Here is a 56,116-nt window from a genome sequence, read left to right on the forward strand (position 1 = left end):
CTGCACGACTTGCAGCTTGAACTCCGCGTTGAATGTTCGTCTTTGCTTCTTGGTCATATTTCTCGTCCAGGTGGATTCCACCTATCGAGGTGTCCGGGGGAATTAGACCAGCACAAGGCTCGCCATGAGATGGCTTTTCCCACTGCCTGCTTCGCCTTCCAAAATCCAGATAGAGATTTTTTGTGCTTCAACAAATTGTTGAACTTCAGCACTCAATTCCACCGCGCGATCAATCGCGTTGTCTAAACCACAGTTGTTACAAAACTCACGAAAAGCCGAATGATCGTATTCTCCAGTTGCGTCTCTTGGAAACACGGCATTCATCAAGTCATTGCCCTGTTCCGATATCAACTCAAGACTCTTCAACAGCGACTCATCCTGCTTGAGTAAGTCGCCATCATGTAAATCTTCCAACAACCTCTCGTAGGCCCGCTGAAGCATCTCCAACGAGATCGCAGCCTTCAATCGAGCCATCTCTATTGGCAGCTTTTCCAGCACATTTTTCCAAGCGATGACTAACTTGGAACAATTTTTTCTGTGCGAATCAGCGGCTCCTCGTGCTCCGGTGAAATGATTGAGAACTCCCTCGGCAGAAGTAGTTTGATGAAGCACAGGGGTATAGCGATCATGAAGCTGCGCAATCGCTAATTCTGTTTGTGTAGAAACCCAGTCCAACGAGTACGCTGGGCAGCCAAACCAATAGCTCAAAAGATGACTAGCCTCTGGCGTAATCAAGTGTTTGACTAGTTCTGAATAGCCGACCCACTCAACATAGACCGATGGTCTTAAGACACTCCAGTTATCAACAAGCTTGTTCCATTTAGTTATCTGGCCGGGCGTTCTATCCAACGGAACACAGACGATATAGCGTGCTAGGTCGGGGTGCCTTTGGATAGCAGTTTTTACAGACTCATTAACTTGATTCCATTGAGATGCATCTAGTTTTATGAAAAATTTCGATTGAAGCCCGACATATTTTCCTGATGAAGTAATTGCAATTGCCTCTACGCCTCCGTCTCCACCCCGGCCTTCGACCCGATCAATGCGCGTCAGGCTTTCCTTGGTTAATAGTGGCAAAAGCTGAACGCATAGTTCTTCAAATCCTTTGTCCTGCTTTCCATCAAAAACTCGGATTTCGGAGAATTTGATATCAGGCGTTCTACCCCCTCCTCTACTTTTCATCAACGGATCCTCATCTTTCTGGGCTTTGACTATGGGCATGCTACCTGTTTGATTACACACGGCATTCTGGGCTACGTGGTGCGCTGGGTGGACCAGGGCGTGGGCTGCTCCAAGGTGCCCGACATCCATAACGTGGGCCTGATGGAAGACCGCGCCACCCTGCGCATCAGCAGCCAGCACATGGCCAACTGGTTGCTGCACGGCGTGGTCACCCAGGCCCAAATCACCGAAACCTTCGAGCGCATGGCCGCCGTGGTGGACGGCCAGAACGCGGGCGACGCGGCGTACCAGAACATGGCGGGCCACTTCGGTACCTCGGCGGCATACAAGGCCGCGTGCGACCTGGTGTTCAAGGGCCTGGAACAGCCCAGCGGCTACACCGAACCCCTGCTGCACGCCTGGCGCTTGAAGGTGAAGGCGGGGATGGCTTGAGGCAAATGAAGCAACAATTGGGAACTGCTTGCTACTGAAATAGTAGCTTCCCACGCTTACCAAATAAGCGCTGGCTGCCGATTGGATGCCTGAAATGCAAAACGGCAGCTAAGGCTGCCGTTGTTCGGGGGTCTCACCGGGCCGGGTGGGCCGGGCTGTCGGGAAATTACCCCGGGTGCGGAAAATACCGGTCGATCAGCGGGCTGGCATGCGGCGGCGATCGCGGTCGTCGGAGGGCCAGTTGTATTCGGTGGTGGCGTGCAGTGTGGTCATCGGGAATCTCCTTGTGCACCTACAACGAGGCACCCGGAGATTCGGTTGACAACTTTTTTTACAAGCTGTGCACGATCTCAGGCGACCGTTTCCCCGAACACATGGGCCTGTCCCAATACGGTAATTTCCACAGTGGAACCCAGCGGCGGGATGTGGATGGCCGGGCTGCGCACCAGCAGCGGGGCCGTGTGGCTTTGCGCATCGCCCAGCAGGCGCACCGTCAAGCCACACAAGGCACCACCAAAGTCAATGTCTTCAACCACCCCGTAGCTGGCCTCGGCATCGGTGTCCATGGGGTCGGGCGGCACGGCGGTCAGTTGTAGCTGCTCGGGGCGCAGCATGATCTGCACCGGGCCTTTGCGCTGGCTGTCGTCGGCGGCGATCACACCCAGGGCGCAGGTGGCCCAGCCTTGCGACAACTGGGCGGGCAACACAATGGTTTCACCCAGAAATTGGGCGGTGGCGGCATCCGCGGGGCGCAGGTACAGGGTGTGCGGCGGGCCCACCTGGGCCAGACGGCCTGCACGCATCACCGCCACCTGGTCGGCAAACGACAGGGCTTCGGCCTGGTCGTGGGTGACCAAAATGGTGGTGATACCGGCGGCACCCAGCAACTGGGCCACGGCTTTGCGGGTGCTGGCGCGCAGGCCGGTGTCCAGGGCGGAAAAGGGTTCGTCCAGCAACATCAGGCGCGGCCTTTGGGCCAGGGCGCGGGCCAGGGCCACGCGCTGCTGCTGGCCGCCAGAGAGTTCGTGCGGGCGGCGGGTGAGCATGGCGGGGTCGAGCGCCACCATCTGCATCAGCTCGGTGATGCGCTGGGCGCGGTCGGTGGCGTTGCGGGCCAGGCCGAAACCGACGTTGTCGGCCACGCTCAAATGCGGGAACAGCGCACCTTCTTGCGGCACAAAGCCGATGCCGCGCCGGTGGGCCGGAACGGCGTTGGGGCCGTCGGCCAGCGTCTGGCTGCCCAGGGTGACGCGGCCCACATCCGGCGCTTCAAAGCCCGCAATGATGCGCAGCAGCGTGGTTTTGCCCGAGCCGGATGGGCCGACGATGGCGGTGCGGCTGCCAGCGGTGACCTGCAAATCAACACCGGCCAGTGCCACTTGGGGGCCGTAGCTTTTGCGCACGGCGTGAAGTTCTAGAAAGCCCATTACAGATTAACGTCCAGCCGTTCGTTTGGATTGCACATATAAAAGCCAGGTCATGGGCATGGACAGCAGCACCATCATCAGCGCGTAGGGGGCGGCGGCGGCGTAGTCGATCTCGCTGCTGAAGGCCCAGAACGCGGTGGCCAGGGTTTGCGTGCCGGTGGGGGCCAGCAGCAGGGTGGCGGTGAGCTCGTTGGTGATGCCCAGCGCCACCATCGCCATGCCAGCGGCAGCGCCCGGTGCCGCCAGCCGCAAGGTGACCGACCACAGCGCCTGCGCAGGCGTGCGGCCCAGGCTGCGGGCGGCGTGCTCCAGCTCCACCGGGGCCTGGGAGATACCGGCACGCAGGCTGACCAGCGCACGCGGCAAAAACATCAGCATGTAGGCCAGCAAAATCGTGGCCACGGTTTGGTACAGCGGCAACGCCACCCGCACGGTGATGGTGACCAGGGCCAGCGCCACCACCACACCGGGCAGCGAGCCGACCATGTAGTTGCAGGCCTCCACCACACGCTGCAGCTTGCCGGGTTTGCGGATGGACAGCCAGGCCATGGGCACCGACACCACCGTGGTCAGCACGCCGCCCAGCAGCGCCCACACCAGGGTCTGGCCCAGTGCCGCGCCCATCACGTCCAGATGCCACACGCCTGCACCACCCGCAATCAGCCAGCGCGCCAAGGTGTACAGCGGTACGCCCAACGCCAGCAGACTGGTCAAAAATGGTAGCAGCCAGGCCAGCACCGTCCAGCGGCCCAGGCGGCTGCGCACCGGCATGCGGGCGGCTCCGGTGCCGACACGGGCATAGCGTTCGTGGCCGCGCAGCCGGGCTTCCAGCGCCAGCAAACCAAAGCAGCACAGCACCAGCACACCGGCCAACATGTTCGCCGCCGGGCCGTTGTAGGTGGACTGGAACTGGTCCACGATGGCGGTAGTGAATGTGTCGTAACGGATCATCACGTACAGGCCGTACTCGGCCAGCAGGTGCAGGCCCACCAGCAGCCCGCCGCCGCACAGAGCCAGGCGCAACTGCGGCAGCACCACGCGGTAAAACACCGCCCAGGGCCCCAGGCCCAGCGATGCCGCAGCGTCTTCCATACCCGGGTCCAGCCGCCGCAAGGCCGCTGACAGGGGCAGATACATGAACGGGAAATAGGCGATGGTGGACACCAGCACCGCGCCAAACAGGCCATGCAGGCTGGGGGTGACCGTCATCCAGGCATAGCTGTGCACAAACGCGGGTACGGCCAGCGGGGCCACGGCCAGCGCGGCCCAGGTGCGGGCACCGGGCAGGTCGCTGCGCTCGGTGAGCCAGGCCAGGGCCAGGGCAAGCACGCCGCAGACCGGCACGGTGACCAGCTCCAACAGGGCGGTATTGACCAGCAACTCGCCCACGCGGGCGCGAAAAATCAGCGGTGCGGCGGTTTCCCAGCCGGTTTGCCAGGCCACCCAGACCACAAAGCCCAGGGGCAGCAAAGCAAACAGCGACACCAGTACCGCAGCCGCACCCACCCACGACAGGCGCGCGCCCCCAATGCGGCGCATGCCATGCGTGGGGGCGCCTACCAGGGCAGGCGCGCGGTGCAGATCAGACGGAACGGCAGACACGGAATGGGATTACAGCAGGCCCGCCTGGGTCATCAGATCCGAGACTTTTTTGCTGTTTAGGTTGGAAGGCTCGACCTTGGGCGACTGCAGATCGGCCAGCGGCACCAGCTTGGGGTGGGACTGTGCGCCCACGCCCACGGCGTATTCATACGAATTGCCGGTGCGCAAAATGGTCTGGCCGCCCTTGCCGGTGATCCACTTCACAAACGCCTGGGCCTGGGCGGGCTGCTTGCTGGAGGCCAGCACGCCGCCACCAGAAATACTGACGAACGCGCCCGGGTCTTCGTTGCGGAAATAGTGCAGCGCGGTGTTGTTGCTGTTCTCCGCCGTCTTGGCCTGGTCGCCAAAATAGTAGTAGTGGTAGATCACTCCGCCGTCGATCTGGCCCGCGTTCACAGCCTTCATCACCGTGCTGTTGCCCTTGTAGGCGGTGAAGTTTTCTTTCATTCCCTTGAGCCAGGCGGCGGTGGCAGGTTCGCCCTTCATCTCCAGCATGGCGCTGACGATGGCCTGGAAGTCGGCACCGGCCTGCGAGGCGGCCCAGCGGCCTTTCCAGGCGGGGCTGGCCAGGTCCATCATGGACTTGGGCAACTGCTCAGGCGTGAACTTCTTCTTGTTGTAGACAAACACCGTGCTGCGAGCGGCCACACCCATCCAGTGGCCGGTGGCGGGGCGGAAGCTGGCAGGCACCTGGGCCAGCGTGGCGGGCTCCAGCGGCGCAAACAGGCCGGCCGCCTCCACCAAGGCCATGGCGGGCGAGTTTTCGGTCAAAAACACATCGGCGGGCGAGGCCTTGCCTTCTTGCACCAGCTGGTTGCCCAGCTCGCTATCGCCGCCATTGCGCAACACCACCGGAATGCCGGTTTCCTGGGTAAAGCCCTTGGCCCAGGCCTGGGTGAGGCTGACGTGCTGGGCGTTGTAGACCACCAGCGGCTCGGCGCTTTGCGCAGAAGCCCCCAGAGACACAGCCAACACACCCGTTGCCAACGCCACGGCACGGACCAGGAAAGGGATGGAGATTTTCATAAATACAGTTTGGAAAGTGGAGGGCTCCGGGGGTGGACTCCCGGTGCCGCAGAGCGAACAGTGCAAATAAGAATTAATTGCATCTGAATTCTAACCGCGCACTCTCCCCCACTGGGGCCGTCCCTGCAAGCCCGGGGGGCATTTGCAGATCTTTACGGGCCGGGGGTCAGAGCCGGGCGTTGCGCGTGCCGCTGGATTTGCGGTATCGGCGTTTGCGCTCCGACTGGCGGCGGCTGAAGGCCAGCATCACGCGCAGGCCCTGTGCGCAGAACAGCAGCACCGCGGCTCCGATGGCCCAGGGTGTGACCTCGCGCACCAGGGCTGAGGCCAGAAAAGAGGCTTTTTCCTGGTCCAGCTCGGATTGCTCGGCCGAACGCGGCGGTGCGTTCTGGGGATTCGGCTCTTCCGCATTGGCATCGCCGTTGGCGCGCCGACGCAGCACATTGGTTTCGGCATTGGCATCGATCGATTTGTCCGAGCCGAATTCGGTGCTCAGGAAGTTCTTGGCATCCAGGGCCCCCGAGTTGACCGCCAGGTCTTTGGCGGCCGTATGCAGGGTTTCACCCAGCGGGCGGGCATTGGCTTGGCTGGCGGAAGCCGCACTGGCCGGCTTTTGGGCACCCTGGAGAATGGCGTCTGTTCGGGGTTCGGAGGCGGCCGCTTTGACCGGCATGGCAGACAAGGCCCGCAGCACGGGCGAATCGGAATGGGCATCGGCCAAATCAGCGGCCTCCCGGGCATCCTGCGAAGTGCCGGACGACAGATCAGGCAAAAGCGCAGCCGCTGCAGGCATGCCATAGCAGGCTGCCGCCACCGCGCACAAGGCACCCGCCATCACCTGCGGCCTCTTGTCACCCCACCATTCCATAACCTGTCTCCAACGCCAAAACCACCGGGCACGCGCCGAACACGCGTAACAATTTGAATTATTTTGATTTTATTTGCAATACACCCACACAGGGGCAAGATAGCGCCACTACCCGCTGACCCTGGGGAATACCACACCCCACAATAGCTACATATTTTATAGCTAACAACCCATATATAGACAGCGAAGAATAGCGTTTTTTTATGATTTTTACAGTGATAAACTGTTTCTTTGCGTAAAGAAGGCCAGTACCATGGCCTATGCCTCACGCCGCCATCCTGCCCCACCTAGAGAGCTGCCCGCTGTGTGGCCAGCCCAACCTGTGTGCCATGGAGCAAGCGCGCCGCACCGGGCAGGCGCAGCCCCCGTGCTGGTGTCTGGCGGTGGCCATCGCCCCGGCCACGCTGGCGGCGATTCCCCCTGCGGCGCGGGACCGGGTCTGCATCTGCTCCGCCTGCGCGGCGAAGGCACCGCCCCCCTAAGTCCCCACCCGGCCCTTGCCTATGCCCTCCTGGACCACCGGACTGCTGCCCACCGAGTTGCTGGCACTGGCGCTGCTGGTCACCCTGCTGGCCGGTGCCCTGCGCCTGTGGCGCCCCAGCCACCAGCGGGCGCTGCGGACCACCTGGGCCTTGCTCAACCTGACCTGGTGCGCCCAATTGCTGGCCCTGCTGGCGGCCAGCCAGGGCCACGACCTGCTGATGGGCATCCTGCGCAACGCGGCCCACTTTTGCGCGGTGTGGGCCAGCATCCAGATCGGCACGCTGCTGGTGTTCCGGGTGCTGCTGCCCGCCCTGCGGGTGCACTTGCCGCAGATTGCCCAGGACCTGACGTTGACCGCCCTGTCGCTGGCCTGGGCTCTGGTGTGGCTGCGGCTGGTAGGGGTGGACGCGTCGCAGCTGTTTGCCACCTCGGCCATCATGACGGCGGTGGTGGCCTTTGCCATGCAGGACACGCTGGGCAATGTGATGGGCGGCGTGGCGCTGCAACTCGACAACTCGCTGCGGGTGGGCGAATGGGTGCAGATCGACGACCTGAGCGGCCAGGTGGTGGACGTGCGCTGGCGCTTCACCGAAATCGTCACCCGCAACCGCGAGACGGTGGTGGTGCCCAACAGCTGGCTGATGAAAAACCGCTTCCAGGTGCTGCGTCGGCGCCCGGGCGAGCCCCTGTTGTGGCGGCGCATGCTGCATTTCAACATCGACCACAGCGCCCTGCCCGGCACGGTGCTGCGCACGCTGGAGCTGGCGGTGACGGACGCCAGCATCGCCCACGTGGCCACCCAGCCCCCGCCCAGCGCAGTACTGATGGAGGTGGGCGCGGGCTACAACCACTACATCCTGCGCTACTGGCTGACCGACCCGCAGTGTGACGACCCCACCGACTCCGCCGTGCGGGTCCACGCCCTCACCGCCCTGGCCCGCGAAGGCATCCGCATGGGCCTGCCGCAGGCCGAGCGGCTGGTGGCCAGCAAGGACGAGCACAGCCGCAACCTGCATGCCCAGCGCGAGCAGGCCCGCCGCATCCGCGCCATCCACAGCATCGCCCTGTTTGCCAACCTGCCAGATACCGAGCAGCAAACCCTGGCCGCGCACCTGGTGTACGCACCGTTTGCGGCGGGCAGCGCCATCACCCGGCAAGGCGCGGTGGCGCACTGGCTGTATTTGATCCTGCACGGCGAGGCCGAAGTGGTGGTGGACAGCAGCGCGGGCCGCACCACCGTAGCCCGGCTGCACAGTGGCGAGTTTTTTGGCGAAATGGGCCTGCTCACCGGCGAGCCACGCAGCGCCACCGTGCTGGCTGTGACCGACGTGGAGTGTTACCGGCTGGACAAGGAAGGCTTTGGCCTGGTGCTGGCGGCCCGCCCGGCACTGGCCGAAGACATTGCCACCCTGCTGGCCCAGCGCCGGGCCGAGTTCACCGCCCGGCTGCAGCAGTCGGCAGCCCCCAACACCCCGGTGCGCAGCAAAGACCTGCTGGCGCGCATGCAGGCGTTTTTCGGGATGGAATAACCCGTCCCCCGTGCAGGGGCCTGCGTGAGCCCGGCTACCATGTGCGGTTGTTCATCACCCCACCCCATCTTGTCCACCACCACCACGACCGCTGAACTCCAGGCCCGCTACGGCGAACGCTACCGCTGGCTGCTGCTGTTGGCGGTGATGGTGGGCACCATGGCCTCGGTCATGTCGTCCACCATCGTCAACGTGGCCATCCCCGACATGGGCCGCCACTTCACCCTGGGGCCGTCACAGGCGCAGTGGGTCACTTCGGGCTTCATGGTGGCCATGACGGTGTCCATGCTCACCACGCCCTGGCTGCTGGCCCGCCACGGCTACCGCCGCGTCTACGCCGGGGCCATGTGGCTGTTGCTGGCGGGTGGCATCACCGGCGGGCTGGCCAGCGACTACGGCCTGGTGCTGGCGGCCCGGGTGGCCGAGGGGCTGGCAGCGGGCGTGGTGCAGCCGATTCCGGCCATCATCATCCTGCGCGCCTTCCAGCCGCACGAGCAGGGCCGGGCCAGCGGCCTGTTTGGCATGGGCGTGGTGCTGGCCCCGGCCATCGGGCCCAGCATCGGCGGCATTTTGGTGGATATGTTTGGCTGGCGCTCCATCTTCTTCATGGTGGTGCCGTTTTGCCTGGTGTCGCTGTGGCTGGCGCGCAAGTTTGTGCCCACCACCGCCCCCGGCGGTGCCATCGCCCAGCACAGCGTGGGCCTGGACTGGCGCGGTCTGCTGCTGGCCACGGTAGGCACGCTGTGCCTGCTCAACGGCATGGTGCAGTTGCGCGGCGGCAGCCCCCCCGTGGCGGGCACGCTGCTGTTGCTGGCGGTGCTGGCCCTGGCGGGATTCATAGGCTGGCAGCGCCGCCTGGCCGCCCAGGGGGGCGCGCCGCTGATGGACCTGGCCCTGTTTGGCTACCGCCCGTTTGCCATGGGCAGCATCGTGGCGGTGATTTACGGCACGGCGCTGTTTGGCTCCACCTACCTGCTGCCGGTGTACATGCAGGTGGGGCTGCAGTTGTCGCCCTCGTACGTGGGGGCCATCCTGCTGCCCGCCGGGCTGATGCTGGCCGCCACCATCGCCGTGGTGGGCAGGTTGGCCGACCGGCAGCCCACCTACCTGCTGGTCAGTACCGGGCTGGCGCTATTGGCCGCGTCGTTCGGGCTGATGGCCACCATCGGCCTGGGCACGCCCATCTGGGTGTTGATGGCCTGGGCGGTGCTGGGGCGTATCGGGCTGGGCTTTATCCTGCCGTCGCTCAACCTGGGGGCCATGCGGCCGCTGGACAAGGCCCTGATCCCGCAGGGCTCCAGCGCCATCAACTTCTTGCGCATGCTGGGCGGTGCCGCCGGGGTCAGCCTGTGCGCCATCGTGCTGGAATGGCGGCTGGCCGCGCACGGCGACACGCTGGACAACCCGCTGACCAGCCCGGCCCGGCTGGCCGCGTTCAACGAGTCATTTTTCATGCTGGCCGCCCTGTGCGCCCTGGCGCTGATCGCCGCCTGGCAACTCAAAACCAACAAGGAATAGCGATGTGCCAACTGCTGGGTATGAACTGCAACACCCCCACCGACGTGGTGTTCAGCTTTAGCGGCTTTGCCGAGCGCGGTGGCCGCACCGACCACCACAGCGACGGCTGGGGCATCGCGTTTTTTGAAGGCCGGGGCCTGCGCCATTTTGTCGACCACCAGGCCGCCTGCGACTCGCCGGTGGCCGCGCTGATCCGCAACTACCCCATCAAAAGCCGCAACGTGATTGCCCACATCCGCAAAGCCACCCAGGGCGTGGTGGCGCTGGAGAACTGCCACCCGTTCGTGCGCGAGCTGTGGGGCCGCTACTGGGTGTTTGCCCACAACGGCGACCTGAAAGACTTCCACCCGCGCCTGCACAGCAGCTTCAGGCCCGTGGGCAACACCGACAGCGAGCGCGCCTTTTGCTGGATCATGCAAGAGCTGGCCAAGTCGCACGCCGGGGTGCCCAGCGTGGCCGAGCTGACGCTGACGCTGCGCGAGCTGAGCCAACGTATCGCCCGCCACGGCACCTTCAACTTTTTGCTCAGCAACGGCGAAGCGCTGTGGGCCCACGCATCTACCAGCCTGCACTACATCGAGCGCCAGCACCCGTTTGCCCACGCCTCTTTGACCGACGACGACCTCAGCATCAACTTCGCCGACCACACCGGCAGCAACGACCGCGTGGCCATGGTGGCCACCGCGCCGCTGACCACCAACGAGGCCTGGACGGCGTTTGCGCCCGGGGAACTCAAGGTGTTTGTGGACGGCGCTTTGCTATTGATTAAATAGCTTGTTGCGCTTACACAATAAGCGCTAGAGGCCGATTTGGCTTAAATTTCAGGCCATACCAGGGCCAGAAGCCTAGGGCGGCAGGCCAGTACCCAGGCGACCACCGCCGCGCTCCCGGCCAGCAGCATCACCCACACCAGCACCGCCATGGAGGGCCGGTCGGCCAGCAGGCAGGCCGCCAACGACAGCGCCAGGGCGGCTGCCCCCAGCATGCGCAATAGCCGCCGGGTGCCAGGCACCTGGCTGGCGGGGCGCGCCATCACCTGCTCCCAGTGCACCTCCATCGCCAGCGCCAGCCAGGCCATGCCCAGCCCGGTAGCAGCCGCAGCGGCCAGCAGCCAGAGTGCGCTAGACATGGGCCACCTCCGCATGAAGGGTAGGCATGCGCTGTGCGCGCAGCGCCAGGCGGCGCGCCGCCACCACCGCAATGCCCGCGCAGGCCAGCAGGCTCAGGTCCACCCCGGCCACCGGCCAGTAGGGCTGGATGAACAGGGTGCGGACCAGGTGGTCGCCGGTGGTGATGGCATTCAGCAGCACCGCCGCCACCGCCAGCACGGCAATCACGCCGCACTGCTCGCGCCAGGCGGGGTTCATGCGGGCCTGCGCCACGGGGGCGCTGCGCCACAAGGCGTGGCCCAGGGCCAGCAGCCACAGGGCCCAGAAGGCCTGTTTCTCCCAGTCGCCCTTGCCAGGCAGGTCGGCGGGCAGCAGGCGATTCGCCACCAGCATGCCGATGGCGGCAATCAGCATGCCGGTGACGGCGGCCACCGCCAGGCCATCCACCACGCGGCTGCCCTGGCTGCCGGCCTGGGCGTGCTTGGCTTTGCGCTTTTCCACATAGAAGATGAAGCCGGTGGCGATGCACACGCAGCCCAGCAGGCCGCCCAGCACATACAACCAGCGCAGCAGCCAGTGCTCGAAGTGCTGCAGGTGCAGGCCGGTGAGGAACTCGGTGGTGGCCGCCACCGGGGTGCTGGCGGGTTCTTCGTGCAGTACCTCGCCAGTGCTGGCCTTGAAGTGGATGGCCTCGCCCACCAGGGCCACGCGGTCGCCGCCTGCGCGGTAAATACTCACATAGCCATTGGCATCGCCCAGGTGGTGCAGCTGCAAAAAGCCCACCTGGCCCGCCATGTCGCGCGCAGCCCAGCGGCGCTGGGCCTCGGCCACCATCGCGTCCACCGAGGCCAACGGAGCCGGAGTGCCCGCGCGCCCATGCGGCAGGCCGGTGGCGCGGGCTTCCACGATTTCGTGCTGGTCGTGCAGGCCCTTGAGCTGGAACTGCGATACAGGGAAGTAATACGAGCCCGCAAAGATCAGCAGACCGGTAAAGGCAAAGAAAAAATGGAACGGCAAGGCCACCACGCCGGTAAGGTTGTGCAGGTCCAGCAGGCTGCGCTGGGTGGACTTTTTGGGCCGGAAGGTGAAGAACTCGCGGAAGATCTTGCGGTGCATCACCACGCCGGTCACCAGCGCGGCCAGCATCACCAGACCGGCCAGGCCGACGGTAAATATCCCCAGGTTCTTCCAGTCCCAGTGCAGGCTGTAGTGCAAGGGGTAGAACCATTGGCTGCCGATCTTGAGCTGGTCGGTAGGCACCACGGCACCCGTGCGCGGGTCGATGGTGGCGTCGCCGTGGATATGGTTTTCGGCGGTCGTATCCAGCGGCAGCGGCACGCGAAAGCCTGCGCCTATGGCCAGCACCGGGTCGCGGTGGGTGGTGTAGGCCCAGTACTCGTCGGCAGGCAGTTGCAGGCGCGGGGTCTGCGGGCCTTTGGCGGGGTCGTGCAGGGTGGCCATGTTGGCGGCGTAGTCGGCCTCGTCGGGCTGCAGCCGGGCAAAGGCGGGGGCCAGCACGGCATCGAAAGATGGCATGGGCTGCGGCGCAAACCGGGTGCTGGGCACGGCCCAGCGGTCGATCTCGCGGTCGAACACCGACACCGATCCGAAGAAGAAGCACACCATCAGCACATAGCCCAGCACCAGGCCGAACCAGGTGTGCAGCCAGGCCATGGATTGGCGGAAATTAGGAAACATGGATGGGCCTTTCAAAGAATGGCGCGTTGCAACAGCCAGGCCACAGCGTTGAGCAGCACCGCGCCGCCTACGATCACGGCGCACACGCGCCCTACGCTGCGCGCCGCAAAGGCCCACAGAAACAGGCCCAGAAACACCAGCAGGCCCAGCATCATCAGCGCCTGCTCGGCATCGTGAAACGCCACGCCCATGCCCACCAGGGCGGCGGTGCCAGCGGCCACAAAGCCCCAGGTGAAGAGCCAGCCGCCCAGGATGGCGGCGGTGGTGCGGATCGGTATCCGCAGGGCGGGGGATGTAGAGCTGGCCATGTCGACTACAACTTGTATTCCAGCGAGATGTAGGCGCTGCGCGGCTCACCGTAAATGGCACCGTAGGCAATGCCGCCCACGTACTTTTTGTTGAACAGGTTGTTGATGTTGAGCCGCGCGCTCAGGTCTTTGCTGACCTGGTAGCTGGCGAACATGTCCGACACCATGTACGCGCCCTGGCGGGCTCCGCCGGTCTTGATCACTTCGGACTGCCAGCGCGTGGCCACGCCCAGGCGCAGATCGGGCAGATTTGGCACGCGGGTGTCTACGCGCAGCTTGGCGGTGGTGCGGGGCACCCATTCGTAGATGTCCTGGCCGTCCGGGCCGGTGAGCTTGAGCTTGGTAATGCCCAGCGACAGGCGGGTGTCTTCACCGACATGGCCAACCGCCTCGACCTCGAAGCCCCGGGACTTCACGTCCTTGGGCACATAGACGTACTGGGTGCCGTTCATGCTGTCATAGGTGGCCAGGCCCGCTTGCTTGGCACCGAACACCGCAAAGGTGGTCAGCAGGCGCTTGTCCAGCCAGTCGGCCTTGACACCCACCTCGTGGTTCACGCCCGTCATCGGATCCAGGTAGTTGCCGTAAAAGTCTTTCTGGTCCTGGTTCTGGAAAATTTCGGAGTACGAGGCATAGCCCATCACGGTGGGCGTGAAGTCGTAGGTCAGCCCGGCGTAGGGGCTCACCTTACGGGTGTCTGGGTAGGCGGTGGGGGTGGTCACCGGGCCGTAAATCGAGTTGCCCGAGCGCGCCAGCTTGACGGCGTTCAGGCCCAGGATGGCGTGCATCCCATCGGTGACCGACAGGCGCGTGGCGGCGTAGAACCGGGTCAGCGCCTGGCTGCCGCTGCTGGTGGGCGTGCGCGCACCCCAGTTGGGCTCGGGATAGACATTGCTGGCGTACGGGAAGGCGGGCAGCGGCAGGAACAGGTACGAGGCGTCGTACGGTGTGGTGTCGGTGGCGGTTTTTTCTGTCGAGTGGCTCAGGCCGGCAATCAGCTCGTGGCGGCGGCCCAGCAGGTCGAACTTGCCGTTCACGTTGGCATCCAGCAGCTTGTGGTCGGTGCTGGTGAAGCTGCCGTAGGGCCAGCCGACCAGGCCGGTGTTGTCGGCATTCAAGCCGCCCGTGAGCGAGTAGGCATACAGCAAACGGGTCTGCTCCTTGGCGCGGCGGTGGGTGGCGGTGAGCTTGCCCACCCAGTCGTCGCTGAAGAAGTGGCTGTACTCGGCAAAGGCGGTGGTGGACTGGGTGTTCCAGTAGGTCCAGTCTTGCGAGGTGGACGACGAGGTATCGAACGATGCCTGGCCGCCGTTCAGGTAGTTCAGCGTCAGCGAGCCCCACATGGGCGAGGTCTGCTGTTTGTCCAGGTGGGTGATGCCCAGGCTCAGCACGCCGCTGCGGCCAATCTGGGCATCGATCACGCCGTACAGGCTGGTGTCGCGGTCGTGCAGGCTGCGCAGGTAGGAGTCTTTGTCCTGGTGCACCAGCACCACCCGCCCCGCCAGGGTGCCGTCTTCGGTCAGCAGCTTGTTGTAGTCCAGCGCCACGCGTTTCATGCCGTGGGCACCGGCTTTCACATTGATTTCGCCCCCGTCCTGGTTGGTGGGGCGCTTGCGCACGTAGTTGATGGTGCCCGAGGCATTACCCACGCCGGTGAGCAGGCCGTTGGCACCGCGAATCACCTCGATCTTGTCGAACAAATAGGTGTCTTGCTGGCCCGTCACCGTGCCCCAGCTGTTGGTCATGCCCAGGCCGTCGATCTGGGTGGACTGGATTTCGAACCCGCGCGCGTTGTAGGTGGCGCGGTTGGTTTCGTATTGGTCCACGTTCAGGCCGGTCACCAGCTCCAGCGCCCGGTTGCCATCGACGACTCCAAAGTCGCGCAGCGCCTGGGTGTCCAGGATGCTGATGCTTTGCGGCGTTTCCTTGATGTCCATCGCCAGGCCGGTGGCCCCGCTGGAGACGCGGTTGGCGCGCAGGGTGGTCACCACCACGGCCGGCAATACTTTTGCGTCGGCCGATGATGCTTGTGCGGGCGCGGTCTTTTGTACCAAGACGGCGCTGCCGTCTACGCTGGCCTCCAGCTCGCTATCCAAAAGAAGGCGGTCCAAAGCCTGCCGTGCGGTCATGGTTCCATTCACGGCGGGTGCCGACTTGCCGGCCACCAACGCAGCCGGAAACGTCATCTGCAAGCCCGCCTGCTGCGCCAGCGCGTTCAGCGCCTGCCCGAGCGGCTGGGCCGGGATGTGGATGGCAAGCGGCGCTGCCGATGCCGTTGCGCTGTTTTGGGCGTGCGCCAGGGGTGCATGGCCCGCGGCCATGGCGATGGCCATGGCAGCCGCCAGGGCCAGGGGTTTCAGGCGCGGGCGCTTGTGCAGCGGGGTGGGTCGCATGGGTAAGAACTCCTCGGTTTGTTATGGATTGCCGGGGGTCGCACACCAGCGCGCAGCCCCACTCCCACCGATGAAGACGCACCCGTCTTAAAAATCCTCACGTTGCGAATGAGAATTCTTCAAAGTTTTTTAACCCCTCTAACGCGGCACGATTTCCGTCTGGTCGCCGCGCTGCTCCAGCCGCACGGGCAGCACCAGGGGCAGCGTTGCGGCAAAGCGCTGCCACTGTTGCACGCTGTAGCTGCCGCCCACCGGCATAGCGGCCAAGGCCGGGTCATGCACCACCAGGCCGGTGGGGCCGTAGCGCTCGAACTCTGCAATCGCCTGGGCCAGCGGCGTTTGGTCAAAGCTGATGCGGCCATTGCGCCAGGGGGCCATGGCCTGCGCGGGCCTGCTTGCCACCGGGCTGATGTGCCCAGCTTCGTTGGCCACCACCACTTGCCCCGCAGTGAGTTCTACCGTGCTGGGGGCACCTCCTGCGCCGGGGCGGTCCACCCGAACATGGCCCTCCTCTACCGAGATGACGGTTTGGCCGGCATCCAGGCCAGACGCGGTATGCCGCACCGAGAACCGGGTTCCCACCACGGTAATGCGCAGCGCGCCCGCCCAGACATGGAAAGGGCGTGCACTGTCGGGCTTCACCGTGAACATGGCTTGCCCGTCTGCGAGCCGCACCTCGCGGCGGTCGCGGTACAGGCGGGCCTCCAGGCGGGTGGCCGTATCCAGCTGCAAGCGGCTGCCGGTGGCGCTGGCCTGGGTATCTGGCAGATTTACCGCCTGCTGCTGGCCGCGCTCGGTAGAAAAGGCTTGTTTGAACGTGGGTTGCTGCTGCCAGTGCTCCCAACCCATCCAGCCCCCGCCCACCACCGCGAAGACCATGGCGGCAGCGGCTGCCTGCGGAAATACCGGACCCCAGCCCCGGAACCACTGGCGGCGCCCAGGGTTGGCGGGCTGTTGTGAGGTACGCGCTTGCGAGGGTCGCGGTAGGCCGGCCTTCAGCGATGCCACCTCGCCATCGGGCAGTTGCTGTACCTCGCCCCAAGTGGCATCCATGTCGTCCAATGCCGCAGCGTGGCGGGGGTCGCTATCCAGCCAGGCCTGCAGCTCAGCGGCCCCTGCGGCACCCAGCCCGTTGCGGCGGCGGACGGCCCAGGTGGCGGCTTCCATGTCCAGCGGGTTTTGCGCCAAGGCAAAGTCTTCGAACTCTTGCGCGTCGGCATGGGCAACGGGCGGGTACAGCCGGTGTGGAGAGGACGGGTGGGTAGGCATGCGGGGCGGCAAAAGAGTGCTCTGATGAGTGTAGACGTGCGAGGGTGGGCAATTCCTCACCTCCCGCCTGGCGGAATACAGCAGGAAGTGCCCTGGATTACCCGGCCCGCAGCCCGCGCTCGCAGAGCTTGCAAGCCACCATGGCGCGCACCACGTGTTTTTCCACCATGCTGACCGAGATGCCCATGTGCTGGGCGATCTGGGCATGGCTGAGTTCATCGAACACGTTCAGCACAAAAGCCTCTCGGCAACGGGGCGGCAGCGCCTCAATGGTGTCTGTGTAAGCCTGAATCACCTGCTGCGAGGCCAAAGCCTCTTCAGGCTGCAAGTGCTGCGCTGCCACAGGGACCTGCGCTTGCGGGATGGCATCCAGGTCATCGTGCTGGCGTACCGCAGCGCGGCGGTGCTGGTCAATCACCAGGTTGCGCGCCGTGCGGTAGAGCAAGGCGCGCATGTCGAGCACGGCCTGGCCAGAAGACTGGACGGACAGCACGCGAACGTAGCTTTCCTGCGCCAGGTCGGCCGCAGTGTCGCGGTCGCGGACCTGGCGGGTCAGAAAGTTAAGGAGTTCGCGGTGGTATCGCTCTAGCACGGCACAGACTTGAATAAGAATTATTCTTATTATCGCCGATCGGAGTGCAGGAGGCATGTCCTGTCGATGCAGATCCAAATGCTACAAATTACATAGCTTCTTGCGCTTATAAAATAAGCGCAAGAAGCCGATTTGGCTTAAATCTTTAACGCAGCTTCCAGCGCATCGATAAACAGCGCCGCCACATCGCAGCCGGTCTGGTCGAAGATCTCCTGGAAGCAGGTGGGGCTGGTCACGTTGATCTCGGTGACACAGTCGCCGATCACGTCCACGCCCACCAGCAGCAGGCCGCGGGCCGCCAGGATGGGGCCCAGGGTTTCGCCGATCTCGCGGTCGCGGGCCGACAGCGGCTGCGCCACGCCCTTGCCGCCCACCGCCAGGTTGCCGCGCACCTCGCCGCCCTGCGGAATGCGCGCCAGGCAAAACGGCACCGGCTTGCCGCCGATCACCAGCACCCGCTTGTCGCCCAGGGCGATCTCGGGCAGAAACTTTTGCACCATCACGCTCTGGGCACCGTCTTTGTTCAGCGTCTCGATGATGCCGCCCAGGTTCAGGCCGTCGTCCTTCACCCGGAAGATGCCCATGCCGCCCATGCCGTCCAGCGGCTTCAGAATGATGTCGCGGTGCGTGGCGTGGAAGGCGCGGATGGCCTCGGCGCTGCGCGTCACCAGCGTGGGGCCGCTGAACTGCGGGAACTCCATGATGGCCAGCTTTTCCGGGTGGTCGCGCAGCGCGCGCGGCTTGTTAAATACCTTGGCCCCCTCGCGCTCGGCCTGCTCCAGCAGGTGTGTGGCGTAGAAAAACTCGGAGTCAAACGGCGGGTCCTTGCGCATGATGATCGCGCCAAAGTCCTTGAGTGCGCGCGGGCTGCCCGCAAACAGCGGCTGGGCCACACTGAACCAGGCGGCTTTATCGCCGGTCAGGCGGATATCCCGCACCTGGGCCGTCACTACGGCACCAGTCTGCCACTGCAAATCCTGCGGCTCGCAGGCCGAAATAGTGTGCCCGCGCCGCTGCGCCTCGCGCATCATCACAAAGGTGGTGTCCTTGTGGATTTTGAAAGATTCAAGCGGATCGGCGACGAAGAGGATGTTCATGGAAACCTTCAAGCAATGGGACGGCGGTACTGTTGCACAAACAGGGCAATGGCACCGGCCACCACCCCCCAAAACGCCGAGCCCACCCCGGCTATCACCACGCCGCTGAGCGTGACCAGGAAAGTGATGGTAGCGGCCTCGCGGTGCTGCGGCTCGTGCAGGGCGGTGGATAGCGCGCCGCCGATGGTGCCCAGCAGCGCCAGCCCGGCGATGGCGGCGATCAGCTCGCGCGGAAAGGCAGTGAGCACGCCGGTGATGGCCGCGCCAAAGATGCCGATCAGCACGTAAAAAATGCCGCAGGCCGCCGCTGCGGTGTAGCGCTTGGCCTTGTCGGTATGCGCCTCGGGGCCCATGCAGATGGCGGCAGTGATGGAGCTCAGGCACAGCGCGAACGCGCCGAACGGGGCCAACACCAGCGTGGCCAGGCCGGTGATGGTGATGAGTTTGGAGATCGGCATGGCATAGCCCGCAGCGCGGATGGCCGCCACGCCCGGCAGGTTCTGCGAGGCCATGGTCACCACGAACAGCGGCAGCGCCATGCTGACCGTGGCAGCCCAGCTAAACACCGGCACCACCAACTCTGGTTTTGCAAAGGAAAAAACAATGCCTGTGCTTACCAGCTGGCCACGAGAAGCTACATAAACAATAGCGATCAGCAAGGTCAGCACCACCGCGAAGCGGGGCAACCAGCGCTTGGCCAGCAGGTAGCAGCCCAACATCAGCAGCACCAGCGGCAAGGCGGTCTGGGCGGCAGCAAAGCCGTTCAGCCCGAAGCGTGCCAGCACCCCGGCCAGCAACGCAGCGGCCACCGCCACCGGGATGCGGTCCATCACCTTTTCAAACAACCCGGTCACACCGCACAGCACGATCAGGGCCGCGCTGACCATGAACGCGCCAATCGCCTCGGACATGCCAAAGCCGCCCGCCAGCGCCGCCGTAGCCACCACGGCCGCGCCGGGCGTGGACCAGGCCACCATCACCGGTTGGCGCAGCCACAGCGAGGGCAGCAGCGTGCACAGCCCCATGCCCAGGCCCAGCGCCCACATCCACGAGGTGAGCTGCTCCGGCGTGGCGTGCAGGGCCTGCGCGGCCTGGAAAACGATGGCCACCGAACTGGTGAAACCGACCAAAACGGCCACGAAACCGGCGGTGGTGGCAGAGAGATTGATATCTTTGAAAAACGTCATGCGGCCATTGTCTCTGACGGTGCAGGCCGTCGCCGCCGGGGTCGGCGCAGACCGCGTGGGACTTGTTCGGCGGTGCGGCTACCGACCCGCCCGCGCATGCCTGCGGGCCTCTTTGTCGGCCAGGCGCTCGGCGCGGCGGCGCTCGGCTTGCACCTGGGCGCGGCGCTCGATGCCTTGCAGCGCATTCTTCTCGCGGGCCTCTACATGTTCATGCAAGGCCATGATCTGGGACTGCGTCTCCTCGTCATAGGGCGGTTTGGACTTGCGCCCCATCAGGACCGAGTACACCACCGCGATTCCCACCAGGGCGAACCCGCAGCCTGCAAGCAAACTCTCCATCGCCGTCTCCCACTGTTTGTCGATCTACAGTGTTTCTAAGGCGTAAAGCGTGGCGAATTTCATTCCAAATATGCACTTTGTCGTAAACGGTGTATCTTTCCGTACGCACTGAAAATTACATCAAATACGCCTGTAGACCAATAAACATAAGCGCAAAAAGCTCTTTTTTATATAGCAAACACTCAATGCCGCCGCCCCAGCCAGCGCAGCAGTTGTTGCAAGCGCGGCGTGTACGGCGGGTACACCAGCCCACCGCCCGACCAGCGCGACTGGTGGAACACCGGCTTCTCGTGGCTGAACCGGCGAAAACCCCATTCGCCGTGGTAATGCCCCTGGCCCGACGGCCCCACGCCGCCGAACGGCAGGCCGTCTTGCGCCAGGTGCACCAGGGTGTCGTTGGTGCTCACCCCGCCGGATTGGGTGTGGGCCAGCACCTGGTCGCGGTGGACGGTGTGGGTGCCAAACCAGTACAGGGCCAGCGGCTTGTCGCGGGCGTTGATAAAAGCAATCGCCTCTTCCAGCGTGTCGTAGGGCACGATGGGCAGCACCGGGCCGAAAATTTCTTCTTGCAGCACGCGCATGCCGCTGTGCACGTCCAGCAGCAGCACCGGCGGCATCTGGCGGCCCCCGTTGGACGGCTCCAGTTCCACCACCGTTGCGCCCTGCGCCCGGGCATCGGCCACCAGGGCCTGCAGGCGCTGGCGGTGCCGGTCGCTGGCGATGCTGGTGTAGTCGGGGTTGCCCTGGAAGCGGGGGTACAGCCGCAGCATGCTGGCGCGCAGGGCCGCCACGAAGGGGGCGACCAGGGGGCGCGGCACCAGGGCGTAGTCGGGGGCGATGCAGGTCTGGCCTGCGTTGATCAGCTTGCCCCAGGCCAGCCGGTCCAGCGTCTGGCCCAGGTCGCAGGATGTGTCCACCAGCACGGGCGACTTGCCGCCCAGTTCCAGCGTCACCGGGGTCAGGTTTTGGGCTGCCGCCTGCGCCACCAGGCGACCCACGGCGGTGGAGCCGGTAAACACCAGGTGGTCGAACGGCTGGGCGCAAAACGCCTGGCCCAGCGCGGCATCGCCGGTGAGCACCGCCACCTCTTCGGGGGCGAAAAACTCGGTCACCGCCAGGCGCAGCCCCTCGGCAAAACGCGGGGTGAGTTCCGACGGCTTGAGCAGCGCCCGGTTGCCCGCCGCCAGCACATCCACCAGCGGCGACAAGGCCAGCAGCAGCGGGTAGTTCCAGGGGCTGACGATACCCACCACGCCCAGCGGCTGGCGCAGCAGCAGGCTGCGGCCCGGCCAAAACATCCAGCCGGTAGCGGCGCGCCGGGGCCGCATCCAGGCCCGCAGGTGCTGCAGCGCGTGGCGGATGGCGCTGCGCACCGGCACCACCTCGGTCAGGGTGATCTCGGCGGCGGCGCGGGTGCCGAAGTCCTCGCTGATCTGGGTGGTGAAATTCTCAACATGCTTGTCCAGCAAGGCCCCCAGGCGCTGCAGGCGGTCCCGGCGGATCGCCTCGGTGGGCGCGGGGTCGGCGGCATGGGCCTGGCGTTGCAGGGCCAGCAGGCGGGAAAGTTCGGATTCAGGGGTGTCCATAACCCCCATGGTGCCAGTACCGCCCGGCTGCGGGGAAAATACCCTGCCACAGATGTGACACACTTCGAGCCCCCGCCTGAGAGACCGCTAATGACGACCCCGTTTTTTGACTTTTCCCCCGCCAGCATCGCCACGCTGGCCGCAGCCGACGTGGCCCGCGCCCTGGCCGAAGACGTCGGCCCCGGCGACCTGACCGCCGCGCTAATCGACCCCGCCCGCCACACCCGGGCCCACATCCTGGCCCGTGAGGCCGCAGTGGTCTGCGGCGCGCCCTGGGTGGAGGCAACGCTGCGACAGATCGCCCCCACCGCCACCTGGACCTGGCTCGTCAACGAAGGCGCAACCTGCACCGCCGACCAGGTGGTGCTGGAGCTAGAGGGTCCGGCACAGGCCCTGTTGACCGCCGAGCGCACTGCGCTCAACTTCCTGCAACTGCTCAGCGCCGTGGCCAGCCGTACGGCGCTGCACGTGCAGGCGGTGGCAGGCACCGGCACCCACATCGTGGACACCCGCAAAACCCTGCCCGGCCTGCGCCTGGCGCAAAAGTACGCAGTGCGCGTAGGGGGAGGAACCAACCACCGCATCGGCCTGTATGACGCAGTGCTGATTAAGGAAAACCACATCGCCGCCGCCGGGGGCGTGACCGCCGTGCTGCGAAGCGCTGCCGCCCTGGCAGACAAAGCCCGCTTTATCGAGATCGAGGTGGAAACCCTGGCCCAGCTCGACGAGGCCCTGGATGCCGGTGCCCGCATGGTGCTGCTGGACAACATGGACCTGCCCACGCTGCAGGAGGCGGTACGCCGCAACACCGCGCGTGGCGATCAGAAAGCCGTGCTGGAAATCTCGGGTGGCGTCACCCTGCAAGGCCTGCGCACTCTGGCCGAAACCGGCGTAGACCGTATCTCCATCGGCGGCCTGACCAAGGACGTGAAGGCCACCGATTACTCCATGCGTTTCCAGGACCTGTGAGAAAAAAGCCATGACCACCACCATGATGGAAGTTGAATACGAGCAACCCGTAGAGGGTGCCACCTGCGCCACGCGCCACGCCTGGGCCCGCGTACCCGTGGAGCCCAGCCCCAGCGAACGCCTGGCGCTGAAAGACCGCATCCGCCGCCTGCTCAAGGAGCGCAACGCGGTCATGGTGTCGCACTACTACGTGCACCCCGACCTGCAGGATCTGGCCGAAGAAACCGGCGGCCTGGTCAGCGACTCGCTGGAAATGGCCCGCTTTGGCCGCGACCATGCGGCGCAGACCCTGGTGGTGTCGGGCGTGCGCTTCATGGGCGAAACCGCCAAAATTTTGTCGCCCGAAAAGCGCATCCTCATGCCCGACCTGGATGCCACCTGCTCGCTCGACCTGGGCTGCCCCAGCGCCGAGTTCAACGCCTTTTGCGATGCCCACCCCGACCGCACCGTGGTGGTTTACGCCAACACCAGCGCCGAGGTCAAAGCCCGCGCCGACTGGCTGGTCACCTCGGGTTGCGCGCTGGACGTGGTGCGCGCATTGAAAGACCAGGGCCACAAAATCCTGTGGGCCCCCGACAAGCACCTGGGCAACTACATCCAGAAGGAAACTGGGGCCGACATGGTGTTCTGGAACGGCGCTTGCATCGTGCACGACGAGTTCAAGGCCTTCGAACTGCAGGCCCTCAAAGCCGAGCACCCCGAAGCCAAGGTGCTGGTGCACCCCGAGTCGCCCGCCGACGTGATCGCCCTAGCCGATGCCGTGGGCTCCACCTCGGCCATCCTGGCGGCGGCCCGCACCCTGGATGCCACCACCTTTATCGTCGCCACCGACAACGGCATGCTGCACAAGCTGCGCACGCAAAACCCCACCAAGCTGTTCATCGAGGCACCCACTGCCGGCAACAGCGCCACCTGCAAGAGCTGCGCGCACTGCCCCTGGATGGCGATGAACGGACTGGCCGGGCTGGCCCAGGTGCTGGAGCTGGGCACCAACGAGGTCCACATCAACCCCGCCCTGGGCCTGCGCGCGCGCCTGCCCATCGATCGCATGCTGGCCTTCACGGCAGCGTTGAAAAACGGCCAGCCCACCACCGGTTTGGTGCCCAACATCGGCGCGGCCTGATGGAGGGCATCACCGCGCTGATCGACTTTGCCGACCCGCGCGGTGGGGAACGGGTGCGCCATGCGTTTGGCACGCCGTTGCAGACCCTGGTGGCGCACACGCTGGAGCACGTGAAGCCGCTGCTGGATGCCGTGCAGGCCGCGTCGGCACAGGGGCAGTGGTGCGTGGGTTATGTGCGTTTTGAAGCTGCGCCCGCGTTCGATTCCGCCCTGAAGGTCCACGCTGCCGACGGCCCGCTGGCCTGGTTTGCGGTGTTTGATGCGCCCCTGCCCTGGCCGGAACCCTCTCCCGCCAGCGCGCAGATCGCCTGGCACAGCTTCATTCCCCGCCCCGATTTCGATGCCGCCATGGACGCGCTGCACCAGGCCATCCGTGCGGGCGATCTGTACCAGGTCAACTTCACGGCGCAAATGGAGGGCGACTTCCAGGGCGACCCGCGCGCCCTGTTCGCCGCCCTGCAGCGCGCCCAGCCAGGTGGCTATGCCGCGCTGCTGGATACCGGCGATGCGCAAATCTTGTCCGTCTCGCCCGAGCTTTTTTTCGACTGGCGCGACGGTGCCATCCTGGCCCGCCCCATGAAAGGCACGGCCCGCCGCGGTGCGGATGCGCAGGAAGACGTGGCCCTGTCGGCAGCGCTGCGCAGTTCGCCCAAGGAGCGGGCCGAAAACGTGATGGTGGTCGATCTGCTGCGCAACGACATTTCGCGCATCGCCGAGCCCTTCAGCGTAAAGGTACCGCGCCTGTTCCACACCGAGGCGCTGCCCACGGTGTGGCAGATGACCTCCGACGTAACCGCCCGCACCCGGCCCGGCTGCACGCTGGCCGAGGTGTTTACTGCGCTGTTTCCCTGCGGCTCGGTCACCGGCGCGCCCAAGGTCCAGGCCATGCGCATGGTCCACGGCCTGGAGCCCGCCCCGCGCGGCGTGTACTGCGGTGCCATCGGCGTGGTGCAGCCCGGTGGAGCCACCACCTTCAACGTGCCCATCCGCACCGTCACCTTGCGCGGAACGCAAGCCCGCTGCGGCATCGGCAGCGGCATCACCTCGGACGCACAGGCCGAAGGCGAATGGCAGGAATGGGCGGCGAAGCAGGCCTTTGTGCAGCGTGCCAGCGCCCCGTTTGCGCTGCTGGAAACCCTGGCCATGGTGGACGGCAGCCTGCGCCACCGCGAGGCCCACTTGGCCCGCATGCAGGCCGCGGCGGCGCATTTCAGCACACCGTGGAATCTGGAACACGTCCACCAAACCCTGCAAGCCATCGCCCGCCCCCAGGGCGCATGGCGCGTACGCCTGCTGCTGGACGCGCAAGGCCAGGCCACCGCCGAGGCCTACCCGCTGGAAGCCAGCCCGGAGCGCGTCCGCCTGCAACTCGCCGACCGCCCGCTGGCCGAGGCGCACAGCGAATTCGTCCGCTTCAAAACCACCCGCCGCGCCCACTACGACGCATTCACCCCCACCCAGCCCGGCGTGTTCGACACCCTGCTGTGGAACACGGCCGGTGAAATCACAGAATGCACGCGCGGCAACATCGCCCTGCTGCTGGATGGCCGCTGGGTCACCCCGCCGCTGGCCTGCGGGCTGCTGGGCGGCATTGGACGTGCAAACGCCCTGCAAGCAGGGCGTGTGGTGGAAGCGGTGGTGCGGGTAAGCGACCTGCCGCGGGTGGAGGCCCTGGCCTTCGTCAATAGCCTGCGCGGCTGGCTGGTGGCAGACCTGGATTCAACACTATCGTTTTAATAGCTTCTCGTGCTGATGGAATAAGCACGAGCAGCCTATTTCTTATAAATCCTACGGTACCAGCACGGTGGCTTCGGCCGTGGCAGCCAGCTCCGGGTAGTCGCGGCTGAAGTGCAGGCCCCGGCTTTCCTGGCGAGCGCGGGCGCTGCGCACGATCAGGTCGGCCACCTGGACCAGGTTGCGCAGCTCCAGCAGGTCGCGGGTGACGTGGTGGCGGGCGTAGAACTCGTCGATTTCGCTTTGCAGCAGGGCGATGCGGTGGGCGGCGCGGTCCAGGCGTTTGTTGGTGCGCACAATGCCCACGTAGTCCCACATGAAGCGGCGCAGCTCGTCCCAGTTGTGCGAGATGACCACCAGCTCGTCGCTGTCGATCACCTGGCTGTCGTCCCAGGCAGGAAGCTGCGGCGCGGGGGCGCGGTCCACGGCGGACATAGCCTTGGCGGCGGCACGCGCAAACACCATGCATTCCAGCAGCGAGTTGCTCGCCAGCCGGTTGGCACCGTGCAGACCGGTGCAGGCGGCCTCACCCAGGGCATACAGGCCGGGCACGTCGGTGCGGCCCTCCAGATCGGTCAATACGCCGCCGCAGGTGTAGTGGGCGGCGGGCACCACGGGGATGGGCTGGCGGGCGATGTCGATGCCCAGCTCCAGGCAGCGCGCGTAGATGTTGGGGAAGTGCTCCAGCAAAAATTCTTTGGGCTGGTGCGAGATGTCGAGGTAGACGCAGTCGAAGCCGCCTTTTTTCATCTCGAAATCGATGGCGCGGGCCACCACGTCGCGTGGGGCCAGTTCGGCGCGCGCATCGTGCTCGGGCATGAAACGGCTGCCGTCCGGGCGCAGCAGGCGGCCACCCTCGCCGCGCACGGCTTCGGAGATCAAAAACGACTTGGCGTGCGGGTGGTACAGGCAGGTGGGGTGGAACTGGATGAACTCCATGTTCGCGGCCCGGCAGCCTGCGCGCCAGGCGGCGGCAATGCCGTCGCCGGTGGCCGTATCGGGGTTGGTGGTGTAGAGGTAGACCTTGCCCGCGCCGCCGGTGGCCAGGATGGTGTTGGGGGCGCTGAAGGTAAGCACCTGGTCGGTATCCGCATCCAGCGCGTACAGGCCCACACAGCCCTGCTGGGGCAGGCCGAGCTTGCTGCCGATGATGAGATCGACCAGGGTGTGGTTTTCAAACAGGGTGATCTGCGGGTGGCTGCGCACCTGGGCCATCATGGTGGCCTGCACGGCCGCCCCGGTGGCATCGGTGGCGTGCACGATGCGGCGGTGGCTGTGGCCGCCTTCGCGGGTCAGGTGCAGCGCGCCGTCTTCCTGCGAAAACGGCACACCCAGGGACTGCAGCCAGGCAATGCACTCGGGCGCATGCTCGACCACGAAACGGGTGGCCTCCACATCGCACAGGCCGCCCCCGGCGACCAGGGTGTCGTCCACGTGCGAGTCGAAGCTGTCGCCCTGGCCCAGCACTGCGGCAATGCCGCCCTGGGCCCAGGCGCTGGCACCGTCGGCCATGCCGCGCTTGGTAAGTACAGCCACACGGTGGGTGGGGGCCAGCAGCAGCGCGGCGCTGAGGCCTGCCAGGCCGCTGCCCACAATCAACACATCGAAATTCAGACTGGTAGACGCAGCGGAAGCAGACAATTTAGATCTCTATTTTGGAACCCAGCTCCACTACCGCGTTATTGGGTAGTCGCAAAAAGTCGGCTGCGGCGCTGGCATTGTGGTGCATTTGCGCAAACAGCTTTTCGCGCCAGGGTGCCATGCCACCGACCAGGGTGGGAATGACGGTGTCGCGCGACAGGAAATAGCTGGTGGTCATGACCTCCAGCTCGCAGCCCCGGCCCCGGATGTGCTCCAGCGCCTTGGGCACATCGGGGGTATTTTTAAAGCCGTAGTGGATCACCACCTGCCAGCAGTCATGCCCCAGGGATTCGATCTCGATACGTTTGTCGAGCCCGATCCAGGGCACTTCATGGTTGCGCACGGTGACAAACAGATTGTGGTCGTGCAGCACCTTGTTGTGCTTGAGGTTGTGCAGCAAGGCGTTGGGCACCGTGCCCATTTCTGCGGTCAGAAACACGGCGGTGCCCGCCACCCGGGTGGGCGGGCTGATGAACACGGCATCCAGAAAACTGGGCAGATCCAGGGCATCGGCCCGCAGCTTGCTGTTGAGCAGTTCCCGCCCATCTTTCCAGGTCAGCATCAGGGTGAAGATGACCCCGCCGATCAGCAGCGGGAACCAGCCGCCGTCGAGCAGCTTCATCATGTTGGAGGCCCAGAAAGCCAGATCCACGATGAAAAAGAAGCCTGTGGCGGCCACACACAGAATCAGGGGGTATTTCCAGCTGTAGCGGATCACATAAAAAGTCAGCACCGTGGTGATCAGCATGTCGGTGCACACCGCAATGCCGTAGGCCGCCGCCAGCGCGCTGGACGACTTGAACATCACCACCGCCACCAGGATGGCGACGAACAGGCCCCAGTTCACAAACGGCAGGTACACCTGCCCGGCCTCTTTCACGTTGGTGTGCATCACCCGCAGACGGGGCAAATAGCCCAGCTGGATGACCTGCTTGGTCACCGAAAAGGCCCCGGTAATCAGCGCTTGCGAGGCAATCACCGCCGCCATGGCGGCCAGCACCACCAGCGGCACCAGCGCCCAGGCAGGGGCCATCATGAAAAACGGATTCTTCACCGCTTCTGGCCGCGAAATCAGCAATGCGCCCTGGCCGAAATAGTTCAGCGTGAGCGCAGGCATGGCCGCCAGAAACCAGGCCACGCGGATCGGTGTCTTCCCAAAATGGCCCATGTCGGCATACAAGGCCTCGCCACCGGTGACGCACAACACCACCGCGCCCAGGATGATGAAGGTGGTGCCAGGGTTGCGCCACATGAAGCCCAGGGCGTAGTGCGGGCTGATGGCCCACAGAATTTCGGGATCGGTGGCAATGTTGATGACGCCCAGGGTGGCAATCACCACAAACCACACCACCATGATCGGGCCAAAAAACCGCCCAATACTCGCCGTGCCCCGCTTTTGCACCACAAACAGCGCGTACAAAATGACCAGGGCGATCGGAATCACAAACTTCTTGAAGGTCGGCGAGATCACCTCCAACCCTTCCACCGCGCCCAGCACGGTGATGGCCGGGGTGATGACACCGTCGCCATAAAACAGGCAGGTGCCGAAGATGCCCAGGATGAGCAGCGTGTTGCGCAATTGGGGCCGGTCTTTCACCGACTGCGAGGCCAGCGCCAGCATGGCCACCAGGCCGCCTTCGCCATTGTTGTCAGCCCGCAGTACTAGCACCACGTACTTGAGCGACACAATGACCGTCAGCGTCCAGAAGAAGATGGACAGGATGCCGTAGACGTTTTCAGGCGTAAAGGGCACATGGCCGGAGCCAAAAACCTCTTTGACCGCATATAAAACACTGGTTCCGATATCGCCGTAGACCACACCCAGCGCGCCGAGTGTGAGGGCCGAAAGCGAAGATTTTGAACTTTGCACTAAAGAGGCCCCGTCTGCAGGCCCCCTGAGGGGCCGACGGGGTTCCATAAACTTGGGGAAGCGTATTTTGCGCTCCAGAATCCCGCGTGCAAGCGGGGTAGAGCCCCTAGATCCGATTTATGTTGCGGTGCAGCAACTTATTCAAACTGTGTTATTTAGTCATAGATTTCGGCATCGGGATCGGTCGCTTCCAGCTCGTAGCTGGCCGCGGCCATGGCCAGGCGGCCCACCACGCCGTACATGTAGAAACGGTTCGGCGCGCTGGCACCGGGGCGCATGCCCACCTGGGGCAGATGGGCGTTTTCGGCAAAGGCCAGCGGCACGTAGCTGGAGCCGGGGGCGTTGAGGTTCTCGTCCACCCCGCGCTCGGCGTGGATGCGGTAGAAGCCGCCCACCACGTAGCGGTCCATCATGTAGACCACCGGCTCGGCCACCGCGTCGTTGATGCGTTCGTTGGTGAGCACGCCTTCCTGGATGATGGCATCCAGCAACTGGGGCGCGCCCTTGCCGGTGGTGGTTTTGGCCCGGTGGTGCAGCACCGCCAGGTCTTTCACGTCGCGCACGGTCATGATGCCCATGCCGGGCGCGCCGCTGTCCGACTTGACGATCACAAACGGCTTCTCGTTGATGCCGTATTCCTTGTACTTGCGGCGGATCTTGCCCAGCAGCGCGTCCACATTGGCGGTCAGGCATTCCATGCCCTGGCCCTGGGCCATATCGACCGCGCCGCACTGGTTGAACATCGGGTTGATCAGCCAGGGGTCGATGCCCAGCAGCTTGCCCAGGCGCTTGGCCAGCTCTTCGTAGCTGCGGAAATGCTTGCTTTTGCGGCGCACCGACCCGCCAGCATGCAGCGGCGGCAGCAGGTACTGCTCGTGCAGCTCTTCCAGGATGCCGGGCGGGCCTGCCATCAGGCTGTTGTTCAGCAAGATGGTGCAGGGGTCAAAGTCTTTGAGCCCCAGGCGGCGCTTGGTGCGGATTACCGGCTCCAGCGTCACCTGTTCGCCATTGGGCAGGTTGATGACCGTGGTTTCCTTGATGTCGGGGTTGATCGAGCCCACCCGCACGTTCAGCCCGGCCATGTGGAAGATGCGCTGCAACTGCGCCACGTTGGACAGGTAAAACGTGCTGCGGGTGTCGTTCTCGGGGATCAGCAGCAGGTTTTTGGCCTCGGGGCAGATTTTTTCGATAGCGGCCATCGCCGACTGCACGGCCAGCGGCAGCATTTGCGGTGTCAGGTTGTTCCAGCCGTGGGGGGCCAGGCTGGTGTCCACCGGGGCCAGCTTGAAACCGGCGTTGCGGATATCCACCGCGCTGTAGAACGGCGGCGTGTGCTCCATCCACTCCAGCCGGAACCAGCGTTCGATGGCAGGCATGGAGTCGAGGATGCGCTGTTCCAGTTCGTTGATCGGGCCAGTGAGCGCAGTGATGAGATGGGGAACCATAGAGGCCCTATAGAAACAGAATGAGTTACGGGATGTAAGGGCAATTCACCCAAACTCAAGGCCGACCCGGTTAAATCCGGACTTCTCCTTGGCCCAGCACCACGTATTTCAGCGATGTAAGCCCCGCCAGCCCCACCGGCCCCCGGGCGTGGAACTTGTCGGTGCTGATGCCGATTTCCGCCCCCAGGCCGTATTCAAAGCCGTCGGCAAACCGGGTGCTGGTATTGACCATCACACTGGCCGAGTCCACATCGCGCAGAAACTGCTGGGCATGCATGTGGTCGCGGGTCAGGATGCTGTCGGTGTGGTGGCTGCTGTATTTGTTGATGTGGGCAATCGCCTCATCCACACCCTCCACCACCTTGATGCTGATGATGGGCGCCAGGTATTCCTCGTACCAGTCGTGCTCGGTGGCGGGCACAATTTTTGCTATATTTTTAATAGCTTCTTGCGCCGACAGAATAAGGGCTGAGGCCGGATCGCACCGCATTTCCACACCCTTGGCGGCGTAGATGGAGCCGATCAACGGCAAGAACTCGGCTGCCACTGCGCGCGCCACCAGCAGGCCCTCGGTGGCGTTGCAGGGGCTGTATTTGCTGGTCTTGGCGTTATCGGCCACGTTGACGGCCATGGCGATGTCGCAGGGATCGTCCACGTACACGTGGCAGTTGCCATCCAGGTGCTTGATCACCGGCACCTTGGCATCGCGGCTGATACGCTCGATCAGGCTCTTGCCGCCGCGCGGAATGATCACATCCACGTACTGCGGCATGGCGATGAGCTGACCCACCACCTCGCGGTCGGTGGTTTGCACCAGTTGCACCGCGTCGGCAGGCAAACCGGCTTCCAGCAACGCCTGTTGCACCAGCAGCGCCAGCGCCTTGTTGGAGTCGATCGCCTCGGAGCCACCGCGCAAAATGCAGGCGTTGCCGCTCTTGATCGACAGGCTGGCGGCCTCGATGGTCACATTCGGTCGGCTCTCGAAAATCATGCCAAACACGCCAATCGGCACCCGCATCTGGCCCACGCGGATGCCGCTGGGCTGCTGCTGCAGGCCGATGATCTCGCCAATCGAATCGGCCATGGCGGCCAATTGTTCGCAGCCCTGGGCGCAGATTTCCAGCGTCTGCGGGCTGAGCTTGAGACGGTCTACCAGGGGCGCGGCCAGCCCGGCGGCGCGGGCGCGGTCCAGGTCTTTGGCGTTCTCGGTCTGCAGTGCGGCAGTGTTCTCGCGCAGCAAACGGGCCAGGCTGCGTAACGCTACATTTTTAGTAGCTGGCGTCGCCCTAGCCATGAGCGCAGAGGCCGCTTTTGCTTGTAAACCTAAAGCGTGGGTGTATTCGGCGATGTTCAGGGCGTTCATGGCGGTATTTTGTCACGCCTGCGCTATAGTCTGGCCATGGCACAAGCGCTGCTCAAACCTCTGACAGAAGACGAATACCTGGCTGCCGAGCTGCACGCCACGGTGCGGCACGAGTTTTTGCACGGGGCCGTTTACGCCATGGCAGGTGGCAGCGCCAACCACAACCGCATCGCCGGTGGCTTATACGCCCGCATGCTTGCCGCCCAAACCGCAGACTGCCAGCCGTATATCAGTGACATGAAGCTGCGCCTCGACGGCGGCAGCCTTTTCTACTACCCCGATGTGATGCTGGTCTGCGACCCTCGCGACAACGACGACTACGTCAAAACCAGCCCCTGCCTAGTCGCCGAGGTGCTGTCGCCCAGCACCCAGCTCACAGACCGGCGCGAGAAATGGCAGGCCTACCAAAAGCTGCCCAGCCTGCGCGAATACCTGCTGCTGGCCCAGGACAAGCCCGCGGTCGAAGTCTTTAAGCGCGTCAACCTGCGCCAATGGGGCCTGACCGTGCTGGGAGAAGACGACACCCTGGTGCTGGACTGCCTGGAGCTCAGCATCCCGGTGCGCGAGCTGTACAAAGGCGTGGATTTTTCTAAAACGGCTTAACGAGACACCGGCACAGCACACGCCGCGCACAGCATGCCCGCCAGGCGGTGCAGGGCCTGCCAGGGGTCGGCGGGCCAGTCGGGCTGTTTCAAACCTTTGACGATGCCGTCTACCAGGTGGGCCGACTGCAGCAGCTGGGCGATCAGCGGGCTGGGCATGCGCGGCAGCACGCGCTCGAACAAGCGCTCCTTAGCCCCCCAGACGCGGTTTTCGCGCAGGGCCATGGGCAGGGGCTTGCCCGCATCCATGGCGGTTTTGACGCGTTGCAGGGCGCGGATGTCTTCGGCCAGGGCCCAGTGCACCAGCACCTCGGCCTCGCCCTCGGCCTGCAGGCCGTCGAGCATGCGCTGCACCCGCAGACGCTGGCCGCCCAGCACGGCTTCGGACAGCTTGAATACGTCGTAGCGGGCCACGTTCAGCACGGCGGATTCCACCTGCGCCCATTGCAGCTCGCCCGCCGGGTACAGCAGGGCCAGCTTTTGGATCTCTTGGTGCGCGGCCAGCAGGTTGCCTTCGACCCGGTCGGCAAAGAATTGCAGGGTTTGCTGGCCTTCCACCCCGGCCTGCACCCGCTGGCCCTGGGCCTGCAGGCGCTGGGCGATCCACTGCGGCAGCGCGCCGCGCTCCACCGGTTCGACCTGGATGGTGATACCAAATTTCTCCAACGCCACAAACCAGGCGGCCGATTTGGCCAGCTTGTCCAGCCGGGGCAGCACTACCAGGGTCAGGGTGTCGGTATTGCCCTCGGCCTGCTGGGCCAGGTGCTGCAAGGCAGTGCTGCCGTCTTTGCCGGGCTTGCCGGACGGCACGCGCACCTCCAGGATTTGCTTGTCGGCAAACAGGCTGAGCGAGCCACCCGCCGCCAGCACCTCGCTCCAGTCGAAATGCGCGCCAGACACGACGTGCACCGTGCGCTCGGTAAAGTCCTGGGCGCGGGCCGTGGCGCGGATGGCATCCAGCGCCTCCTGCACCAGCAGCGGCTCGTCGCCGTGCAGGGTGTAGAGCGAGCGCAGGCCTTTGGAGAGCTGCGCGGCGAGCTGGCCGGGGGCTATTTGCATTTACAACGACTGGATCGCGGCGATGCGCCGCATGATCTGCTGCACGATGTCGGTTTGCATGTTGCGGTACAGCAGTTGCTCTTCGGCCTCTTTGGACAGGGCCTGGGTTTCGGTGTAGCTGATGTCGCGCTGCTGCAGGATTTCGGTTTCCGGAATCAGCTCTTTGCCCTGCGGCGTGCGCAGGCGGAACTTGACGCGCACGCGCAGCTGGAATTCGCGCACCTGGCCCGCAGACGTGGTGGATGCCACGCTTTTCTCGCGCTGGTCGGTGCTGATTTCCAGCACCACCTCCACGCTGTCCAGGCGTTTGGGCTCGGTCACCACCTCCAGCTTGCCGCCGCTGGCCAGGTTGCGCTTGAGCTCATTGCCCAGCGCCGAGGCCTCGGCCACGCGCACAAAGATGGTGGTAAACGGGTAGTTGGGGGCCTGGCGCAGGGCGAAGCCGCAGGCGCTCAGGCCGATGGCGGATGCGGCGGGCACGGCGAGGAGGAGTGTGCGGCGCAGCATCACAGCACCAGGTTCACCAGGCGCCCAGGCACCACGATGATCTTCTTCGGCGCAGCCCCGGCTGCCGCCTTGGTAAAGGCTTCGCAGGCCAGCGCGGCGGCTTCGATCTCGGCCTTGCTGGCGGCGGCGGGAACAAAGATGGAGCCGCGCAGCTTGCCGTTGACCTGCAGCATCAGCTCGATCTCGTCCTGCACCAGGGCCAGCGGGTCCACCACCGGCCAGGGCGCGTCGAGCAGGTCGCCAAAGCGGTCGACGTAGCCCAGCTCGGTCCACAGCGCGTGGGTGATGTGCGGCGTGGCCGGGTATAGGCAGCGCAGCAGGATGCCAAAACTTTCGATCAGCGCCACCTGCGCGCCCGGTGTGTCCAGCGCCTTGAAGTCTTCCAGGGCGTTGAGCAGCTTCATGCCGCCGGACACCACGGTGTTGTACTGCATGCGCTGGTAGTCGTAGTCCACCTGCTTGAGCACGGTATGGACCTCAAAGCGCAGAGCCTTGGCTTCTTTGCCAAACTTTACGTCTTTCAGGCCGCTAGCGCCCATGACATCGGCGGTAGCAGCTACGGAATCCATAGCGCCCAGCTTGACACCAAAATTCCACACCCGGCGCAGGAAGCGGTAGCTGCCTTCCACCGACGCGTCGTTCCACTCCAGCGTGGCCTCGGGCGGCGCGGTGAACATGGTGTACAGGCGGGCAGTGTCGGCACCGTATTTTTCGATCAGATCCTGCGGATCGACACCGTTGCTCTTGCTCTTGCTCATGGTGGTGAGCTCGTAGTTCAGCACGGTGCCGTCTTGTTTGAGTGTGCCGCCCACAATCTGGTCGCGCTCGTTGCGCTTCACATCGACTTCGCTTTCCCAGTGGTACTGCACGCCGCCGCCCGTGGGCTTATGCGAGAACGCGCCGTTGAGCACCATGCCCTGGGTCAGCAGCTTGCTGAACGGCTCGTCGCAGGTCACCAGGTCCAGATCGCGCATCACCTTGGTCCAGAAGCGGGCATACAGCAGGTGCAGGATGGCGTGCTCGATGCCGCCGATGTACTGGTCCATGGGCATCCAGTAGTTGGCGCCCTCACCCACCATGCCGTCCGTCTTGTGCGGGTCGCAGTAGCGCATGAAGTACCAGCTGGAATCGACAAAGGTGTCCATGGTGTCGGTTTCGCGCCGGGCGGGCTTGCCGCAGACCGGGCACACCACGCCAGCGTGGAAGCCCACGTGCTTGTGCAGCGGGTTGCCCGAGCCGTCGGGGATGCAGTCTTGCGGCAGCACCACGGGCAAATCCTTCTCGGGCACCGGCACCGCGCCATGCTCTTCGCAGTGGATGATGGGAATCGGCGTGCCCCAGTAGCGCTGGCGGCTCACACCCCAGTCGCGCAGGCGCCAGGTGGTCTTTTTCTCGCCCAGGCCCTTGATTTGCAGCGCGTGGGCCACGGCGTTCACCGCGTCCTGGAAGGCCAGGCCGCTGAAGCTGTCGGAGTTGATGGTCACGCCGCGCTGTTTGTCACCGTACCAGTCGTTCCAGTGGTGGTAGTCGTAGTGCAGGTGGTCTACATGCACCACCTGGACGATGGGCAGGTCGTATTTCAGGGCGAAGGCGAAGTCGCGCTCGTCGTGGGCCGGTACGCCCATCACCGCGCCGTCGCCATAGCCCATCAGCACGTAGTTGCCCACCCACACGTCGACCCGATGGCCGTTGAGCGGGTGGATGACCTGCAGGCCGGTGGGCAGACCTTCTTTTTCGCGCACCGCCAGCTCGGCCTCGGTGGTGCCGCCTTGCTTGCAGGCTTCGATGAAGGCGGCCAACTTCGGGTTGGTTTGTGCGGCGTGGGTGGCCAGCGGGTGCTCGGGGGCCACGGCGCAAAAGGTCACGCCCATGATGGTGTCGGCACGGGTGGTGAAGACATACATCTTGCCACCGTCGATCAACTGGCCCTTGCTGTTCTTGATGGTGTGCGGGAACGCAAAACGCACGCCTTCGCTCTTGCCGATCCAGTTCTCCTGCATCAGCTTGACGCGCTCGGGCCAGCCGGGCAGCGCATCTTTCACCTGGCCCAGCAGCTCTTCGGCGTAGTCGGTGATCTTCAGGTAGTAGCCGGGGATTTCGCGCTTTTCGACCACCGCACCGGTGCGCCAGCCCTTGCCGTCGATCACCTGCTCGTTGGCCAGCACGGTCATGTCCACCGGGTCCCAGTTGACCACCTGGGTCTTGCGGTAGGCAATGCCCTTGTCCAGCATTTTCAGGAACAGCCACTGGTTCCACTTGTAGTACTCGGGGGTGCAGGTGGCGACTTCACGGCTCCAGTCGATGGCCAGGCCCATGGCCTGCATCTGCTGCTTCATGTAGGCGATGTTGTCGAAGGTCCATTGCGCGGGCGGCACGCCGTTTTTCAGCGCGGCGTTTTCCGCGGGCAGGCCAAACGCGTCCCAGCCCATGGGCATGAGCACGTTGTAGCCCTGCATGCGCAGTTGGCGCGCAAGCATGTCGTTGATGGTGTAGTTGCGCACGTGGCCCATGTGCAGCTTGCCGCTGGGGTAAGGCAGCATGGAGCAGGCGTAAAACTTCTTCTTCAGGTTACCCCGCGCGTCACGCGAGTCTTCGGTGACGCGGTAGGCATCGGCGGCGGTCCAATGGGCTTGGGCGGCGGGTTCGACTTCGAGGTGGTTGTATTTTTCGAGCATGGCAGGCGGGGAAAGCAAAGAGACAGGGCGGCGCACGGGCCGCAACGGACCGATTTTAGGGGGTGGCTGTCACTGTGGCGTGGGCGGCTGGGCGACAAAGCCGATCTTGTTCAGCCCGGCCTTCTGCGCCACGCCCATCACCTCGACCACGCGGCCATAGGGCACGGTGGTGTCGGCGCGCAGTTGCACCTCGGTGTCGGGGTTTTGGTTGGCGGCCAGGGCGAGCTGGGCGGCCAATTCGGCAGCGGTCACCGGCTGGTCGTTCAGGAAGGTATGCCCAGATTTGTCTACCACCAGGGTGACGAACTGGGGCGCGCTTTGGGATTGGGCGGCATCGGTCTTGGGCAGGTCCAGCCGGATGGCGCTGGACAGCAGAGGCGCAGTCAGGATGAAGATCACCACCAGCACCAGCATCACATCGACCAGCGGGGTCATATTGATCTCGCTCATGGGCTCGGAAGCCTTGGTGCGCTCTAAACGGCCAAAAGCCATCTTAGTTGCTCAACAGTTCGCGCAGGTCGCGGGCAAAGCCTTCCAGGTCGGCTTCGATGCTGCCGATCAGGCGGCCATAGACGTTGTAGGCCAGCACGGCGGGGATGGCCACCGCCAGGCCCGCAGCAGTCATGACCAGCGCCTCTCCCACCGGGCCTGCCACTTTGTCGATGCCCATCTGGCCCGACTGCGCAATCGCGCCCAGTGCGTGGTAAATGCCCCAGACGGTGCCCAGCAAACCCACAAACGGCGCGGTCGAGCCCACCGTGGCCAGCAGCACCTGGCCGAACTGCAGCTTGTGCAGCACGGCATGCAAGGCGTTGCGCAGCACGCGGGTGAGCTGCTGCGAGCGGTCGCCCGCCGCGGCCAAGGTGCCTGTCGCTTCTATTTTTGTAGCTAGAACCAAAGGCAGGACAAGCGCGAGAGGGTCAAAAGATGCCAAACGCTGCTGGGCCTCGGCCACCGTGGGGGCCTGCCAGAAAGCCGCCACGCTGCGGGCCACGTCGGCGCGGGCGCGGCGCAGCATCCAGCCTTTCCACACGATCACCGCCCAGCTGCCCACCGACATGGCCAGCAGCAGCAGGGCCACCGCGCGGCTGACGAAATCGCCCTGGGCCAGCAGCGGCAGTGCGTCCATCAGCCTACTTCAAGCCCAGTACGTCGAACATGTCGAACAGGCCGCTGCGCTTGTTGGCCAGGAAGCGCACGGCGCGCAGGCTGCCCTGGGCGTAGGTGGCGCGGCTGGACGACTTGTGGCTGATCTCGATGCGCTCGCCGGTGCCCGCGAACAGCACGGTGTGGTCGCCCACGATGTCGCCACCACGGATGGTGGCAAAGCCGATGCTGGACGGGTCGCGCTCGCCGGTGATGCCGTAGCGCTCGTAGACGGCGCATTCCTTCAGGTCGCGGCCCATGGCCTCGGCGATCACTTCGCCCATTTTCAGCGCCGTGCCCGAGGGCGCGTCGATCTTGTGGCGGTGGTGGGCTTCGACGATTTCGATGTCGTAGCCGGTGGACATAGCTTTGGCGGCCATCTCCAGCAGCTTGAGGGTGACGTTCACGCCCACGCTCATGTTGGGGGCCATCATGATGGCGATGTGCTGGGCGATCTCGGCGATCTCGGCCTTTTGTTCGTCGCTGAAACCTGTGGTGCCGACCACGGCGTTCACGCCCAGGCTGCGGCACATGCGCAGGTGCGCCAGCGTGCCTTCGGGGCGGGTGAAGTCGATCAGCACGCGGGCAGCTTTCAGGCCCTGGTGCAGGTCGGCCGTCACGGCCACGCCGCTGTTGTGGCCCAAAAAGGCAGAGGCATCGGCACCGATCTGGGGGCTGCTGGCAATGTCCAGCGCACCGGCCAGCACGCAGTCGTCGGCAGCACGGATGGCTTCGATCAGCATGTGGCCCATGCGGCCCGAGGCACCGGCTACGGCGATGGCGTGCGGCAGGGGGGAAGAGGTATCTGTCATATCCGGAAATCAGGGGGCCGAGGGGGCTTCTAGCGGGGGGTAGGTAGTGGCGGGCACGGCAGCGGTAGCCGCCGCCGTGGCAGCCGGGGCCACCGGGGCGGGGAACGACTTCATGCGGTCTTCGCTGGCTTCCAGCAGGGGCACGGATTTGACGGGGCGCGACTTTGCCAGCAGACCGACGAATTCGCTCTCGCTGGGCATGGCATCGCCTTCGACGCGGTCCATCACATCGGCCTTGAAGAACACGGTGAACTTGCGCGCCTGCGGCTCGGTGCCCTGGCGGCGCATGGTGAACACGTAGTCCCAGCGGTCGGCGTGGAACACGTCTTGCAGCAGCGAGGTGCCCAGAATGTCTTTCACCTGCTCGCGGGCCATGCCGGGCTTGAGAGCTTCAACCTGCTCTTTGGAGACGAAGTTGCCTTGCACCACTTCCATCTTGTACGGGGCCAGCGAACCGACGAAATTGCGGGTGCTGATGTCGATACTGCTGCAGGCCCCAAGAGCGGCACATGCCGCAAGGGCCAGGGCGGTCAGGCTGCCGCGCAAAGAGGGTTCAAACATAGGGGTGAGGCTCAGGCGATATGATCCCCGGATTGTACTGGCCGTTCTTACGCTGCCCCGACCCTAGAAAGACCCGCCGCCATGGCCAATATCGACGAACTCAAGAACACCGGCCTGAAAGCCACCCTGCCCCGCCTGAAAATTCTGGAGATTTTCCAGACCGGCGAACTGCGCCACATGACGGCAGAAGACGTGTTTCGGGTGCTGCTGCTGGAACATTCCGACATCGGCCTGGCCACGGTGTACCGGGTGCTGACGCAGTTTGAGCAGGCGGGCATTTTGTCGCGCAGCCATTTTGAATCGGGCAAGTCGGTGTACGAACTGAACGAAGGCCGCCACCACGACCACTTTGTCTGCACCTCCTGCGGCAAGGTGGAAGAGTTTTTTGATGCCGAAATCGAGCAACGCCAGCAGATCGTGGCCAAGGCCATGGGCTGGACGGTGCAGGACCACGCGATGTCTTTGTACGGCCTGTGCGCGGATTGCTCGGCTAAATAAATCCCCCGCAACACGCTATTTATTAGATAGCTGCCACCGCATATGGAATAAGCGCCAACAGCCTAAAGAGCTAAAACCCAAGGTAGATACATCCCTTCCAGGGATACCGTGGAACCGGCTCCGCCGGGCCACTGGTATCGCCCCCTGCAAGGGGGTTGGCGAAAGATGCGAAGCACTGCAGCCTGGGGGTGTGCCCTATTCCGCGGCTTCCATCGCCTTGCGGTGGCGTTCTACGAATTCCTGGTAGGTGTCGATGCCGCGCAGTTGCAGGATGGTGTTGCGCACGGCGGCTTCCACCAGCACGGCGATGTTGCGGCCGGCCACCACCTGGATGATGACCTTGCGCACCGCCACGCCCAGCACGTCCTGGGTCAGCGGCTCGTAGGGCAGGCGCTCGTACTCGCGCTCCATGGTTTCCTTGCGCACCAGGTGCACGATGAGCTTCAGGCGCATCTTGCGGCGCACGGCGGTTTCGCCAAAGATGCCGCGGATGTCCAGCAGGCCGATGCCGCGCACTTCCAGCAGGTTTTGCAGCAGCTCGGGGCAGCGGCCCTCGATGGTGGTCTGGTTGATACGGTACAGATCCACCGCGTCGTCGGCCACCAGACCGTTGCCGCGCGAGATCAGCTCCAGGCCCAGCTCGCTCTTGCCCAGGCCGGATTCGCCGGTGATCATCACACCCAGGCCCAAAATATCCATGAACACGCCGTGCATCGAGGTGCGGTCGGCGAAGTGCTTGGACAGGTAGGCGCGCAGCACGTCGATCACAAAGGCCGACGAGTCCTGCGTAGCAAACATCGGGATCTGCGCGCGTTCGCACATCGACAGCAGCGCGTCGGGCGCGGTTTGGCCGTCGGCCATGATCAGCACCGGCGGCTCCAGCGTGACGATGCGGGCGATACGGCGGGCGCAGTCCTCTGCCGACGCGCTGGTCAGGTAGGCGATTTCGCGCTCGCCCATGATCTGCACGCGGTAGGGATGGATGTAGTTGAGGTAGCCGACCAGATCGGCACCGGAACGCGCAGCGCGCACCGCAATTTCGTCAAAGCGCCGCTCGGAAGCGCCTAGGCCCGCCACCCATTCCCAGCGCAGCAGGGAGCGAAAGGCCTCGAACAGAACGTCGGCACTGACGACGGTGGGCTTCAAGGCAGTCCAGGCTCGAAAAGATTACGCGGGCTGGGCCGACTGCCAGCCGCAGATCAGGCCGTGCAGGGCATCGGCATCGGCGGCGCTCTTGATTTTTTCGCGCAGCGGCGCGTCGCTGAGCAGCTCGGCGATTTCGGACAGGATTTCCAGGTGCTTTTGGGTCGCCGCCTCGGGCACCAGCAAAAAGATCAGCAGGCCCACAGGCAGCTCATCGGGCGCATCAAAGCCAATCGGCTGCGCCAGCTGCACCACCGCGGCCATGGGGGCTTTCAGGCCCTTGATGCGGCCATGCGGAATCGCCACCCCGTGGCCCAGACCGGTGGAGCCCAGGCGTTCGCGGGCGAACAGGCTGTCGGTAATCAGGGCCCGGCTCAGACCATGCAGGTTTTCAAACAGCAAGCCGGCTTCTTCAAAAGCACGTTTTTTGCTGGACGCATCGACGCTCACGAGCACTTGAGCGGAGGGCAGGATGGAGGCGAGGCGGTTCATAGAGAGGCGAATTATGCACGCGCGCTAGGCTGTCGGCATGCACCAACAAAAAAGCCGCCCCGTAGAACAGGCGGCTTTTGCAGAGTACGCGACAGCGTAGGACTTACATCAGGCGCTTGGGCGCTTCGTGGTGGTGGTCTTGCACCCGGTCTTTGTGGCGGACCACCTGGCGGTCCAGCTTGTCGACCAATTCGTCTACTGCGGCGTACAAATCCGCGTGGGAGCTTTCGGCGAACATGTCATTGCCTTTGACATGGATGTTGCATTCAGCGCGTTGTCGGCCTTGCTTTTCCTTTTGCTTTTCAATCGTCAGTAGCACTTTGACATCTACCAGCTGGTCGAAATGGCGGGTTATTCGGTCCAGTTTGGTGGTCACATAGTTACGCAAGGCGGGGGTCACATCCAGATGGTGTCCGCTGATCGTCAAGTTCATGTAGTTCCTCCTAGAGCAATACTTTCACTGTTGAAAGTCATTTCACTATGCGCCCGATATCCCCTGAACGCAACCCTTTCCCAGGTCTTTCGAATGGGTGTTACCCCGTGTAAGCAGCGGTCCAGAGACTGGGCCTTACCTGTATAGATCGGCGGGCGGCGGTGCCATAATTCAGGCCTTTACTACGTCCGAGAAAACCCCATGGAAAGCGCCCCTAGTCGCTAGCTTTCACCTCCCTGCGCTGCACGGGGGCTGAAAGCCTAGCCCCACCCCCCGTCTTTGCCCATCCACCCCAGGGAGTGCCCCATGCTGAATATTTTCTCGCTGGCCAATGGCCGATTGTTTCAAGAAGAGATCGAGTCACTGGAAGAGCTTTCCCGCTTCCAGCCGATCTGGGTGGACCTGGAATCGCCCACGCTGGAAGAAAAACGCTGGATCAAACAGTATTACGGCCTGTCCATCCCTGAGGATGCGATGGACGAAGATATTGAAGAATCGGCCCGTTTTTACGAAGAAGATAACGGCGAGCTGCACATCCGCAGCGACTTTTTGGTGGCCGACGAGTCCGATCCGCGCACGGTACGCGTGGCTTTCATCCTGAACCAGCACAACGCCGAGCTCAAAAGCCGGGGCGTGCTGTTCTCTATCCACGACGAAGACGTGCCGGTGTTCCGCCTGCTGCGCATGCGCGCGCGCCGGGCACCGGGCCTGATCGAAGATGCCAAGGAAGTTTTACTCAAACTTTTCGATGCCGATGCCGAATACTCCGCCGACACGCTGGAAGACATCTACGTCGACCTGGAAAAGGTCAGCCGCCGGGTGCTGGCGGGCAATATGACCGATGCGCTGGCCGGGGAAGTGCTGGGCTCCATCGCCCGCCACGAGGATTTGAACGGCCGTATCCGCCGCAACATGATGGACACCCGCCGCGCCCTGAGCTTCATGATGCGCAGCAAGATGCTCAACGCCGAGCAGTTCGAAGAAGCCCGCCAGATCCACCGCGACATCGACTCGCTGGACTCGCACACGGCCTTTTTGTTCGACAAGATCAACTTCTTGATGGATGCCACCGTGGGTTTCATCAACATCAACCAGAACAAGATCATCAAAATCTTCTCTGTCGCCAGCGTGGCCCTGCTGCCGCCGACCCTGGTGGCCAGCATATACGGCATGAACATGAAATTTCCCGAGCTGGAGTTTCTGGGCAGTTGGTCGTACCCGTATGTGGTGGCCATGATGGCGGCCAGTGCGCTGGTGCCGATGTGGTACTTCTATAAACGCGGCTGGTTGTCCTGAAACCGCCATGGCCGACACCCTGGTACTCCCGGAAACGGCAGCCGACAGCCAGCGCCTACGCGCCCAGTGGCCCGTGGTGGCCGCCCTGCCCCCGCGCCTGCTGGTGCTGCGCCTGCCCGATGCTGCGCACCTGACAGGCACCGTGCCCTTGGACCAGGCCGACCCACCGTTGACAGAGAGCGAAGCGCTCTTTGCCGCCGCCTGGGCCGCACAGGGGCACAAATCCGCACCCCGCCCTGGCGATGGCGCGGACTGGGACAGCCCCGGCTTCACACCGCCTTAAACGCCCATCGGCCACCAGCCGTGCCACCAGTCGGTGAAGGTCGGCTCCCAGGCCGCCGTGTAGATACGGCTGTCGTCGCCCACCACAAAGGTGTCCAGCTTGTTTGGCGCGCGCGACACCGAGGTAATCGCCGCACCCAGCGCTGCCGACCCGCCATTCAGCCGCCACCAGCCGTGCCAGCCGTCGGTAAACGCAGGCTCCCAGGCCGCGGTGTAGGTGCCCCGGTCGGTGCCGGTCACAAAAACATCCAGCTTGTTGGCCGAGCGGGACACCGCGTGGAGGGGCGCACCAGGCCGCCCGCGCCCGCCCTGGATATGCCACCAGCCGTGCCAGCCGTCGGTAAACGCAGGCTCCCAGGCCGCAGTCATGGTTTCGCCCCCATTGGCGATGGCAAAAATGTCCAGCTTGTTGGCGCTGCGCGAGACCGCATTCACATGCCCGCCCGCCGGGAAACGGGTGTTACCCACGCGCCACCAGCCATGCCAGCCGTCGGTAAACGAAGGTTGCCATGCTGCGGTGTAGACCCGGCCATCGGTGCCCACCACAAAGATGTCCAGCTGGTTCGGCCCGCGCACCGCCGCGCCCACCGGCGCACCGGGGGCCGCGATACCGCCCTGGATGTGCCACCAGCCGTGCCAGCCATCGGCAAAACTGGGTTGCCAGGCGGCGGACATCACCCGGCCCGACACATCGGTGGCAAAGATGTCCAGATGGTCGGCGCTGCGCGACACCGCGCTGATCTGGCTGCGGTGCGGCACGCTGATATTGCCAATGCGCCACCAACCCCGCCAGCCGGTGTCGGGCCGCCAGGCGGCGGTGTAGACGTGGTTGTCGGTGCCCACCACAAAGATGTCCAGCTTGTTCGCCCCCCGGCTGACCGCCGTGACCGGCGCGCCAGAGGCCGCCATGCCGCCCTGGATGTGCCAGAAACCCTGCCACCAGTTGGGCATGGAGGGCTCCCAGGCGGCGGACATGACCCGCCCATCCCGGTCGGTGAAGAAGATGTCCAGCTTGTTGGCCGCGCGCGATACCGCATGGATGGGTGCGCCCTGCGGCACCCGGGTGCTGGTGAGCCCCCAGCCCAGGTGGCGGCGGGTAGACGCGCACATGGTCCAGTCGTTGGCCTTCATCAGGCAGGCCACACCGCCGCCGGGCGCGCAGGTGGCGCAGTTGCGGTTGGGTTCGTTGTAGATGCCGTGGGTGCTGGAGCAGTTGCAACTGGCGGCGGAATATTCGTCGGGGCACGAGAAGATGTGGCCGGTTTCGTGGGTGAACACGCGGTCGATGTTGTCCGGCCCCCAGCCGTCGTTGGCGTAGTCCATCACGATGCGCGGTGCGCTGGCGTAGGCAAAGTGCCACAGCGGATAGCCTTTGACGAAAAACACGCAATAGGCCCAGCGCGTGCTCAGCCGGGTGCGCAGGGCGCTCACGTAGTTCAGCACGCCCTGCCAGTTCTGCGTCTGGCCCAATGCGCCCATGGCGGGGTTGCGCCAGCGCGATTCGTCGTCTGCCGCCGTGGCCGTGGTGCTGGTGGAGATGCTGACGTTGTTGATCTCGTAGTGCCAGCTCACGCCCGAGGCCGGGTCCTGGTTGCCCAGCCAGGTCAACCCGGCCTGCACCTCGGCCACCACCTTGACCCGCTCGGCCGCGCTGAACCGGGTGGCCGCCGTAGGCCCATTGACGATGATGATGCCCACCGCCACCGAGCCCGCCAGAAACGGGTCGCCCGCGCCGCGCTCGCCGGGTGCGGCCGCCCCCAGGGCCTCCATCGCGGCCCGGCCTGCGGGCCCCTCGGCCTCGGGGGCGCAGCCGTGCATGTCCCAGTCTTCACCATCGCGGGGGCGCTTGGCCTTGGCGGCGCGGTACTTGGCGCTGCGGCGCAAATTGAAGGCCGACAACCCCAGCTTCTCGGTCTGGTTCAACACGGCCACCGTGGCCTTGGGCACGGCAGCAGCGGCAAACGGCAGGCCTCCGATCTCGGCAGGCTGGGCACGGCGAATCTGCACGTTCGGCCCATAGTTATGCAGCAGGCCGCCATCGTTGTCAGGCGGTTGGCCCTCGCTGCGGGCCTTGGCGGTGCTGCGTGTGCCCGGCATGGCCAGGCGTTCGTACTCGGTGTTGATTTCGGACATGGATGGGGCTCCTGTAGGCACCCCACGACGGCAGAGCGCACCTCAGAATAGGTGCCCGGTGCGCAAACCGCATCATCGAAATGGGGGAAAAGTTCCCCCGCGACAGGCGCTACAAGCGCTGCACCAGCTCCGCCAGCACCGCCTGTGCGTAGCGGCTGGCCACCGTGCGCACGAACGCGGCAAAGTCGGTGTGGGCCGTGTCGTCGGCCCGGTCGGAGATGCTGCGCATGGCGGCGAATGGAATGCCGTAGTCATGGCACACCTGGGCCACCGCCGCACCTTCCATCTCCACCGCCAGGGCCTCATGGCCGTGGGCGCGCAGGGCGGATTGCAAGGCCTGCACTTCGGTGGCGGCAGACACAAAACGGTCGCCGCTGGCCACCAGGCCGTGGTGGATATGCGGCGGCAGGGGATTTAAGCCAAATCGGCCTCCAGCGCTTATTCCACTAGCGTGAGCAGCTATCAAAAGTGTAGAGGTCAGTTTTTCATCGCAGGCAAAGCGCGCCTGGCCGTACAGGGGCACTTCGAAGGGAGGGAACAGCGGCGCGGCGTTCATGTCGTGCTGGATGAAATCTGCCGCCACCACCACGTCGCCCACTTGCACGCCCTCGCCCACCCCACCGGCCACGCCGGTGAACACGATGCGGCTGGCTCCAAATTTCTCGATCAAGGCGGTGGCCGTGGTGGCCGCAGCCACCTTGCCGATGCGCGACAGCGCCAGCACCACCGGCTGGCCGTGCCACAGCCCCAGGCCAAAGCTGCGCCCGGCGTGCTGCACGCGGCGGGGCTGCTCCAGTTGCTCGAAGATGCCCTGCTGTTCTTCGGCCAGGGCACTGAGGATGGCGAGGCTCACACCTTGGTGCGCAGCTCGCGGCGCAGGATTTTGCCCACCGGGGTTTTGGGCAGGTCGGCACGGAACTCCACCACGCGGGGCTGCTTGTAGCCGGTGAGGTTGGCCTTGCAGTAGGCGCGCACCTGTTCTTCTGTGAGGGCCGGGTCTTTCTTGACGATCACCACCTTGACGGCCTCGCCGGTTTTCTCGTCGGGCACGCCCACGCAGGCGCATTCCAGCACGCCGGGCATGGCGGCCACCACGTCTTCAATCTCGTTGGGGTAGACGTTGAAGCCGCTGACCAGCACCATGTCTTTCTTGCGGTCCACGATCTTGAAGTAACCGAGCGCGTCCATGGTGCCGATGTCGCCGGTTTTGAAGTAGCCGTCGGCTGTCATGGCCTGGGCGGTTTCATCCGGGCGCAGCCAATAGCCCGCCATCACCTGCGGTCCCTTGATGCAGATTTCGCCGGGCTGGCCCATGGGCACTTCGGCGCCCGCATCGTCCAGCAGCTTGAAATAGGTGCTGGACAGCGGCACGCCGATGGTGCCGGTGTAGTCGGTGCGCGTGGGCGGGTTGCAGCTGGCGGTGGGCGAGGTTTCGCTCAGGCCGTAGCCCTCGCAAATCGGGCAGCCGGTTTTCTCCAGCCACAGCTTGGCCACAGCCGCCTGCACCGCCATGCCACCGCCGATGGACACCTTCAGGTGGCTCCAGTCCACGGTCTTGAAATCGGGGTGGTTGGCCAGGCCGTTGAACAAGGTATTGACCGCAGGCAGGCTGTGGATGCGGTGCTGCGACAACTCTTTGAGCACTGCCTTCAGGTCGCGCGGATTGGGGATCAGGATCAGCTTGCCGCCGGTGCGCATGGACAGCATCATGCCCACAGTGAATGCGAAGATGTGGTACAGCGGCAGCGCGCACACGCTGGTGGGCTGCTCGCCCTGGGGCACCTTGTCCATCACCGGCTGGTTCCAGGCTTCGGACTGCAGCACGTTGGCAATCACGTTGCGGTGCAGCAGCACAGCCCCTTTGGACACACCGGTGGTGCCGCCGGTGTACTGCAGCACGGCGATGTCGTCCGGCTGCACCGGCACGGGCGTGAACACGCCGCGCCGACCCCGCGCCAGCGCGGTGTTGAAGCGCACCGCGCCCGGCAACTGGAAGGGCGGCACCAGCTTCTTGACCTTGCGCACCACGTAGTTGACCAGCGCGCCCTTGAGCAGCCCGAGCTGGTCGCCCATGGCGCACAGCACCACGTGTTTGACGGGGGTGTTGGCCAGGCATTGCTGCAGCGTGGCACCAAAATTTTCCAGAATCACGATGGCCTTGGCACCCGAGTCTTTCAACTGGTGCTCCAGCTCGCGCGGGGTGTACAGCGGGTTCACGTTGACCAGCACCAGCCCGGCCCGCAGCAAGGCGGCCACGGCCACCGGGTACTGCGGCACATTGGGCATCATCACCGCCACGCGCTCGCCCTTGGCCAGGCCCAGGCTTTGCAGATAGGCGGCGAACTGGCGGCTCAGCGTGTCGGTCTCGCCATAGCTCAGGTCCTTGCCCATGAAGCTGTAGGCGGTGCGGTCGGCGTACTTCTGAAAGCTTTCTTCGATCAAGGCCTGCAACGAAGGGTAGCGGGTCGGGTCGATGTCGGCGGGCACGCCGGGGGGGTAGCTGCTGAGCCAGATGCGTTCAGTCATAACGGATTCTCCCGGTCGTTATAGGACTTACGCAGCGCCCCTGTCTCGCCCTTCGGGCGTACAGGGGGAACTTGCGTAAGTCCTGGGTTATTCAATGGCCTTGCCCATGTCTTCCACGACCTTTTTCGCGTCGCCGAAGACCATCATGGTCTTGTCCATGTAGAACAGCTCGTTGTCCAGCCCGGCGTAGCCTGCGGCCATGCTGCGCTTGTTGACGATGATGGTTTTGGCCTTGTAGGCCTCCAGGATCGGCATGCCGTAAATGGGGCTGCCCTTGGTGTGCGCGGCGGGGTTCACCACGTCGTTGGCCCCCAGGATGATGGCCACATCGACCTGGCCAAATTCGCCGTTGATGTCTTCCATCTCGTGCACCTGGTCATAGGGCACCTCGGCCTCGGCCAGCAGCACGTTCATGTGGCCCGGCATGCGCCCGGCCACGGGGTGGATGGCGTACTTGACGATGATGCCCTTGTCGGTGAGTTTCTGCGCCAGCTCTTTCACCGCATGCTGGGCGCGCGCCACGGCCAGACCGTAGCCGGGCACGATGACCACGGTTTCGGCATTGCCCAGCACAAATGCCGCGTCGTCGGCGCTGCCGCTCTTGACGCTACGTTGTACTGCCGCCCCAGACGCTGCGGTAGCAGCGTCGCCACCGAACCCGCCACCGATCACGTTGAAGAACGAGCGGTTCATGGCCTTGCACATGATGTAGCTCAGGATCGCACCGCTGGAGCCCACCAGCGAACCCGCAATGATCAGCATGCTGTTGTTCAGGCTGAAGCCAATGCCCGCCGCCGCCCAGCCGGAATAGCTGTTGAGCATGGACACCACCACCGGCATGTCGGCCCCGCCGATCGGGATGATCAGCAGCACGCCCAGGGCAAAGCCCAGGGCGATCACCAGGCACATGTCCATCCAGCTTTGCGAGTGCCAAAAGCCAAAGATGAAGAACGCCGCCGCCAGGCCCAGCACCAGGTTCAGCTTGTGCTGGCCGGGAAAGCTCACCGGCGTGCCCTGGAACAGGCGGAACTTGTACTTGCCCGACAGCTTGCCAAACGCGATCACCGAGCCGCTGAACGTGACCGCGCCGATAAAGGCACCCAGTGCCAGCTCGATGCGGTTGCCGCCGGGGATCTCTGCGCCCTTGGCCGATATGGCAAACGCCCAGGGTTCGGCCACGGCCGCCACGGCAATGAACACCGCCGCCAGGCCGATCATGCTGTGCATGAAGGCCACCAGCTCGGGCATCTTGGTCATCTCGACCCGCTTGGCCATGATGGTGCCCACCGAGCCGCCGACCAGCAGCGCGCCCAGCACCCAGGCCATGCCCTCCATGCCGTTCTGCCCCATTTGCCCGGCCAGCTTGAAGATCAGCGCGATGGTGGTGACCACCGCCACGGCCATGCCCAGCATGCCAAAGAAGTTGCCCCGGATCGAGGTGGTGGGATGGCTCAAGCCCTTGAGCGCCTGGATGAAGCAGACGCTGGCGAACAGGTATAAAAGTGTGACGAGATTCAAGCTCATTTCAGTGCCTCCTTGGCGGGGGTCTTTTTCTCTTTCTTCTTGAACATCTCCAGCATGCGCCGGGTGACCATGAAGCCACCGAACACATTGACGGCGGCCAGCGCCACGGCCAGCACGCCCATGGTTTTACCCAGCGTGGTTTCGGTTAAAGCGGCGGCCAGCATGGCCCCGATGATGACGATGGCCGAGATGGCGTTGGTGACGGCCATCAGCGGCGTGTGCAGTGCGGGCGTGACGGTCCAGACCACGTGGTAACCCACGTAGATGGCCAGCACAAAAATGATCAGGTTGGTGACCGTGGGGGAAAGAATGTCCATGGTGTTTGCTCCTTATTTACGCGTAACCACGCCAGCCTGGGTGACGAGGCAGGCGGCCACGATGTCGTCGGCCATGTCCACGTTCAGCGTGCCTTCCTTGGTCAGCACCAGCTTCAAAAAGTCGAGGATGTTGCGGGCGTACAAGGCGGACGCATCGGCGGCCACCAGCGCGGGCAGGTTGGTTTCGCCGATCAGCGTCACGCCATGCTTGACCACGGTTTTGTCGGCCTCGGACAGCGGGCAGTTGCCGCCACCATTGGGGCCCTTGCCTGCGGCGATGTCCACGATCACCGAGCCGGGCTTCATGCTTTTCACCATGTCTTCGGTAATCAAGGTCGGCGCGGCGCGGCCAGGGATGAGCGCAGTGGAGATCACCACGTCGGCCTGGGCCACGCGCTTGGCCACTTCGACCTGTTGGCGCGCCAGCCAGCTGGGCGGCATGGGCTTGGCATAGCCACCCACGCCCACGGCGGCCTCTTTTTCTTCCGGCGTGTCGTACGACACCTCGATGAACTTGCCGCCCAGCGATTCGACCTGCTCCTTGACGCTGGGGCGCACGTCGCTGGCCTCGATCACCGCGCCCAGGCGCTTGGCGGTAGCAATGGCTTGCAGGCCGGCCACGCCCACGCCCAGAATCACCACGCGCGCGGCCTTGACGGTACCTGCGGCGGTCATCAGCATGGGGAAGAAGCGCTGGTATTTGTCGGCGGCCATCATCACGGCCTTGTACCCGGCGATGTTGGCCTGGCTGGAGAGCACGTCCATGCTCTGGGCGCGGCTGGTGCGGGGGGCGGCTTCCAGCGCAAAGCTGGTCAGGCCCGCAGTGGCCAGGCGTTGCAGGCCCTCGGCATCAAAGGGGTTGAGCATGCCCACCAGCGTGGTGCCGGGGCGCATCTGCGCGGCCTCTGCACTAGAGGGGCTGCGCACCTTGAGCACCAGGTCGCAGGCCAAAGCGCCAGCGGCATCGGTGATCTCGGCCCCTGCTGCCGTGTAGGCCGCATCGGTGGCGCTGGCGGCCACGCCAGCCCCCGATTGGATGCGGACCGTATGGCCCTGGGCTGCCAGCTTTTTGGCGGTTTCGGGGGTGACTGCGACGCGGGTTTCACCGGTCGCCGTCTCTAGCGGCACACCAATCAGCATGAGGTCTCCTCAATGGTTTTTAAATATTCTTGAAAATGTGCGACTTTTGGCTTGAAAAGTCGGAATCTTTGCCTTCCAAGCTTAACTGACTTTACCCAGGCCCCTTCCGCCCACAAACGCTTGGGCGACACTGTCTATTCATAATGCTGACATGAAGCATCGATGGAAACCCAGCGTCACGGTGGCTGCCGTGGTGGAGCACGAGGGCCGGTTCCTGCTGGTCGAAGAACACACGCCCGAAGGCTTGCGGCTGAACAACCCCGCCGGGCACCTGGAGCCCGGCGAATCGCTGGCCCAGGCCTGCGCCCGCGAAACGCTGGAGGAAGCCGCCTATACCTTCACACCCACCGCGCTGGTCGGCGTGTACCAGGCGGCGCTGGGTGACACCACCTACCTGCGCTTTGCCTTTTGCGGCACGCTAGGCGACTTCCACCCCGAGCGCAAACTGGACCACGGCATCAAACGCAGCCTGTGGATGACCCCCGCCGAGATCCGCGCCAGCACCCACCGCCACCGCAGCCCCCTGCTGCTGCGCTGCGTGGAGGACTACCTGGCCGGGCGGCGTTTCCCGCTGGACTTGGTCTATACAGCCCCCTAAAAACGTTCTAGAACCAGGGCCAAGCCCATGTTTTTACAATCGGGGCATGGGAACACACAGCAAACAACGGGTCGTGGTCGGGTTGAGCGGCGGGGTGGATTCGGCCGTCAGCGCCTATCTGCTCAAGCAACAGGGCTATGAGGTCATCGGTATCTTCATGAAAAACTGGGAGGACGATGACGACAGCGAATACTGCTCCAGCAACATCGACTTCGTGGATGCCGCCGCCGTGGCCGATGTGATCGGCATCGAGATCGAGCACGTCAACTTCGCCGCCGAGTACAAAGACCGGGTGTTTGCCGAGTTTCTGCGCGAATACCAGGCGGGCCGCACGCCCAACCCCGACATCTTGTGCAACGCCGAGATCAAGTTCAAAGCGTTTCTGGACCACGCCATCCGCCTGGGCGCGGAAAAAATCGCCACCGGCCACTACGCCCGCGTCCGTGAAGTCAGCGGCCAGTTCCAGCTCCTCAAAGGCCTGGACCCGAGCAAAGACCAAAGCTATTTTCTGCACCGCCTGAACCAGGCGCAGCTCAGCAAAACCCTGTTCCCGGTGGGCGAGCTGCACAAGACCGAGGTGCGCCGCATCGCGTCCCAGATGGCGCTGCCCAACGCCACCAAGAAGGACTCCACCGGCATCTGCTTCATCGGCGAGCGCCCATTCCGCGACTTTCTGAACCGCTACATCGCCAAAGAGCCCGGCCCCATCAAGGACGAAAAAGGCCGGGTGCTGGGCAAGCACGTGGGCCTGAGCTTCTACACCTTGGGCCAGCGCCAGGGCCTGGGCATCGGCGGCATCAAGGAAAAAGGCGCGCAACGCGGCGGCGGCGAGCACGCGCCCTGGTTCGTGGCCCGCAAGGACATGGAGCGCAACACCCTGTGGGTGGTGCAAGGCCACGACCACCCCTGGCTGCAGTCGCACACCCTGGTGGCCGATGACGTGAGCTGGGTCGCAGGCCACGCCCCCGCCCCCGGCAGCTACGCTGCCAAAAGCCGCTACCGGCAGGCCGATGCGCCGTGCACCCTGGCAGCAGCAGACAGCGGCTTCCGCCTGGACTTCCCCGACGCGCAGTGGGCCGTGACCCCAGGCCAGTCGGCAGTGGTGTACGACGGGGAGGTGTGCCTGGGGGGCGGGGTGATTGGGGTGGATTCAGGGGTCTAATTGGCACCCCGTGCTTATTCCATCAGCGCAAGCAGCTACTATTTCAATAGCTAATTGAACAATTGAGACGGGCAAAGGCGCAATAAACACCCCTGCCCCGGCCCGCCCCAAGGCAAGCGCAGCAAAGCCCCCTCGCGAACAGCGCGGAACTGGCTCAGCCAGGCCGCTGCTGTTGCCCCCTGCAAGGGGGTTGGCGAAAAGCGCTGGCGCTGTAGCCTGGGGGTGTACCTATTCCAGCTTGAACTGCGCCACCACCCGCACCAGATCGCTGGCCTGGCCTTGCAGGCTGCTGGCGGCGGCGGCCATTTCTTCCACCAGGGCGGCGTTTTGCTGGGTGGCCTGGTCCATCTGGGTGACGGCTTCGCCGATCTGGCTGACACCGGCGCTTTGCTCGGTGCTGGCGGCGCTGATCTCGCCCACGATGTCGCTGACCTGGCGGATGGCGCTGACCACTTCGGCCATGGTGCTGCCGGCCTGGTCCACCAGGCTGGTGCCCTGGGCCACGCGCTCCACGCTGGCGCTGATCAGCACCTTGATTTCCTTGGCGGCTTCGGCGCTGCGGCCTGCCAGGCTGCGCACCTCGCTGGCCACTACCGCAAAGCCCCGGCCCTGCTCACCGGCGCGGGCGGCTTCCACGGCGGCATTCAACGCCAGGATATTGGTCTGGAAGGCGATACCGTCGATCACGCCGATGATGTCGGCGATTTTTTGCGAGCTGTCGTTGATGCCCTTCATGGTCTGCACCACCTGGCCCACCACGGCCCCGCCCTGCGCCGCCACGGTGGAGGCGCGCAGGGCCAGCTGGTTGGCGCGGGCGGAGTTGTCGGCGTTTTGCCGCACGGTGCTGCTCAGCTCTTGCATGGAGGCGGCGGTTTCCTGCAGGGCAGCGGCCTGGTTTTCGGTGCGCACGCTCAGATCGTGGTTGCCCTCGGCGATTTCGGCGCTGGCGGTGGAGACGCTCTCCGAGCCCTGGCGCACGCTACCCACCACCCGCACCAGGTTGGCCTGCATGTCTTGCAGGCTGGTGACCAATTGGCCGACTTCGTCCTGGCGCTGCACCACCATGCGCCCGGTCAGGTCGCCCGCCGCCACCTGCCGTGCGGCCCGGTTGGCCTCGGCCAGCGGCAGGGTGATGGAGCCCGCCAGCCGCCAGGCGCTGCCTGCGCCAAACAACAGGCTGATGGTGCCCACGGCGATCAGCAGGTTGCGGCCCTGGGTGGTGTTGTCGGCCATGCCCTGGGCCTGCTGGTCAATGTCTTGCCGCTGGGCCAGCATCAAGGCCTCCAGTGCGTCCAGGTAGGCCTTGCCTGCGGGGGTGAACTTTTGCTCCAGCAACTGGTTGGCTTCGTCGGACTTGCCTTCTTTCTTGAGGGCCGAGACGGCATCGCGGGCTTCCACATAGTTTTTGCGGGCCACGCCGATGGCCGCGAACAGGGCTTTCTCGGCATCGGTTTGCATCAGCGGCTCCAGGGTTTTCTGGGCCTTGCTGGAGCGCTCGCTGGAGGTGGCCGCATCTTGCGCAAAGTAGCTGGCCAACGAGGCATCGCTGCTTTTGGCAATGGCGGTGGTGCGGCGTACGCTGGTGTGGATGTCGCGGTACCAGTCGCTGACCAGGCGCTCGGTCTGGATCGGGCTGCCCAGGATGTACTGGGTGGCCTGCGCCGACGCATTGAGCTTGACGATGCCCACCACGATGGAAATGCAGCACAGCAGCAGGATCAGCGCAAAGCCCACACCGAGGCGCTGGGTGATGGAAAGCTTGGATTGGAAGGTGGACATGGTGTGCGGACTCGGTGGGGGATATACGTGGGTTGTACGGGGGACGCGGGACATTGACAAGTAAAACGCTGCGACAGCCCAGTGATTTATATAAAAAGTGCCTCTAGCGCTTATTCCATCAGCGCAAGCAGCTACAAAACAAATAGCAAACTACCGGGCCTGCTCCAGCCGCTCCAGCGCGGTTTCAAAGTCGTACTGGGCCACCGCCGTCTCGATCTCGGCGTAGGTGCCGTGCAGCACCTGCTGGAGCAGGGTAGCGTGCTCTTGCAGCAGCTCGATGGATTCGGCATCGTCCTCGCGCAGCAGGTCCGCCAGGCGGGCGCAGATGGCATCCACCTGGGCGGTATCAAAGGACACGGCAGCCTCCACCACGGCCAGCGGTGCCGGTAGCTGCCGGTCGATGGCGGCCACCAGCGGGCCCAGCAGCGCAGCGGTGCGCTCGGCCTGGGCCTGGATGTCGGCCAGCGGCTCCTGCAGGTGGATGGCGCGCTCCAGCTGGGCGGCGCTGGCCTGCAGCAGGCTGGCACCGATGTTGCCCGCCACGCCCTTCAAGGTATGGGCGGTGCGCTCGGCGCTGGTGGGGTCGCCGTTGTCCAGGCTGTGCAGCAGGTCGGCCACGGCGCTGGCCTGCCCGGCGGCAAACTTGCGCAGCATGTCCTGGTACAGCGGCTGCTTGCCCATGATGCGGCGCAGGCCCTGGGCCACGTCCAGGCCGGGGATGCGGCGCAGGCCGTCCATGGCGGCATCGGTGTGCGGGGTCTTGGCGGCAGCGGCACGGACATCGGGGGCCGCATCGGCGCGCTGCACCAGGCCCAGGCCGCTGTGCGGTGCGATCCACTGGGCCAGGGCCCGCCACAGCATTTCGGGCTCGATGGGCTTGCTGACGAAGTCGTTCATGCCCGCGTCCAGGCAGCGCTGGCGGTCGGCAGCCATGGCGTTGGCGGTCATGGCGACGATGGGCAGGTCTGCATTGCGCCCGTCCTGGCGCAGCAGGCGGGTGGCCGTCACGCCGTCCATCACCGGCATTTGCATGTCCATCAACACCAGGTCGTAGCGCAGGCTGGCATCCCCATGGCCCTTAGCCACCATGTCCACGGCAATCTGGCCGTTGTCGGCAATCTCGACCACACAACCGGCTTCGAACAGCAGCTCGCAGGCCACCTGCTGGTTGAGTTCGTTGTCTTCCACCAGCAGAATGCGTGCGCCGCTGAGCGGCACCATCGCCTCCAGCGCCGTAGCCCCGGCATCGTGGCCGCCCGGCACCGCGCCGCCCCCCATCACCCGGCCCATGGCTCCCAGCATGGTGTTGAACAGCAGCGAGGCGTTGACGGGCTTGACCAGCAGGTCCTCGATGCCCGCCGCCTGCGCGCCCTGCACCACTTCTTCACGCCCATACGCGGTCACCAATATCGGCTTGGGGCTGGATGGCAGCCCCAGCGCGGTGATGGCGTGCGCGGTTTGCAGTCCGTCCATGCCCGGCATCTGCCAGTCCAGCATGGTGATGTCAAACGGGTAGCCGCCTTCGGCCGCTTCGCGCACTGCCGCCACGGCTTTGGTGCCGGAGTCCACCGAGGCGACGTCAAAGCCCATGCTGCGCAGCATGTCTACCAGCACCAGGGCGGCGTGGGCGTTGTCGTCGACC

The 56,116-nt window shown here is 64.7% G+C and carries 50 protein-coding genes and 1 pseudogene; 14 read left to right on the forward strand and 37 right to left on the reverse strand.

Going from position 1 to position 56,116, the window contains the following annotated elements; genetic code table 11:
- Nucleotides 1-102 precede the first annotated feature (102 nt).
- Nucleotides 103-1,221 carry a hypothetical protein gene (locus AC097O_RS22940; RefSeq protein WP_479595268.1) on the reverse strand — a complete coding sequence of 373 codons (1,119 nt, stop codon included), beginning with the start codon at nucleotides 1,219-1,221 and terminating at the stop codon, nucleotides 103-105.
- A 21-nt stretch (nucleotides 1,222-1,242) separates the two neighbouring features.
- Between AC097O_RS22940 and AC097O_RS22945 the strand changes: the two are divergent.
- Nucleotides 1,243-1,614, forward strand: a pseudogene (locus AC097O_RS22945) (malate synthase G); the annotation flags it as partial.
- Between the two features lie 350 nt (nucleotides 1,615-1,964).
- Here the strand turns inward: AC097O_RS22945 and AC097O_RS22950 are convergent.
- From AC097O_RS22950 to AC097O_RS22965, 4 genes are all read right to left on the reverse strand, one after another.
- The gene (locus tag AC097O_RS22950) at nucleotides 1,965-3,041 is read right to left on the reverse strand and encodes an ABC transporter ATP-binding protein (RefSeq protein ID WP_479595269.1); all 1,077 of its coding nucleotides are present in this window, start codon (nucleotides 3,039-3,041) and stop codon (nucleotides 1,965-1,967) included.
- 6 nt (nucleotides 3,042-3,047) lie between these two features.
- Nucleotides 3,048-4,643, reverse strand: a complete 1,596-nt coding sequence (locus AC097O_RS22955; RefSeq protein WP_479595270.1) for an ABC transporter permease — start codon at nucleotides 4,641-4,643, stop codon at nucleotides 3,048-3,050.
- Nucleotides 4,644-4,652: 9 nt separating this feature from the next.
- Entirely contained in the window at nucleotides 4,653-5,669 is a 1,017-nt protein-coding gene (locus AC097O_RS22960) for an iron ABC transporter substrate-binding protein (RefSeq protein WP_479595271.1), read from the reverse strand.
- 166 nt (nucleotides 5,670-5,835) lie between these two features.
- The gene (locus AC097O_RS22965; RefSeq protein WP_479595272.1) at nucleotides 5,836-6,537 is read right to left on the reverse strand and encodes a hypothetical protein; all 702 of its coding nucleotides are present in this window, start codon (nucleotides 6,535-6,537) and stop codon (nucleotides 5,836-5,838) included.
- A 260-nt stretch (nucleotides 6,538-6,797) separates the two neighbouring features.
- Between AC097O_RS22965 and AC097O_RS22970 the strand changes: the two genes are divergently transcribed.
- The 4 genes from AC097O_RS22970 (at nucleotide 6,798) to AC097O_RS22985 (ending at nucleotide 10,840) form a co-directional block, all read left to right on the forward strand.
- Nucleotides 6,798-7,019: a cysteine-rich CWC family protein gene (locus AC097O_RS22970; protein WP_479595273.1), complete on the forward strand. Its 222-nt coding sequence runs from the start codon at nucleotides 6,798-6,800 to the stop codon at nucleotides 7,017-7,019.
- Between the two features lie 21 nt (nucleotides 7,020-7,040).
- Nucleotides 7,041-8,549 (forward strand): cyclic nucleotide-binding domain-containing protein, encoded by a 1,509-nt coding sequence (locus tag AC097O_RS22975; protein ID WP_479595274.1) that lies wholly within the window; start codon nucleotides 7,041-7,043, stop codon nucleotides 8,547-8,549.
- Between the two features lie 69 nt (nucleotides 8,550-8,618).
- Nucleotides 8,619-10,067 (forward strand): MFS transporter, encoded by a 1,449-nt coding sequence (locus tag AC097O_RS22980; RefSeq protein ID WP_479595275.1) that lies wholly within the window; start codon nucleotides 8,619-8,621, stop codon nucleotides 10,065-10,067.
- Nucleotides 10,068-10,069: 2 nt separating this feature from the next.
- On the forward strand, nucleotides 10,070-10,840 hold the full coding sequence (locus AC097O_RS22985) for a class II glutamine amidotransferase (RefSeq protein WP_479595276.1): 771 nt from the start codon (nucleotides 10,070-10,072) through the stop codon (nucleotides 10,838-10,840).
- 41 nt (nucleotides 10,841-10,881) lie between these two features.
- Here the strand turns inward: AC097O_RS22985 and AC097O_RS22990 are convergent, their stop codons facing one another.
- From AC097O_RS22990 to AC097O_RS23035, 10 genes are all read right to left on the reverse strand, one after another.
- Nucleotides 10,882-11,196, reverse strand: coding sequence for a DUF3325 family protein (locus tag AC097O_RS22990; RefSeq protein WP_479595277.1), 315 nt, complete (start codon nucleotides 11,194-11,196; stop codon nucleotides 10,882-10,884).
- Nucleotides 11,189-12,874, reverse strand: coding sequence for a PepSY-associated TM helix domain-containing protein (locus AC097O_RS22995; protein ID WP_479595278.1), 1,686 nt, complete (start codon nucleotides 12,872-12,874; stop codon nucleotides 11,189-11,191). Before AC097O_RS22995 ends, AC097O_RS22990 begins: the two co-directional genes overlap by 8 nt.
- An 11-nt stretch (nucleotides 12,875-12,885) precedes the next feature.
- A complete protein-coding gene (locus tag AC097O_RS23000; protein WP_479595279.1) occupies nucleotides 12,886-13,182 on the reverse strand; it encodes an iron uptake protein in 297 nt (98 codons plus the stop codon).
- Nucleotides 13,183-13,187: 5 nt separating this feature from the next.
- Entirely contained in the window at nucleotides 13,188-15,575 is a 2,388-nt protein-coding gene (locus AC097O_RS23005; protein WP_479595280.1) for a TonB-dependent siderophore receptor, read from the reverse strand.
- A gap of 138 nt (nucleotides 15,576-15,713) precedes the next feature.
- Nucleotides 15,714-16,844 carry a FecR family protein gene (locus AC097O_RS23010; RefSeq protein WP_479595281.1) on the reverse strand — a complete coding sequence of 377 codons (1,131 nt, stop codon included), beginning with the start codon at nucleotides 16,842-16,844 and terminating at the stop codon, nucleotides 15,714-15,716.
- 97 nt (nucleotides 16,845-16,941) lie between these two features.
- Nucleotides 16,942-17,436, reverse strand: a complete 495-nt coding sequence (locus AC097O_RS23015; RefSeq protein WP_479595282.1) for a sigma-70 family RNA polymerase sigma factor — start codon at nucleotides 17,434-17,436, stop codon at nucleotides 16,942-16,944.
- A gap of 137 nt (nucleotides 17,437-17,573) precedes the next feature.
- The gene (gene gshB / locus AC097O_RS23020; RefSeq protein ID WP_479595283.1) at nucleotides 17,574-18,533 is read right to left on the reverse strand and encodes a glutathione synthase; all 960 of its coding nucleotides are present in this window, start codon (nucleotides 18,531-18,533) and stop codon (nucleotides 17,574-17,576) included.
- A gap of 8 nt (nucleotides 18,534-18,541) precedes the next feature.
- The gene (locus AC097O_RS23025; protein WP_479595284.1) at nucleotides 18,542-19,720 is read right to left on the reverse strand and encodes a benzoate/H(+) symporter BenE family transporter; all 1,179 of its coding nucleotides are present in this window, start codon (nucleotides 19,718-19,720) and stop codon (nucleotides 18,542-18,544) included.
- A 78-nt stretch (nucleotides 19,721-19,798) separates the two neighbouring features.
- On the reverse strand, nucleotides 19,799-20,059 hold the full coding sequence (locus AC097O_RS23030; RefSeq protein ID WP_479595285.1) for a hypothetical protein: 261 nt from the start codon (nucleotides 20,057-20,059) through the stop codon (nucleotides 19,799-19,801).
- Nucleotides 20,060-20,241: 182 nt separating this feature from the next.
- Nucleotides 20,242-21,645: a coniferyl aldehyde dehydrogenase gene (locus AC097O_RS23035; protein ID WP_479595286.1), complete on the reverse strand. Its 1,404-nt coding sequence runs from the start codon at nucleotides 21,643-21,645 to the stop codon at nucleotides 20,242-20,244.
- Nucleotides 21,646-21,735: 90 nt separating this feature from the next.
- Here AC097O_RS23035 and nadC point away from each other — a divergent pair, with 90 nt between their 5' ends.
- From nadC to pabB, 3 genes are read left to right on the forward strand one after another with little or no spacing between them, the layout of a single operon-like run.
- Complete coding sequence (gene nadC, locus AC097O_RS23040) at nucleotides 21,736-22,614, forward strand: carboxylating nicotinate-nucleotide diphosphorylase (protein ID WP_479595287.1); 879 nt, start codon at nucleotides 21,736-21,738, stop codon at nucleotides 22,612-22,614.
- 10 nt (nucleotides 22,615-22,624) lie between these two features.
- Nucleotides 22,625-23,737: a quinolinate synthase NadA gene (nadA, locus tag AC097O_RS23045; RefSeq protein ID WP_479595288.1), complete on the forward strand. Its 1,113-nt coding sequence runs from the start codon at nucleotides 22,625-22,627 to the stop codon at nucleotides 23,735-23,737.
- The gene (gene pabB, locus AC097O_RS23050; protein ID WP_479595289.1) at nucleotides 23,737-25,473 is read left to right on the forward strand and encodes an aminodeoxychorismate synthase component I; all 1,737 of its coding nucleotides are present in this window, start codon (nucleotides 23,737-23,739) and stop codon (nucleotides 25,471-25,473) included. The genes nadA and pabB overlap by 1 nt, the downstream gene beginning before the upstream one ends.
- 51 nt (nucleotides 25,474-25,524) lie before the next feature.
- On the opposite strand, the gene nadB is transcribed toward pabB, so the two are convergent.
- From nadB to AC097O_RS23070, 4 genes are all read right to left on the reverse strand, one after another.
- Entirely contained in the window at nucleotides 25,525-27,111 is a 1,587-nt protein-coding gene (nadB, locus tag AC097O_RS23055; protein ID WP_479595290.1) for an L-aspartate oxidase, read from the reverse strand.
- Between the two features lies 1 nt (nucleotide 27,112).
- On the reverse strand, nucleotides 27,113-28,981 hold the full coding sequence (locus AC097O_RS23060; RefSeq protein ID WP_479595291.1) for a potassium transporter Kup: 1,869 nt from the start codon (nucleotides 28,979-28,981) through the stop codon (nucleotides 27,113-27,115).
- Between the two features lie 155 nt (nucleotides 28,982-29,136).
- Nucleotides 29,137-30,426: a glutamate--cysteine ligase gene (gshA, locus tag AC097O_RS23065; protein ID WP_479595292.1), complete on the reverse strand. Its 1,290-nt coding sequence runs from the start codon at nucleotides 30,424-30,426 to the stop codon at nucleotides 29,137-29,139.
- Nucleotides 30,427-30,496: 70 nt separating this feature from the next.
- The gene (locus AC097O_RS23070; RefSeq protein ID WP_479595293.1) at nucleotides 30,497-31,789 is read right to left on the reverse strand and encodes a glutamate-5-semialdehyde dehydrogenase; all 1,293 of its coding nucleotides are present in this window, start codon (nucleotides 31,787-31,789) and stop codon (nucleotides 30,497-30,499) included.
- Between the two features lie 36 nt (nucleotides 31,790-31,825).
- Here AC097O_RS23070 and AC097O_RS23075 point away from each other — a divergent pair, with 36 nt between their 5' ends.
- A complete protein-coding gene (locus tag AC097O_RS23075; RefSeq protein WP_479595294.1) occupies nucleotides 31,826-32,392 on the forward strand; it encodes a Uma2 family endonuclease in 567 nt (188 codons plus the stop codon).
- On the opposite strand, the gene holA is transcribed toward AC097O_RS23075, so the two are convergent.
- From holA to AC097O_RS23110, 7 genes are all read right to left on the reverse strand, one after another.
- Nucleotides 32,389-33,450, reverse strand: a complete 1,062-nt coding sequence (gene holA / locus AC097O_RS23080; protein ID WP_479595295.1) for a DNA polymerase III subunit delta — start codon at nucleotides 33,448-33,450, stop codon at nucleotides 32,389-32,391. The two genes, AC097O_RS23075 and holA, sit on opposite strands and share 4 nt — an antisense overlap.
- Entirely contained in the window at nucleotides 33,451-33,957 is a 507-nt protein-coding gene (locus AC097O_RS23085) for an LPS-assembly lipoprotein LptE (protein ID WP_479595296.1), read from the reverse strand.
- Nucleotides 33,957-36,632 carry a leucine--tRNA ligase gene (gene leuS / locus AC097O_RS23090; protein ID WP_479595297.1) on the reverse strand — a complete coding sequence of 892 codons (2,676 nt, stop codon included), beginning with the start codon at nucleotides 36,630-36,632 and terminating at the stop codon, nucleotides 33,957-33,959. The genes AC097O_RS23085 and leuS overlap by 1 nt, the downstream gene beginning before the upstream one ends.
- 69 nt (nucleotides 36,633-36,701) lie before the next feature.
- A complete protein-coding gene (locus AC097O_RS23095; RefSeq protein WP_479595298.1) occupies nucleotides 36,702-37,124 on the reverse strand; it encodes an ExbD/TolR family protein in 423 nt (140 codons plus the stop codon).
- 1 nt (nucleotide 37,125) lies between these two features.
- Nucleotides 37,126-37,761: a MotA/TolQ/ExbB proton channel family protein gene (locus tag AC097O_RS23100; protein WP_479595299.1), complete on the reverse strand. Its 636-nt coding sequence runs from the start codon at nucleotides 37,759-37,761 to the stop codon at nucleotides 37,126-37,128.
- 4 nt (nucleotides 37,762-37,765) lie between these two features.
- Entirely contained in the window at nucleotides 37,766-38,590 is an 825-nt protein-coding gene (gene dapB / locus AC097O_RS23105; protein WP_479595300.1) for a 4-hydroxy-tetrahydrodipicolinate reductase, read from the reverse strand.
- A 9-nt stretch (nucleotides 38,591-38,599) separates the two neighbouring features.
- Nucleotides 38,600-39,151: an outer membrane protein assembly factor BamE gene (locus AC097O_RS23110; RefSeq protein WP_479595301.1), complete on the reverse strand. Its 552-nt coding sequence runs from the start codon at nucleotides 39,149-39,151 to the stop codon at nucleotides 38,600-38,602.
- A gap of 81 nt (nucleotides 39,152-39,232) precedes the next feature.
- Between AC097O_RS23110 and fur the strand changes: the two genes are divergently transcribed.
- The gene (gene fur / locus AC097O_RS23115; RefSeq protein WP_315246777.1) at nucleotides 39,233-39,649 is read left to right on the forward strand and encodes a ferric iron uptake transcriptional regulator; all 417 of its coding nucleotides are present in this window, start codon (nucleotides 39,233-39,235) and stop codon (nucleotides 39,647-39,649) included.
- A gap of 195 nt (nucleotides 39,650-39,844) precedes the next feature.
- Here fur and hprK read toward each other — a convergent pair whose 3' ends face one another.
- The 3 genes from hprK to hpf form a co-directional block, all read right to left on the reverse strand.
- Nucleotides 39,845-40,795 carry an HPr(Ser) kinase/phosphatase gene (hprK, locus tag AC097O_RS23120; protein WP_315191258.1) on the reverse strand — a complete coding sequence of 317 codons (951 nt, stop codon included), beginning with the start codon at nucleotides 40,793-40,795 and terminating at the stop codon, nucleotides 39,845-39,847.
- Nucleotides 40,796-40,816: 21 nt separating this feature from the next.
- Complete coding sequence (locus AC097O_RS23125; RefSeq protein ID WP_479595302.1) at nucleotides 40,817-41,284, reverse strand: PTS sugar transporter subunit IIA; 468 nt, start codon at nucleotides 41,282-41,284, stop codon at nucleotides 40,817-40,819.
- A 103-nt stretch (nucleotides 41,285-41,387) separates the two neighbouring features.
- Nucleotides 41,388-41,717, reverse strand: coding sequence for a ribosome hibernation-promoting factor, HPF/YfiA family (hpf, locus tag AC097O_RS23130; RefSeq protein WP_295959171.1), 330 nt, complete (start codon nucleotides 41,715-41,717; stop codon nucleotides 41,388-41,390).
- A 306-nt stretch (nucleotides 41,718-42,023) separates the two neighbouring features.
- On the opposite strand from hpf, the gene corA reads away from it, so the two are divergent.
- Complete coding sequence (gene corA / locus AC097O_RS23135) at nucleotides 42,024-43,013, forward strand: magnesium/cobalt transporter CorA (RefSeq protein ID WP_479595303.1); 990 nt, start codon at nucleotides 42,024-42,026, stop codon at nucleotides 43,011-43,013.
- Between the two features lie 7 nt (nucleotides 43,014-43,020).
- Nucleotides 43,021-43,296, forward strand: coding sequence for a hypothetical protein (locus tag AC097O_RS23140; RefSeq protein ID WP_315191252.1), 276 nt, complete (start codon nucleotides 43,021-43,023; stop codon nucleotides 43,294-43,296).
- On the opposite strand, the gene AC097O_RS23145 is transcribed toward AC097O_RS23140, so the two are convergent.
- From AC097O_RS23145 to AC097O_RS23170, 6 genes are all read right to left on the reverse strand, one after another.
- Complete coding sequence (locus AC097O_RS23145; protein WP_479595304.1) at nucleotides 43,293-45,428, reverse strand: PLL family lectin; 2,136 nt, start codon at nucleotides 45,426-45,428, stop codon at nucleotides 43,293-43,295. The genes AC097O_RS23140 and AC097O_RS23145 overlap by 4 nt on opposite strands.
- 109 nt (nucleotides 45,429-45,537) lie before the next feature.
- Nucleotides 45,538-46,281: a 5'-methylthioadenosine/adenosylhomocysteine nucleosidase gene (locus AC097O_RS23150; protein ID WP_479595305.1), complete on the reverse strand. Its 744-nt coding sequence runs from the start codon at nucleotides 46,279-46,281 to the stop codon at nucleotides 45,538-45,540.
- Nucleotides 46,278-47,954, reverse strand: a complete 1,677-nt coding sequence (locus tag AC097O_RS23155; protein ID WP_479595306.1) for a long-chain-fatty-acid--CoA ligase — start codon at nucleotides 47,952-47,954, stop codon at nucleotides 46,278-46,280. Before AC097O_RS23155 ends, AC097O_RS23150 begins: the two co-directional genes overlap by 4 nt.
- 87 nt (nucleotides 47,955-48,041) lie before the next feature.
- Nucleotides 48,042-49,478: an NAD(P)(+) transhydrogenase (Re/Si-specific) subunit beta gene (locus AC097O_RS23160; RefSeq protein WP_479595307.1), complete on the reverse strand. Its 1,437-nt coding sequence runs from the start codon at nucleotides 49,476-49,478 to the stop codon at nucleotides 48,042-48,044.
- Entirely contained in the window at nucleotides 49,475-49,795 is a 321-nt protein-coding gene (locus AC097O_RS23165) for an NAD(P) transhydrogenase subunit alpha part 2 (RefSeq protein WP_479595308.1), read from the reverse strand. Before AC097O_RS23165 ends, AC097O_RS23160 begins: the two co-directional genes overlap by 4 nt.
- Nucleotides 49,796-49,807: 12 nt before the next feature.
- Nucleotides 49,808-50,935, reverse strand: coding sequence for a Re/Si-specific NAD(P)(+) transhydrogenase subunit alpha (locus tag AC097O_RS23170; RefSeq protein WP_479595309.1), 1,128 nt, complete (start codon nucleotides 50,933-50,935; stop codon nucleotides 49,808-49,810).
- Nucleotides 50,936-51,086: 151 nt separating this feature from the next.
- On the opposite strand from AC097O_RS23170, the gene AC097O_RS23175 reads away from it, so the two are divergent.
- Both AC097O_RS23175 and mnmA read left to right on the forward strand, forming a co-directional pair.
- Nucleotides 51,087-51,533: an NUDIX hydrolase gene (locus tag AC097O_RS23175; RefSeq protein ID WP_479595310.1), complete on the forward strand. Its 447-nt coding sequence runs from the start codon at nucleotides 51,087-51,089 to the stop codon at nucleotides 51,531-51,533.
- Between the two features lie 46 nt (nucleotides 51,534-51,579).
- Nucleotides 51,580-52,695: a tRNA 2-thiouridine(34) synthase MnmA gene (gene mnmA / locus AC097O_RS23180; protein ID WP_479595311.1), complete on the forward strand. Its 1,116-nt coding sequence runs from the start codon at nucleotides 51,580-51,582 to the stop codon at nucleotides 52,693-52,695.
- A gap of 228 nt (nucleotides 52,696-52,923) precedes the next feature.
- Here mnmA and AC097O_RS23185 read toward each other — a convergent pair whose 3' ends face one another.
- Both AC097O_RS23185 and AC097O_RS23190 read right to left on the reverse strand, forming a co-directional pair.
- Entirely contained in the window at nucleotides 52,924-54,474 is a 1,551-nt protein-coding gene (locus AC097O_RS23185) for a methyl-accepting chemotaxis protein (protein ID WP_479595312.1), read from the reverse strand.
- A gap of 150 nt (nucleotides 54,475-54,624) precedes the next feature.
- On the reverse strand, nucleotides 54,625-56,116 hold a 1,492-nt coding region (locus tag AC097O_RS23190), incomplete at its 5' end, for a response regulator (protein ID WP_479595313.1).

It is taken from the genome of Rhodoferax sp. LS1P39 (assembly GCF_056521425.1).

What these genes read in the sequence shown, in the direction of transcription:
- holA (WP_479595295.1), bottom strand. Translation starts at nt 33,450, where the DNA reads ATGCAAATAGCCCCCGGCCAGCTCGCCGCGCAGCTCTCCAAAGGCCTG.
- AC097O_RS22965 (WP_479595272.1), bottom strand. Translation starts at nt 6,537, where the DNA reads ATGGAATGGTGGGGTGACAAGAGGCCGCAGGTGATGGCGGGTGCCTTG.
- mnmA (WP_479595311.1), top strand. Translation starts at nt 51,580, where the DNA reads ATGGGAACACACAGCAAACAACGGGTCGTGGTCGGGTTGAGCGGCGGG.
- gshA (WP_479595292.1), bottom strand. Translation starts at nt 30,426, where the DNA reads ATGGTTCCCCATCTCATCACTGCGCTCACTGGCCCGATCAACGAACTG.
- AC097O_RS23160 (WP_479595307.1), bottom strand. Translation starts at nt 49,478, where the DNA reads ATGAGCTTGAATCTCGTCACACTTTTATACCTGTTCGCCAGCGTCTGC.
- AC097O_RS23035 (WP_479595286.1), bottom strand. Translation starts at nt 21,645, where the DNA reads ATGGACACCCCTGAATCCGAACTTTCCCGCCTGCTGGCCCTGCAACGC.
- AC097O_RS22940 (WP_479595268.1), bottom strand. Translation starts at nt 1,221, where the DNA reads ATGCCCATAGTCAAAGCCCAGAAAGATGAGGATCCGTTGATGAAAAGT.
- AC097O_RS22960 (WP_479595271.1), bottom strand. Translation starts at nt 5,669, where the DNA reads ATGAAAATCTCCATCCCTTTCCTGGTCCGTGCCGTGGCGTTGGCAACG.
- AC097O_RS23000 (WP_479595279.1), bottom strand. Translation starts at nt 13,182, where the DNA reads ATGGCCAGCTCTACATCCCCCGCCCTGCGGATACCGATCCGCACCACC.
- nadA (WP_479595288.1), top strand. Translation starts at nt 22,625, where the DNA reads ATGACCACCACCATGATGGAAGTTGAATACGAGCAACCCGTAGAGGGT.
- AC097O_RS23175 (WP_479595310.1), top strand. Translation starts at nt 51,087, where the DNA reads ATGAAGCATCGATGGAAACCCAGCGTCACGGTGGCTGCCGTGGTGGAG.
- AC097O_RS23025 (WP_479595284.1), bottom strand. Translation starts at nt 19,720, where the DNA reads ATGACGTTTTTCAAAGATATCAATCTCTCTGCCACCACCGCCGGTTTC.
- AC097O_RS23155 (WP_479595306.1), bottom strand. Translation starts at nt 47,954, where the DNA reads ATGACTGAACGCATCTGGCTCAGCAGCTACCCCCCCGGCGTGCCCGCC.
- AC097O_RS23075 (WP_479595294.1), top strand. Translation starts at nt 31,826, where the DNA reads ATGGCACAAGCGCTGCTCAAACCTCTGACAGAAGACGAATACCTGGCT.
- AC097O_RS23085 (WP_479595296.1), bottom strand. Translation starts at nt 33,957, where the DNA reads ATGCTGCGCCGCACACTCCTCCTCGCCGTGCCCGCCGCATCCGCCATC.
- AC097O_RS22975 (WP_479595274.1), top strand. Translation starts at nt 7,041, where the DNA reads ATGCCCTCCTGGACCACCGGACTGCTGCCCACCGAGTTGCTGGCACTG.
- AC097O_RS23030 (WP_479595285.1), bottom strand. Translation starts at nt 20,059, where the DNA reads ATGGAGAGTTTGCTTGCAGGCTGCGGGTTCGCCCTGGTGGGAATCGCG.
- AC097O_RS23125 (WP_479595302.1), bottom strand. Translation starts at nt 41,284, where the DNA reads ATGAACCGCCTCGCCTCCATCCTGCCCTCCGCTCAAGTGCTCGTGAGC.
- pabB (WP_479595289.1), top strand. Translation starts at nt 23,737, where the DNA reads ATGGAGGGCATCACCGCGCTGATCGACTTTGCCGACCCGCGCGGTGGG.
- dapB (WP_479595300.1), bottom strand. Translation starts at nt 38,590, where the DNA reads ATGACAGATACCTCTTCCCCCCTGCCGCACGCCATCGCCGTAGCCGGT.
- AC097O_RS22990 (WP_479595277.1), bottom strand. Translation starts at nt 11,196, where the DNA reads ATGTCTAGCGCACTCTGGCTGCTGGCCGCTGCGGCTGCTACCGGGCTG.
- AC097O_RS23185 (WP_479595312.1), bottom strand. Translation starts at nt 54,474, where the DNA reads ATGTCCACCTTCCAATCCAAGCTTTCCATCACCCAGCGCCTCGGTGTG.
- fur (WP_315246777.1), top strand. Translation starts at nt 39,233, where the DNA reads ATGGCCAATATCGACGAACTCAAGAACACCGGCCTGAAAGCCACCCTG.
- nadC (WP_479595287.1), top strand. Translation starts at nt 21,736, where the DNA reads ATGACGACCCCGTTTTTTGACTTTTCCCCCGCCAGCATCGCCACGCTG.
- AC097O_RS22950 (WP_479595269.1), bottom strand. Translation starts at nt 3,041, where the DNA reads ATGGGCTTTCTAGAACTTCACGCCGTGCGCAAAAGCTACGGCCCCCAA.
- AC097O_RS23110 (WP_479595301.1), bottom strand. Translation starts at nt 39,151, where the DNA reads ATGTTTGAACCCTCTTTGCGCGGCAGCCTGACCGCCCTGGCCCTTGCG.
- gshB (WP_479595283.1), bottom strand. Translation starts at nt 18,533, where the DNA reads ATGAACATCCTCTTCGTCGCCGATCCGCTTGAATCTTTCAAAATCCAC.
- AC097O_RS23170 (WP_479595309.1), bottom strand. Translation starts at nt 50,935, where the DNA reads ATGCTGATTGGTGTGCCGCTAGAGACGGCGACCGGTGAAACCCGCGTC.
- AC097O_RS23070 (WP_479595293.1), bottom strand. Translation starts at nt 31,789, where the DNA reads ATGAACGCCCTGAACATCGCCGAATACACCCACGCTTTAGGTTTACAA.
- AC097O_RS23010 (WP_479595281.1), bottom strand. Translation starts at nt 16,844, where the DNA reads ATGCCTACCCACCCGTCCTCTCCACACCGGCTGTACCCGCCCGTTGCC.
- AC097O_RS23165 (WP_479595308.1), bottom strand. Translation starts at nt 49,795, where the DNA reads ATGGACATTCTTTCCCCCACGGTCACCAACCTGATCATTTTTGTGCTG.
- AC097O_RS23100 (WP_479595299.1), bottom strand. Translation starts at nt 37,761, where the DNA reads ATGGACGCACTGCCGCTGCTGGCCCAGGGCGATTTCGTCAGCCGCGCG.
- corA (WP_479595303.1), top strand. Translation starts at nt 42,024, where the DNA reads ATGCTGAATATTTTCTCGCTGGCCAATGGCCGATTGTTTCAAGAAGAG.
- AC097O_RS23145 (WP_479595304.1), bottom strand. Translation starts at nt 45,428, where the DNA reads ATGTCCGAAATCAACACCGAGTACGAACGCCTGGCCATGCCGGGCACA.
- AC097O_RS22995 (WP_479595278.1), bottom strand. Translation starts at nt 12,874, where the DNA reads ATGTTTCCTAATTTCCGCCAATCCATGGCCTGGCTGCACACCTGGTTC.
- leuS (WP_479595297.1), bottom strand. Translation starts at nt 36,632, where the DNA reads ATGCTCGAAAAATACAACCACCTCGAAGTCGAACCCGCCGCCCAAGCC.
- AC097O_RS22970 (WP_479595273.1), top strand. Translation starts at nt 6,798, where the DNA reads ATGCCTCACGCCGCCATCCTGCCCCACCTAGAGAGCTGCCCGCTGTGT.
- AC097O_RS23095 (WP_479595298.1), bottom strand. Translation starts at nt 37,124, where the DNA reads ATGGCTTTTGGCCGTTTAGAGCGCACCAAGGCTTCCGAGCCCATGAGC.
- AC097O_RS23005 (WP_479595280.1), bottom strand. Translation starts at nt 15,575, where the DNA reads ATGCGACCCACCCCGCTGCACAAGCGCCCGCGCCTGAAACCCCTGGCC.
- hpf (WP_295959171.1), bottom strand. Translation starts at nt 41,717, where the DNA reads ATGAACTTGACGATCAGCGGACACCATCTGGATGTGACCCCCGCCTTG.
- AC097O_RS22985 (WP_479595276.1), top strand. Translation starts at nt 10,070, where the DNA reads ATGTGCCAACTGCTGGGTATGAACTGCAACACCCCCACCGACGTGGTG.
- AC097O_RS23140 (WP_315191252.1), top strand. Translation starts at nt 43,021, where the DNA reads ATGGCCGACACCCTGGTACTCCCGGAAACGGCAGCCGACAGCCAGCGC.